This is a genomic window from Brevibacterium otitidis, assembly GCF_042429315.1.
Classification (GTDB): domain Bacteria; phylum Actinomycetota; class Actinomycetes; order Actinomycetales; family Brevibacteriaceae; genus Brevibacterium; species Brevibacterium otitidis.
Genome location: NZ_JBHMAU010000067.1, coordinates 1 through 56,048, shown reverse-complemented (window position 1 = coordinate 56,048; position 56,048 = coordinate 1). Strand labels below are relative to the sequence as shown.

Below are 56,048 nucleotides of genomic sequence, written 5' to 3'. Positions count from 1 at the left end.
TGTACAGCCGCAGCCGCAGGATGAGTGCCTCGAAGGTGCGCGCGGTCTGGGCGAGGCCTGCTGCGCGGGCGAACTCCTGCTGGAACCGGAGATCGGCATCGCCGACGCTCAGCCCCGTGCGCAGTCCCAGCCGGGCGACGGCCGGCAGCCGGTCGAGGGCGTGGCGGACGGGCACGAGGTCGCGGCGCGGGCGGGCGGCCAGACTGCGCAGCAGCACGATGCCCAGCGCCTGCCGGCTGGCGTAGACGTCGAGCACATCGCGCGAGGTGATGACCGGGATGCGCACATCACCGTGCGAGCCGTCGAGCAGCTCGTCATCGACCATGCGCCGCAGCGGCACGTCGACGGCTGCTCGGCTGATCCCGAGGCGGGAGGCCAGGTGGGCCGGCCGGATCCGGTCGCCGACGGTGTAGCCGGAGTCGATGATCTCCTCGCGCAGGGCGAGGGCGAGCTGTTCGGTCAGGGAGGGCTGTTCGCGCGGCAGCCAGGCCGACACGTTCGGAGCCGTCAGATCCGGCCCCTCGCTCCGGCCTGCATCACGCCGTTTCGATTCAGAACTCTTGCAATCTGCGGTTCTGGCCCCCGCGACCCAGGCGAGACCCTCCAGCCCGCGGGTGACCTGCTGGGCCAGGGCATCGAGCAGGTCGCCGGGCACATCGGCGCAGTCGGCCAACAGCGCTCGCAGCCGGGTGCTGAACTCCTCCAGGTCGGTGATGTGCTCAACGGCAGCATCCCGCCACGCAGCTGGCGAGAGGTGGCTGTCGTCGTCTGCCACAACGGCGAGCGGGTCGAAGATGAGCACCCGGTCGGCCGGCACCTCAGCAGCGGCGGCCAGCGCCCGGGTGACGGGCCCGAACCGGGATTCGGCTGCCGGGCGCCGGGCCCAGGCGGCCAAGCCGGCCGCGTGCATCCCGGCGGTCACGCTGGCCGCACGCCGGGTCCGGGCCCGCGGCCCTCGCGCTGAGAGCGCAGCCCCGTGGGGCACAGAGCTGGCGGTGATGACGGCCAGCGGGAACCCGACCGCGCAGGCCTCCAGGCGCAGCCACGCCCGCAACCCCTCCGACCGCGGCGTTCCGGCCGGGGCGAATCCGGCCACCGCGCGGCTGACGATCGGCTGGCTCAGCCCGGTCATCTCCGCGATCCCGCGCGTCGAATAGGCCGGCGAGTCGATCCGCGCCCCGGCTCCGGCGAGGATCGCAGCGACAACCTGATCGGCTGTCGCCTGAACGGCCGGCCGGCCGCTGCGCGGCAGATCGGCCAGGCGCTCGTCTGCCGGCAGCCCCGGATCGGTCTGCTTCCAGCGGCGCACCCAGCGCCGCACAGAAGCAGACGAGACTCCACAGGCGACCGCCGCCTCGGCGACAGCCACCCCCGCCTCCACCTGCTCGACTGCCCGGATGCGCACGTCGAGCGGCACGGCTCGCCCTGCCAACGCGACCACCTCCTCGGGCAATACTTCTGACTCATCAGTATGGCAGATCGATGTGAGATGCATGACGTGGCCGGAGGGCCGACCGCATACTGGGCGCAGACGCGGCAGGACGCCGCAGAGCATATCGCTCGGTTCGGCTGCCAGGGGCAGCCTGGCAAGGAGGCACCATGATCGAGGACACCAATCTCACGGCCATCACCGAGGCCGCCGTCGACCGCGTGCGGAAGTGGCTGCGCATCTCTGCCGGCACGCCGGCGGCCAAAGACCCGGCCGCCGAACGGCTGGCCGCCATCCTGTCCGACCCCAAGGGCCTGGACTTCACCGTCGGCTTCGTCGACCGCGTCATCCGCACCGAGGACTCCCGCTCGGCCGCCCAGGCGCTGCGCGAGGTCGCAGCGATGGCCCCGGCGACGATCTCAGCGCTCGACCGCGCCCAGATCAAAGCCGGCTCGGCACTCGCCCCAGTCGCCCCGCAAGTCGTCGTGCCCGCCGCCCGGGCCCGGCTGCGCTCGATGGTCGGGCACATGATCGTCGACGCCCGGCCGCAGCAGCTCGGCAAGGCCGTCGCCGCCCTCACCGCCGACGGCCACCGGCTCAACATCAACCTGCTCGGCGAGGCGGTGCTCGGCGATGAGGAGGCCGACCGCCACCTGGAGCGCACCCACGAGCTGCTCGCCCGCAACGACGTCGACTATGTCTCCATCAAGGTCTCCTCGATCGCCTCGCAGATCAACCTGTGGGCCTTCGAGGACACCGTCGAGTACGTCCTCGAGCGGCTGCGCCCGCTCTACCGCGAGGCCGCCGCAGCCCCGGCCGGATCGAAGTTCATCAACCTCGACATGGAGGAGTACGGCGATCTGGAGATCACTCTGGAGGTCTTCACCCGTCTGCTGAGCGAACCGGAGCTCAAGCACCTCGAAGCCGGGATCGTGCTGCAGGCCTATCTGCCCGATGCGCTGGCGGCGATGCAGCGTCTGGCTGCCTTCGCCGATGAGCGGGTCGCCGACGGCGGGGCCGGGATCAAGGTCCGGCTCGTCAAGGGTGCGAACCTGCCGATGGAGCAGGTGCATGCCGAGATCGCCGGCTGGCCGCTGACGACCTGCCCGTCGAAACAGGCCACCGACGCCAACTACAAGCGCGTGCTGCACTGGCTGTTCCAGCCGGAGCGGATGACCGGGCTGCGGATCGGCGTGGCCGGTCACAACCTGTTCGACATCGCCTTCGCGCATGAGCTGTCCCTGTCCCGCGGGGTCGCCGACCGGGTCGAGTTCGAGATGCTGCAGGGCATGGCGACCGAGCAGTCGGCGGCGATCAGCTCCGATGTCGGCCAGCTGCTGCTCTACGTCCCGGCCGTCCACCCGGCCGAGTTCGACGTCGCGATCTCCTATCTCGTCCGCCGCCTGGAGGAGAACTCGTCTGCGGAGAACTTCATGTCGACGATCTTCGAGCTGCGCAACGGCAACGCCGCCTTCCGCCAGGAAGAGGAGCGCTTCCGCGCCGCCGTCGCCGACCTCGAGGAGATCCTCGCCGCTGACGGCGAGACCGCCCCGCGCCCGAACCGCACGCAGGACCGCACCCAGGAGTATGTCGGCGACCAGCGCCTCGGCGAGTTCGTCAACGAACCCGATACCGACCCGGCACTGCCGGCCAACCAGCGGTGGGCGGAGCAGCTCATCGAGCCGGTGCGCGCCGGTGACTGGCTGGCCGGCCGCCCCGTTCCCGAGGCGGTGGAGTCGGTTGCCGATATGGAGGCCCGGATCGCTGCGGGCAAGGCCGCTGCCACCGGCTGGCGGGAGCTCGGAGCCGCCGGCCGCGGGCAGATCCTGCTGGCTGCCGCTGACATCTTCGCCAATCGGCGTGGGGAGTTCCTCACGACGATGGCCGCCGAGGCCGGCAAGACCTTCGCGCAGTCCGATCCGGAGGTCTCCGAGGCGATCGACTTCATCCGCTACTACGCCTCTCAGGCACTCGGACTGGAGCAGATCCCCGGCGCCTGGTTCGAACCCGATGAGCTCGTCGTCGTGACCCCGCCGTGGAACTTCCCGGTCGCCATCCCGACCGGCTCGACCGTCGCCGCACTGGCCGCCGGTGCCGCGGTCATCCACAAGCCGTCCTCGCCGACCCCGCACTGCTCGGCGCTGCTCGTCGAGTGCCTGTGGCAGGCCGGTGTGCCGCGTGAGGTGCTGCAGGTCGTCGCCCCGAGTGAGGGCGACATCGGCAGGGCGCTGCTGTCCCACCCCGACGTCGACCGCGTCATCCTCACCGGCGCCTCGGACACGGCTGCTCTGTTCAAGAGCTTCAACCCCGATCTCGAGATCAATGCCGAGACCTCGGGCAAGAACGCCCTCGTCATCACCCCGGCCGCCGACCGCGACCTCGCGGTTGCCGATCTCGTCGCCTCGGCGTTCGGCCATGCCGGGCAGAAGTGCTCGGCGGCATCGCTGGGCATCCTCGTCGGCTCGGTGTATGACTCCGAGCGCTACCGCCGGCAGATCGTCGACGCTGCGTCCTCGCTCGTCGTCGACTATCCGACAAACCTGTTCGCCGAGATGGGCCCGCTAACCGAGGAGCCCTCCGAGAAGCTGGGGCGTGCGCTCACGCAACTCGATGAGGGTGAGTCGTGGCTGGTGGAGCCGAAGATGCTCGATGACTCCGGCCGGCTGTGGAGCCCCGGTGTCAAGGACGGGGTGAAGCCCGGTTCGTTCTTCCACCTCACCGAGTGCTTCGGCCCGGTGCTCGGCCTCATGCGCGCCAAAGACCTCGATGAGGCTCTTGAGCTGCAGAACGCCGTCGACTTCGGCCTGACCGCCGGCATCCACTCGCTCGACACCGCCGAGGTCGCCCAGTGGCTCGATGCGGTCGAGGCCGGCAACGTCTACGTCAACCGCGGCATCACCGGCGCGATCGTGCGTCGGCAGCCCTTCGGCGGCTGGAAGCTGTCCTCGGTGGGACTCGGCTCGAAGGCCGGCGGCCCGAACTACCTCATGCTCTTCGGCGACTGGCGCGATGCCGGCACCGGTTCGGACTGGCTGGCGAAGGCCTACGGCGATGATGAGAAGGTCTACCGGGAGTTCTTCGGCCAGCCGGTCGACCCGACCGGCCTGCACTCGGAGGCCAACATCTTCCGCCACCTGCCCCGGCCGGTCACCATCCGCGTGACCCCCGACGCGGTCGGCGACCATGTGCGCCGCACCGCCCACGCCGGCCGGACCGTCGGCGCACCGCTGCTCGTCTCGGTCCACCCCGACTGCTCCGGTGAGCTCGTCGAGGCCGCTCGCGACGCCCTGCAGGCGAGCACCGCCTCGGCGACGGACACCGCGGCCGAGGTGGCGGTCGAGACCGCAGACGCGTTCGCCTCGGCCGTGGCCGACGGCAAGTACGACGACACTGTCGGCGCCCGGATCCGGATCGTCGGCTCGGTCGAACCGGAGCTGCGCGAGGCGACGATCGACCGTCCCGAGGTCGCCGTCATCGACCAGGACGTCGTGAGCTCAGCCCGGGTCGAGCAGCGCTATTACGTCCACGAGCAGGCGATCTCGATGACGCTGCACCGGTTCGGCAACCCGAGCAGCGACTTCCACGAGCTCGCACAGGACCTCATGGGCTGATTCCCGCCCGATCGCAGGCATGGCCGCGGACGCATGATCGCATGCGCCCGCGGCTATGCTGTTTCCATGAGCGAGTACAGCCAGGCGATTGCGACCGTGCAGATCGACAACGAGTTCACCCGCGTGACCGAATGGCGGTTCCCACCCGGATCTGAAACGACGATGCACGTCCACGAGATGGACTATGTCGTCGTGCCGACCGAGCCGGGCACGCTCACGGTGGTGACGCCGGAGGAGACGTTCGAGAACGTGCTCGTCCCCGGTGCCAGCTACACCCGCCCGGTCGGCAGCGAGCACAACGTCATCAACAAGTCCGACACCGAATGCGCCTTCGTCGAGGTCGAGTTCAAGCAGCGCACCGGAAGCTGAGGGGGCCCGCTTCTCGGCCGGGCTCGCCTGCAGGTTACGTGTTGTTCAGCAGAACTTCGGTCCGATCCGCCGTTTTCTGAGTGAATTCTGGGTACCGTTGAAAGGTCTCATCTGCATGCCCGGCTGACCGGCGTGCACTCCGACTGAAGGACTCACTCCATGCTCTCGCTCCACACGCGCGCAACAGCTGTGGCCGGTTCCGTGCTCATCGCAGCCGGGACCTCCGGCGTGCTCATCGCCCTCCCGGCCGCGGCCGCACCGACTGAGGCGGTCATCTCCGAGATCGCCTACGCCGGTGCCGACGACACTGACTTCATCGAGATCGCTGCTGATCCCGGCACCGATCTCTCCGGCTGGACCATCGGCACCGTCACCCGCGGCGGCACCCCGCAGTCCGGCGCCCACGTCGTCACGGTGCCGGCCGGCACGAAGGTCCCGGACTCCGGCGCGCACGCGGTGATGGTGCCGATCACCAACTCGGTCAAGTCCGGCAGCGCCGCCGATGGCGCATACGGTTCCTCTGCCTTCGTCGTCGATGCCGACGGCGAACTGCAGGACTTCGCGCAGGTCGGCGGCACCGCCGGCGGCCGTGGCGTCACCGCAGGCTCCAGCAAGCTGCTGCCCGCCTCCGTCAGCGGAGCGAAGGCCACCCCGACCGGTGCGACCGCACCGAAGGGCCAATCGATCCAGAAATCCGGCAGCACTTGGTCCGCCGGCGCCCCCACACCCGGCGAGGTCTCCGAGAGTGACCCGGACCCGGAGCCCACCGACACCCCGACGGACCCGGCGAACCTCACCCCGATCGCCGAGATCCAGGGCACCGGTGACACCAGCCCGCTCGACGGCACGACCGTCACCACCCGCGGTGTCGTCACCGCCGCCTACCCTGAGGGCGGCCTGAACGGCTACTTCATCCAGACCGCGGGCAGCGGCGGCGACAAACACACCGTGCCCGGCGCCTCGGAGGGCATCTTCGTGTACTCGAAGGACACCGCCGGAAAGGTCAAGCCCGGTGTGCACGTCGAGGTCACAGGCACGGTCGGCGAATACTACGGTCAGACCCAGATCACTGTGGCCGGCAGTGGCCTGAAGGAGCTGGCCGAGCCGGCTGAGGCGCCGAAGCCGTTCACCGGTGCCCTGCCGGATGGCGACACGGCCCGCGAATCGCTTGAGGGCATGCTCGTCCACCCGTCCGGCCCGATCACCGTGGCCGATACCTACTCCGCCAACCGCTACGGCGAAATCGGCCTGACCAACGGCACGAAGCCGCTGCGCCACCACACCGACGCCCACCGGCCGGGCAGCGATGAGGCCAAGAAGCTCGCCGCCGAGAATGCCGAGCGCTTCTACCTCCTCGACGACGGCGCGACCCGCGACTTCACCGGCAAGGCCAGCGACGTGCCGGTCCCCTACGTCTCCCTCGACAAGCCGGTGCGCGTCGGCGCCACGGCGACCTTCACCTCGGCGGCGGTGCTGGGCTACGGACACGACGCCTGGCGCCTGCAGCCCACCGCGACCGTGACTGGTGAGAACGAGGACGAGACCGCTCCGGCAACGTTCGCCAACAACCGTCCGGCCGCTCCCGAGGCGGTGGGCGGGCAGGTGCGGATCGCCAGTTACAACGTGCTCAACTACTTCCCGACCACCGGCGATCAGCTCTCAGGCTGCCAGTACTACACCGACCGCGAGGGCAATCCGATCACCGTGCGCAGCGGCTGCGCCGCCCGCGGTGCGGCGAACGCGGAGAGCTTCGAACGCCAGCAGGCCAAGATCGTCAACGGCATCAACACGCTCGACGCCTCGGTTGTCGCGCTCGAGGAGATCGAGCAGTCGGCGGCCTTCGGCAAGGACCGCGACGACGCCCTCAACACGCTCGTGACCGCACTCAACGATGCAGCCGGATCGAAGAAGTGGGCAGCCGCGGCGAGCCCCGAGAAGGTTCCGGCGGTCGGTGAGGATGTCATCCGCACCGCGTTCATCTACCAGCCGGCGGCAGTCGAGCCGGTCGGCACCCCGGCGATCCTCGACAACCCGGCGTTCAAGAACGCCCGGGCCCCGCTCGCGCAGGCCTTCGCGAAGCCCGGCGGGGAGGACGCCGAGTTCCTCGCGATCGCCAACCACTTCAAGTCGAAGGGCTCCGGCTCCGGCCCGGGCAACGAGGACTCCGGTGACGGCCAGGGCGCCTCGAACGCCGACCGTGTCAAGCAGGCCACAGCCCTCGTCGGCTTCGCCGATGAGCAGAAGAAGGCCGCCGGGACGGAGAAGGTGTTCCTGCTCGGTGACTTCAACTCCTACACTGCCGAGGACCCGATGCAGGTGTTCTACGAGGCCGGTTACACCAACGTCGGGGACGCGCACACCGACGAGCAGACCTACCTGTTCGGCGGCCGCGTCGGCAGCCTCGACCACATCCTCGCCAGCAAACCGCTGGCCGGGGACGTCACCGGCGCCGATGTGTGGAACATCAACTCCGGTGAGTCGGTCGGCCTGGAGTACAGCCGCTACAACAACAACGTCCGCAAGCTCTACGACGATTCGGTCTACCGCTCCTCGGACCACGATCCGCTCATCGTCGGCTTCAACGTCGACGACGATGCCGGTGAGGAGCCGACGGAGAAGCCGACCGAGGATCCGTCGGCCGACCCGAGCGACGACCCCACGGCCGACCCGAGCGACGACCCGTCCGACGACGGCGGGAACGATGAGGGCGACAACGACGACCAGGGTCAGGACAATGATGACCAGGGTCAGGAGAACCCCGACCGCAACGGCTCACCGGACTCGTCGAAGGATCTGCGCACAGATCGCCAGCACTCAGACGGTCGCCGTCTGCCCCGCACCGGCATGGAGCTCGGCAGCCTCATCGCAGCCGGCGCACTCGTGGCGATCGGGGCCGGCGCGATCGCGCTGACCCGCCGCAAGGGCTGACACGGGCAGGCACCTGGCCACGCAGACGCCGGCTGCAGACCGAAGGGTCTCGGCCGGCGTTTTCTGTGTGCAAAATCACAACATCTTGATAACAGACTGAATGATGTGGTGTCGGTCACAGTTTCATCCGCGTAATGTTTCGCAGAGCCGCGTTCAACCCTGCGGCAGCGAAAGGAATGGTGTTCATTGTGACCTCGCCACCCACAGCGATCGACTTCGAGAAAGTCGAATCCCAACCGGAGTTCCAGGCACTGAAGAAGAAACACCGCTCACTGGTGCTGCCGCTGAGCGCGTTCTTCTTCATCTGGTACTTCGCCTACGTGCTGCTCGGCGCCTACGCCCATGACTTCATGGCCACGCCGGTGATCGGCAACATCAACCTCGGCATCCTGCTCGGCCTCGGCCAGTTCGTCACGACCTTCGTCATCACGATGGTCTACGTGCGCTTCGCCAACCGCCGCATCGACCCGGCCGCCAACGACATCCGCCTCATGCTCGAAAAGCAGGCCGACGACTTCGCCGCCGATCAGACCCGCACTGAGGAGGGCGACCGATGACGCTCGCATCCACGCTGACCATCCTGGCCCAGGACAATCCCACCGCAGAGAACAACCCGATTCTCAACATCTCCATCTTCCTCGTCTTCGTCGCCATCACGATGACGATCGTCTTCCGTGTCGCCAAGCGCAATGCGAGCGCTTCCGACTTCTATGCCGGTGGCCGGTCGTTCTCCGGACCGCAGAACGGCTTCGCGATCTCCGGCGACTACCTTTCGGCCGCCTCGTTCCTCGGCATCGTCGGCGCGATCGCGGTGACCGGCTACGACGGGTTCCTCTACTCGATCGGCTTCCTCGTCGCCTGGCTCGTCGCGCTGCTGCTCGTCGCCGAGCTCATGCGCAACACCGGCAAGTTCACGATGGCCGATGTGCTCTCCTTCCGCCTCAAGCAGCGCCCCGTGCGCCTGGCTGCGGCGATGTCGACGCTGGCCGTGTGCTTCTTCTACCTGCTCGCGCAGATGGCCGGCGCCGGCGGCCTCGTCTCCCTGCTGCTCGGCATCGACAGCAAGACCGGCCAGTCGATCGTCGTCGCCGTCGTCGGCGTGCTCATGATCATGTACGTCTTGTTCGGCGGCATGAAGGGCACCACCTGGGTGCAGATCGTCAAGGCGTTCCTGCTCATCGGCGGCGCTGGCATCATGACCGTCTGGGTGCTGGCGATCAACGGGTTCAACTTCTCTCAGCTGCTTGGCGATGCGGTCGCCAATGCCACCGCCACCCCGCCCGAGGCGATCCTCGCCCCGGGGCTGAAGTACGGCGAGCTGCCGATCGACTTCGTGTCCCTGTCGATCGCTCTGGTGCTCGGCACCGCTGCGCTGCCGCACGTGCTCATGCGCTTCTACACCGTGCCGACCGCCCTTGAGGCACGCCGCTCGGTGGTCTGGGCGATCTGGCTCATCGGCATCTTCTACCTCTTCACCCTGGTGCTCGGCTACGGTGCGGCCGCGATGGTCGGCTCTGAGGCGATCGAAAACGCTCCGGGCGGCGTGAATTCGGCAGCACCGCTGCTCGCTCTCGAACTCGGCGGACCGATCCTGCTCGGCACGATCTCGGCTGTCGCATTCGCGACGATCCTCGCGGTCGTCGCCGGTCTGACGATCACCGCGGCGGCCTCGTTCTCCCACGACATCTACAACTCGGTCATCAAGCGCGGCACCGCCTCGCAGGAGACCGAGGTGAAGGTCGCCCGCATCACGGTGCTCGCGATCGGCGGCGTCGCGATCTTCGGCGGCATCGGCGTGCAGGGGCAGAACATCGCCTTCCTTGTCGCCCTGGCCTTCGCAGTCGCGGCGAGCGCTAACCTGCCGACGATCCTGTACTCGCTGTTCTGGCGCCGCTTCACCACCCGCGGTGCGGTGTGGTCGATCTACGGCGGACTCATCGCCGCCATCGGCCTCATCGCGATCTCGCCGGTGGTTTCCGGTTCGGAAACCGCGATGCTCGGGCCGAACATCGACTTCGCGATCTTCCCACTGCAGAACCCGGGCATCGTCTCGATCCCGATCGGATTCCTGCTCGGCTTCATCGGCTCGATCACCGACAAGCGCGGTGAGGATCCGAAACTCGCAGCCGAAATGGAGGTCCGCTCGATGACCGGCTACGGCGCAGAGAAGGCCGTCGAACACTGAGCCACTCAGCATCTCTGCTGGTCAGAGCATGAATAGCGAAACCGCCGCCCGGCTTCCGGGTGGCGGTTTCAGTTGGCGCGCCACGAGGGATTCGAACCCCCAACCTTCTGTTTGGTGACCTCGGCAGCTGCATGATGTTGCTATGAACTTCCCTATCTGGCTTCCCCTCATTGAAGCGTTCATCATGTCACAGTCAGCAGCCGGAGCACCGGCGACGACCTGCCGGGCCCGCCGGGAGCACCTCGCGCACATGGCCCGGCGTATCCCCACCGCTCCCGAGGCGACCGGAGTCGATGAGCTCCTGGCCTACTTCGCAGCCCAGACGTGGGCACCGGAGACGCGCCGGGGCAGGCGGACGACGATGCGCCAGTTTTGGGCGTGGGCCGTGGCCACAGGACGCCTAGAGCACAACTGCGCCGAGGCGATCCCGCGTGTGAAGCCGGGCAAACCGAACCCGAGACCCTGCCCTGACGCTGCGTACAAGCGGGCGATCCTGGCTGCCGGGCAGCGTGAACGGCTCATGCTGCGCCTGTCAGCCGAGCTGGGGCTACGGCGGGCTGAGGTGGCGGTGATCCATGCCCGCGATGTGGTCGACGACCTCGGCGGCAGCTCCCTGATCGTCCACGGCAAGGGCGGGAAGCTGCGCACCGTGCCGCTGCCGACCGGCCTCGGGATCGAGCTGTCCGAGCGCGCCGAGCAGGGCGGCTACCTGTTTCCCGGCGATGACGGCGGGCACCTGTCCCCGCGCTGGGTCGGCAAGCTCGTGGGCCGGTTGCTCCCTGAGGGCCTGACCATGCACACACTGCGACACCGGTTCGCGTCGCGGGCGTGGGCCAACGGCGTCGATGTGTGGGTGCTGCAGGACCTCCTCGGGCACGCATCTTCCGACACCACGCGCCGCTACGTCGCGCTGCCTGACACGGTGCATCGGGAAGCGATCGAGCAGCTCGCCAGCTGACACGAGTTGACATGTCGTAAAACGCGACATATGATCGAGGTACACAGTCGGCAAGGGGCCGACGAAAGACCCGAAGGGGATCACAATGACCACCACTTTCACCGCTAACCTCGTGTTCGTTCCCGAGCAGACCAGCATCCTCTACCCGGAGCACGGCGTTGACTTCCTGCTCGACCGCGATCTCGCTGATACGGGCGAGACACAGGGAGCAGCCGAGCACGTCACCTGGATCGAAGCCCAGAACCCGACCATCGAGGGCCGCGAGATCGAAGACGGTGAGGTCATCGACCCCGGCACGTGGGAGCTCGGCGAGGCCGACGAGATCATCGCCGCGCAGGGCTTCGAGCGCACGAGTGACTGGGAGACGGTCGACCAACACGGCACCGCCTATCTCACGGCGACGATCGCACCAGCGGAGTAATCGTCACCACAATGCCCCGGCCACTAGGCCGGGGCATCATCCTTTGGAGGACACCACCATGACACCTGAACAATTCCGCGTCATCCGCGAGGGACTGGGACTGTCCCAGCACGAGATGAGCCAGCGGCTCGCCGTCCAGCAGCGCACCGTCCAGCGGTGGGAGGCCGGGGACACGCCAGTCCCGGCGGGGATCATTGCGGAGCTGGAGCAGCTGTGTCAGCTGGCCGCCGATGAGGTCGCCGAGAACATCGAGATCGTCGGCGGCGATGACCCCGCCTTAACACCCATGTTGGCGATCGAGCCCGGTGAGCCCGCCGGTTGGCAGCGCGCGATCGCGTGGCGGACACTCCTGCAAGTGCCCGGCCTGCGCATCGAGCGCCTGCCAGACGACGACTGAGACGACACGACGCGGAGCCCCGGCCACTAGGCCGGGGCTCCGTGCTGTGCGGGCGCGGACTCCGGTGGTTGACGATTCATCTAATTGTATGGAATCACAATTTGACACGTGTGCTACTCGGATTATCTTTGTAGCTTTCCACAGTTGCGTCTCCGCGCAATCGATGGTCACGCGCGCTCGGCCGCGCCGATCACGGTCTAGGGGCCGGTGACGACTTCCGCACCCTAGTGCGCGGGTCGGCGCTCGGGATCGGGCACGATCCACGCGGCCGCGGCGGTGACAAGCAGCGTGAACGCCGAGGACACCTCGGGCGGTATGTCGAGGGACGGCCAGATCGCGGTAGCGGCCCACACGACGATGACGGTGAGCGCGCCTGCGGTCGAACCGGTCGTGACGGTGCGTGATGGTGTTCTCATTTCCTGTTCTCCTCCTCGAGGCGGGTCAACCGCGCGTCTTGGTGGTCAAGCCGGGTTACGATGCGCCCGGCGCGGCTGTCGGTCATGGTGATGTGGTCGAGCATGAGCTCATGCAGCCGGTCGATCTTCTGGTTCACGTCGACCTGGCGGCGCTCCGTCTTGGTCGCGGTGGACTGAAGGCGGGCGTTCTGGCGGCGGATGTCCGAGAGGCACTGTGCGGCCCGCCCGGCGGTGGCGGACAGTGCGCCGATGAGCAGTCCGAGCGCCGTGAGCAGCGCAGTCACATCGTCGATCGTCGCTGTCACGTGATCGGTGCCTCCCACAGGGCTGCCCAGGTCTCGGCGCCGACCCCGCCGTCGACGCGCAGCCGCTTTTCGGATTGGAACGCGCGCACCACGTCGCGAGTGGCGGGGCCGTAGCGTCCGTCGACGCTGATGCGCCAGCCACGGTCTTTGAGGCGTTGCTGGAGCTGCCTGATGCCGTCCCGGTCGCGGGCATAGTAGCCGCTATGGTTGCGCCGATCGCGGGATTCGACGCCGAACCAGTGGCCGCGTGGCAGTGGGAACGCCGGGGCTTTCCCCGCGGGCTTCGGCCGCGGCTTAGGCTTCGGTGCCTCGGCGTCGGCGATTCCCCAGCTGCGGCGGTCATTCTCGGCCGAGGCGCGCTGATAGATCGAGATGTGGACGTGCTGCGTATGCGGATTCGATCCGCTGTAGCGGCGCGGCTTCCAGTTGCCGATGTCGCGGTTCATGATCTGGCGGTTGTGGATGATGTAGCGGACGCTGGGGTGACGTTTGGCGGCGGCGATGAGAGCGCCGGTGTCGATGCCCTTGGCGGTGATGTCGATCGCGTTCACGCTCCCCCGGCTGTTGGGGTTGTGATCCGACTTGCGGGCTGCATGTGCTCGGTCTCCGATGGTGCCGTCGCTGGCTTTGGAGCGGTTCGGCCAGCGGGCGTTGACCTCGGCGCGGAGCTGGGCGAGGGATGGGGCGAGATACCAGGACATGCGGGTTTCCTTTCAGGCGGGCAGGGCGAGCATCGCTGTGAATGCGATCGGCGCGAGGTTGTTCATGCGGGTGCCGGGTGGCTGCTCGATGATGAGCGCCAGATCGCCGGTCGAGTGGACTGAGCATCGCGCAGGCAGAGCGCGCACGTCCTTATCTAGCACTCCCTTCGAGAACACGATAGGAACGATGAGCGCGGCGGCGGTCAGCCAAATATCGATGAGGGGCACGACGGCCAGCTCACGTTCGACGGCGGTATCGGACTTCGGCCACGCAGTGGTCTGCAAGACGCACGCCACGGTCACAGTCTGGTCGCCGTTGTCGCGGATGCGGGCAAACGATCCGACACTTGGGTCGATCACGGTGTCAGCGCCAGCGGTGCCGGTCTGCCACGGGGGCACACTGCCACCGTCTCTGCCGTCTCTGCCGGGTGGGCCGGGTGGGCCGGGTGGGCCCTTATCGCCTTTCGGGCCAGGTGTCATCTGTCGAGTCAGCGCCGTCGTCATGTCGGCGTCGATCTTCGTAATCGTCGTCGCGGCGATGCTTGGAAAGTTCTTCGCCATATCGCTGGATTCGGGATACTGGTATCCGCGTTTGGTGGTTTTCATGCGATGGTCTCCCAGGGTGTCGGTTGATCTGTCCAGCGTCCGGTGAGCGTGTCCCATCGACCAGCTGATGCCGGTCGCTGTGTGATCGACGCTTGGCAGAGTCTCAGCGTCATGGTGACCGCCGCGCCGACCTTGTGCTGCTGTGGGTGGTGCCCTCTGACTGTGATGTGCGCTTCGCTCACCTGTGCGGTGAGTGAGGTGATTGGGGCGGCTGGGGGGCGTGCACCAATCAGATTGACTGAGCTGTCCATGAAGCGATGCAGCGTGTCGCCGATCGCCGGTATTGAACTGTTTTCGAAGTCGAATGTGAGAGCTTCAGGGGACAGTTCGGGCGGGTGAGGGCTAGTGAAACGCGGGCCCAGTCGGTTTCCGAGGGTCTGGCGGACGCGGCCGCCCTCTTCACCAGCAATCACCTGTGAGTCGATGAGCATGCGCGCTGATCGTGCGCGGTGGCCGATTGAACTGGTCGATGCTTGGTTGTGGTAGACGACCGGATTCCGTGAGCTCGTGCCGGTTCGCGGAGATGTGACGGGATCGGGTTTGAGAGGCTCGGCGCCCGTGTCGATTGAGGTGAGACTGAGGGCGTTCACCGTGTCCTCGGGACGGATCGACCACTCTGCATCGAGGTCACACCTGTAAGCATGTATTGCGAGCTCGGACGTGTAGAGCTTTTCGACCGCTCTGATCTCAACGGTTCGATCAAAAGGTGTGAAAGTCGGGACGAGGCACCACTGCATGCAGAATGATTCGATCACGTCAATGGCGGGTCTATCCGGTTCCCAGACTCCCGCGCTGTGATTCAGCAACTTGGCATAGAACGTTCTGTCATCGAGCGAGTTGATGCGCGTGTAGAAGTCGCTGCCAATGGGCTCTAGCTTCCAGCCGTTTGGGAGAGCCTTTGTGATTGCGTCCATCGCCTTTTGTGCTGTTTTCGCATAGGTGCTGTCGAAGCTGTTTATCGGCAGAATCGGACGTGTCAGGGGGTTCTGGTAGAGCTCAGAGACGATTGACACGCCGGAGACATCTACCTCGTATCGTCCGCGCCTGCGGGTCGATGGTCGGATGACCGCTGAGTCGATGCGACCGATGAACGGGCGGTCTCGTGGGCTTGTGCTGTCGGAGTCATAGAGGGTGAGGAATGCCCCGGCTTTGAACGTTTCGGGCAGCCTGTAGCCACGTGGGAGGAGCAGCGTTGCTGAGAGCGATTCCGGCTCTACAATGCCTTTCCAAACTGGGCGTTTGATCGAGATTTGAACGCCGGGATCGGCTAGGACGAAACGTGTATAGTCGGGGTTCTTTCCAGCGTTTGAACCGATTTCGAGGCGTGGCCGCATATTAATCAACCCTGCCTGTGCGGCGGGCGCGCTCGGAGCGCATGACCTTGCGGACTTCGGCACCGATGGCTACGGGGTCGCCTACTCCGGCGGTGATGTTGATGGTGTACGTGGCGGGCTGGCGGGCGGGGGCACTGCTGGCGGCGATGCCGAGGGCCCGGCTGGCGATGCTGGTCATGGCGGCAGTGGGCGCGGCGGCGGTGGGTGCGGCAGCGAATGCGGCGGCGGGGCGGGTGGCGAACGCTGTGGCTGCTGCGGGTGCTGCTGCGGCTGCGGTGCTGTAGCCGGTGAAGACGTTGCCGAAGTTGCGGAGTCCACCTGTGAACATGTTGGCCCATGCGTCGCGGAGCTGCCTGAGCTTTTCGATCGCCCAATCGATCCAGTTACCGATGCCTCGGAATGCGGTGGAAACCCAGTCGCCGACGTTTGAGAGCACGGTGCGGAACGCTTCGAGCGGAGTCGGCAGCTTTGACAGCCAATCGATTCCGTCTTTCACGGGCTGGATCATGCGGTCGAACGCGGAAGCTGCCAGTCCTGGGAGTTCGGCAAACCAGCCGCCGATTGCACTGAGCACGCTGTGAACGCCGTCGCGGAATGTCTCGGAGTGCTTGTAGGCGTAGATGAATCCGCCGACGAGCAGGGCGAGGGCGGCGACAATTGCAATGACGATCCAGGTGACCGGTGAGGCCAGCCAGGCTGCGTTGTTGGCCCACTGTGCTGCGGTTTGCACGGCTTGAACGGCGGAGTAGATGCTCATGGCGGCGTTGATCGCCAGGACTGCGGTGGCCAGGGTGGCGAGGACAACGGCAAGGGTGGTGACGAGGCCGGAGTTCTCTTGCACCCATTCGGCGGCGTCGGCTAGTGCTTGCGCCCAGGTGGACATGAGCGGTAGCAGCTGCTCGCCGAGGGTGGCCTTGGCGTTTTCCCATGAGGCGTTAGCGATCTGCTGTGCCCCGGAGGCAGAGTTGATCTCTCGCTCGAACTGCCCGGTGGCGTCGGCTGACTGCTCGGTGATGAGTGCAAGCAGCGCCTGAGTGCGTGCTTGCTTCTCGGCTTCGCCGGTGAGTCCGGACATCCCCATTTCGGCCATTTTGGCTTTGACTTGGGCTTCTTTGATGCTGATGCCATAGCGCTCGATGGGGTCGGTTTCGCCTCGGAACGCTGCTGACAGGGCGTTGACGGCTTCGCTGGTGGTGCCGCCGAACATCGCTGCGAGGTCAGCGCCTTTGGTGATGAGTCCGTCGGTGGTGTCGATGAGGTCGTCTTGGGAGACGCCGAGGTTCTTCAGCTGTGCGCCGAGGACGCTGGCCAGCTCGGAGTACTCATTCTTCGACAGGCCGACGGCGCGGTTCGCGGCCTCGGCGAGCTTGTCGACCTCGGTGTGCGCGCCCTTGAAGACACTCTCGACCGCGCCACTTGACTGTTCGAGGTCGGCGGCGGCTTCCCCGGAGACCTTGGCGAGGCCTCCGAGGACGCCGAGGGTACCGGCGGCTGCGACGCCAGCCTTGCGCATACCCGATTCGAACTTGGATGCGCCGCCGGTGGTCTCGTCGAGTGCGGCTTGTGCACCGGATGATTCGCCGAGCAGCCTCAGCGTGAGAATCATGGACTTGCCAGCCACGGCGCGCCCTCCTTTACTCGGGTTGTGCTTCGTCGATCAGCTCGATCATGGTGATGAGATCGCGGCTGCTGATGGTGGCGATCTCGTCGGGCAGCCTGCCCATGCGCAGCGCGAGTGCGCATATCAGTCGGTCGATGGTGCCTTCTGGGTGGCTTTTCCCTCCTCATCACCGTCTGAGTCGCTGTCATCGACTTCTTCGGCTGAGATGGAGGCCACCGGGGAGCGGTCGAGGTCGAGCCATTCATCGAGTCCGGGGAGGTCGTCTCGGTTGCCGTTGTCGGTGGCGACACACCACGCCATGATTGCCCCGGCTTCGGCTTCCCAGCCGTCGCGGCCGATGCCGCGCGTTCGTTTTATTCGCGAGGCGTTGAGCTCATATTTCAGGGAGTCGGCGGCGGCGGTGATGGTGCGTCCGTCGGTCAGGGTCACGGTGAGCTTTCGCATGTCAGAACTTCTTTCCAGTCAGGTGTTTGTCAACGATGGTTTCGAGGGCGCGTTCGTATTCGGCGCCCCACCGGTTTTCACGATCCCAGGCAGCCTGAGAGAGGAATCGCTGCTCGGGGAATCCGCGTTCCCGCCAGCCCCAGTGCACCGGCTGAGCGTAGGGCGTGGACTTGCGGCCCGCTCGCACGTACCCGGCAATCTTTGTGCCCGATGATCGGATCGAGGCGAGCAGGCTGCCGGTTTCGCCGATGGGGCACATGCCGATTGCGTACTCTTCGACGATCTTGGCAGCGGCGGCGTTGGCTGCTGTGAGATCGGCTAGTCCCTCGGCTGATTCTTCGAGTGCGGCGGCGAGCCGCTTGATGCCGGGGACTTCTACGAGCGGGCGGCGGGTGCTCATCATCCGCTCGATCGGGTCGGGGGACCGGCGAGTGGGAAGGACACGTCGGAGGTGTTCTTCTTCTTCACGTCGCCACCGATCTGGGCAGAGACCACGGTGAGGTTTCCGGTGTAGACCGATTCGGCATTGGAGCGGGGCCGGAACGTGAACGGCATCGTGGTGCCGGAGTTGGTCAGCAGCCAGTCGAGCAGGCTGTCCTTGCCAAACGTCTGGGCCAGAGTGACGTCTAGTGTCCATTCCTCGGTTACTTCGGGAGCGTCGGCGGAGCCGTCGAGGAAGTGGATCGTGTCGCCGGTGTCCGTCTTCGGGACGAGTGCGGCCTTGGTCGTCTGGGCGGCAAAGGACTTAGTGGAGCCGGACTTGCCGATTTCGAGTGTGCCGGAGCCAAGTGCATGTGCGGGCATGGTCAGGTGCCTTTCACTGGTGTGGTGTGGGTGATGATGAGCGCAGGCAGCCGGTGCTGTCCTGATGAGGGCAGCGAGACTGATGAGGCGCGGATTCTGTCATCGGTGTCGATGACGGTCAGGGCTGCGCCGAGTAGTGAGGCCAGCTGCCTGATTGAGGCGGTGCGGGATAGGTCAGGGGCGATGAGCACGGTTTCCCAGGTGGCGGTGAGGTCACCGTCGAGCGTGCCGGGTTCTAGCTCGGTGAGGGTGACGACGGCGCACGGGGCGATGAGGCGTGAGGGATCCCAGTCGACTCGGCCGATGCCTGCTTCGCGTAGCTCGCGGACGAGATCGGCGAGCACAGTGTCGAATCGGGGTGCGGTCATGTCAGCCTACTCTCGGGATTGCGTAGCGTCCGATGCGCAGCAGCCGCTCTACCTCGGTGTCGACCGCGCGGGTGTAGATGCCGGTCTCGCCGAATTGCTCGATGCCGCCGGGGGTGTGGCGGCGGCGGAACAGCCCGGCTGCCTGCATGAGGCAGCCGAGCCTGATCGCTGCGTCCCAGCTGTCGGGGTTGCCGTGGTAGCGGGTGACGAACGCTATCGCCGCGTCGAGGCAGGTGGCGGCCTCGGCACGCTCAGGCTCATCTGGCGTGCCGAGGTGCGCAAGCAGCGCGTCTACCGTCAGCTGTGGGTCAGTCACGTCCGCCACCGGATTCGGGCGGGGATGCCGGGGTGACGGTGGTCTTGATGAGCGCGCGCGGGTCGTTGACGAGTACGCCACCGTAGGAGAAGAATCCGAGGTCGATGCCACCTCGTGCGATGTCGAGGGCCTGCACCTGGATGGGGGACTTCTCGTAGACGGTGGCCGCGCGCTTGTCAGCGGCGAGCACGGTGCCGGTGGGCAGGTCGGGGTCTGCGAGCACGGTCAGGTCAGCTACGTCTGCCTTGCCGTTGGACAGTGACACTCCGGCGGTGCCGGTCGCCCGTGCGAGCCAGAATGGCACCTCGTCGGAGCGGAGGTCGGCATAGGCTGCGAACAGGTCATCGGAGATGAACAGGTGGGACATGGAGCCGCCGATCTTGCGGATCGCGGCGGCAGAGCTGGTGATCGCTGCCAGCACGCCGGTGCTCGCGGTGCCGGTGGTCGCGGCGTTGAGCAGGGTGGTGAGCACGTCGGTGTCGGAGTCGCGCTGGTATTCGAGCATGGCGGCCTGCCAGAACGCGGCGAGGAAGCCGGGGTCTGCGAGGTCGATGAAAATCCGGTCGATGTCCCAGCCACCGGCCCACCGGTGCGCTGTGGCTTCAATGGCCTTGGTGGCGACCTTGTTGGTAGGCACTTCGGTCTTGTTGCCGTCATACTTGGCGGGCTTGGGGCGGGTGTCCCACTGCCAGCCGCGCATCTTCATGGAGTTCAGCTGCTTGGGTGGGCCGAATGCGTCGATGTGTGGGCGTCCGGTGCGGGTGGCGGCCCAGAGTTCGCCGAGCCAGTCCTCTCGGCCGATCCAGCCGGTGCCCTTGTCATCGGCTGGCACCACGTCGGTCAGGGCTGCGGTGATCTGGCCGGGGTGGCCGGTCGAGATCGCGGCAGCGACGTGCTCGGTGACCTCGGTCAGGCTCATAGCCCGGTCGGTGACGGCTTCGACGCGGGCGGGTGGCTGCGGGAACGCGGCGGCCTGACCCTCAGGCTGCTTGGCGGATACCGGGTCGGGTGTGGTGTCGGCCTGCACCTCGGGCTGCTTGGGTGTCTCGGTCATGGTGTGTCCTTTCGGGGTGGTGGTCATGGCTGCGGCGACGGTTTCGATCTGGGCGTCTGCGAATGCGGGGATGGCGCACAGGCTGACTTCGAAGAGTTCGGCTGATGTGACGGTGTAGGTCTCGGTGGTGTCGTCGTAGGTGCCGTCGAGGACGCGGCAGCCGATGGAGAGTCCATCGCGGCGACCGGTCTGGGCATCGGCTAGTGCGGCATCACCGGCAGCACCGGGCGGGACATGGAAGGTCGCGGCGGTGCCGTCGAGGGCGACCATGTAGCCGATGGGCTGGGAGTGGTCGTGATCGACAAGCAGCTTCACGCGGCGCAGCGGCTGGCGTGGGGCCAGGGCACCGGCGGCTATGACGATACCGTGTGAGCTTTCGGTGTCGAATGCGACGATCTGGCCTGAGATGGTGCGCTCAGGGGCCGCGGTCGCGGTGACCTCGGCAATGGCGGTGATGGTGGTGGGGCGGGTCATTGGTCGGTGTCCTCTCGGGCCGGGGCGGGGGTGGGTGTGAGTCCTTCGCGTTCGCGTACCTCGTCAATGGTCATGATCCCGGCGTCGATAGCGGTAGCCCACGACTGCATCCGCTCACCGATTGGGGGTGTGGTCAGCTCGTCGGTGTCGAATCTGACGGTGGTGCCGTGGGGGGTGATGTCGTCAAGGCTGAGCCGGTCGGCCACGGCAGCCAGGTACGGCGATAGCACGTCGTCGATGAGTTGCTGGTTCTCGGACTGCCGGTTGGTGTAGGTCAAGGCGGTGCCCTCAATGGCGACATCGAGGCGGTGGGCGGGGATGCCGGTATGGCGGGCGATTTCGAGGACGATCTGTTTCCGTGCGTCGATGAGCAGGTTCTCAGGCGGTGCACCGAAAGTCTGCACTTCGAGGCCTCGGGACGTGTAGCCGACAGCTGAGGTGGCGCGCTTGGTCTCGAATCGGGCGATCATTGCGTCGATCTCGTCGTCGGAGAGGTCTTCGCCGTTGTTCTTGAGGTTGACGACCGGGATCGGGTTTTGCTCGGCGCGCTCGGCGGAGCGGTTCAGTGTGGCTGCCCGGCGGATCGTTTCGGCAGCGTCGATGAGCAGGCCGGAGTCTGGGGCGTCGAACCGGATCGCGTCACGCGGGTCGACTGGCTGACCGTAGGCGGCGGTCAGCTGGCCGTCGGCGTTGACTGTCGCCTGCCCTTCGGGTATCCATTCGACTGCCAGCGGGAAGCCGTCATGGCCGCGCCGGGTGACTTTCCACCATGCCCGCCCGTAGAAGAACAGGCTGTCGACTGTCCAGGTGATCGTGACCGATCGGGGCAGCCCGTCTTCGGGCTGCGTGATGATGGCCGGGGCGGGGGCGGGGCGTCCGGCTTTCACCGCTTGCAGCGGCAGTGTGCCGATGCGGGTGGCGATGATCCGGCGGGCCTTGGACACGGCGGCGACGCGCATGGCGCGGGAGCGGGTGACCGGGCGGGTGTCGACGAGGCCGTACAGCGATTCGAGGGTGATGTGTGCCAGGTGTGACGGGTCGGCCCAGGGCGAGGAGAGTACCTCGGTAGCCCGCGATGTGGGTGAGAGCGCGGCGGTGATCCGGTCGATGAGCTTCACGTGATGATCATCGACCCGGTGGCGTTTCAGCCGGTGTGTGACGCCACCGGTAGACGCGCAGCCGGTCGCGTGCCTGCATCGACTCGGGGTGCACCTCGGCTTCATGGTCGGCGGCTGCCTGCCATGCGGTGAGCCGGTCGGCTGTGATGGTGCGCCAGTCGCAGCCATCGCAGACGACGACAACGGAGATGGGGGTGAAGTCTAATCTGAGGGTCATCGGTAGATCGCCTTCGAGAGTGTCGGGCGGTGGGTCAGTGTCCACAGGGCGGCGACTGCGGCGATGGGGCCAGGGATCGGCCCGGCGGAGTGTTTGCGGGACAGGCGGCGTCCGTCGCCTGCCGGTTGTGTGGCGGCGCGGGCGAGGCCGTCGGTGATCGCTGCTGATCCGTCGTAGGCCAGGGTGCCGGTGGCGATGCGGTCAAGCAGTGCGTCGGTGCCGGTGGCCAGCTCGCGCAGCCCAAGCTGCTCGATGGTCAGTCCGTCGCGGGTGAGGTCGTCGGTGACTGCTCGGGTGGGGCCGCCGTCGTCGGCGGTGATGGCGATGGGCTGCCAGGTCTCGGCGAGACGGGTGATCGTGGGGGCGAGCCATGACACGCCGGGGGCTGAGTGGACGGTGCGCAGCGCGATGACATCGCCGGGCAGCTTCCATGCGGCGATGACGGCAGCGCAGCTGCGGTCGGCTGAGACGTCGTAGGCCAGGACGGTCTCGGAGCGGCTGCCGGAGATGCTGGGGTCGGCGAGAGAGGCGAGGACGAGCGGGTCGACGAGTGACTCACGTGAGGAGGTCATCCGGTTCATGTAGGCGCGCTCCCACGTGCCGGGTGGCTGTGTGCGGGCCTCGGCTGCCAGTGCGTCGAGAGTGGTCGTGTGCCCTAGTGCGGGGTGGAATGACCAGTTCCGGCGGTCGTAGGGGTCGAGTCCTGGGGCTAGTGACCAGTCCAAGTAGGCGACGCCGGGTTCACCGGCGCGGCCGCGTTCGATCCACTCGTTGAGCATCCCGGAGTCAGCGGTGCCCATCGTGGAGACCATCCACACCTGGGCCTCAGCGCCGAGGGTGGACTGGGCAGGGCCGATAGCGCCCATGAGCTGATGCCCTTTGACCTCGGAGTGCGCCCAAATCTCATCCAGTGTGACCAGGTGCGGGGTCTCACCGTGGAGGGCGTCCTCAGCGGGCGGGAACAGGCGCAGCGATGAGCCGTTGCCGACGTTGATGGACTCGCTGCCCTGGGCGAGTCGTACACCGAAGTAGGATGCCAGCGGGGACTCACGGATGAGCGTCACTAAGTCCATGAACCGCGATTTGGCTTTCACGCCGGTCTGGGCGGTGAAGAATGCGCGGTAGCCGGGTTTGGTGATGAGGCGGTGCAGCTGCACGGGGCCGAGCATGGTGGTCTTGCCGGACTGGCGGGGCAGCGTGACGACAACGTGCCTGTACTTGTAGCCGCCGTCAGGCAGCCGCTCGCCAGCAATGTCGGCGATGAGCTGCTGATGTGGCATGAATGGCTTGCCCAGGGCACGGGCCAGGGCGGCGACCTCACCGCCCTCGGTGCGCAGCGCCGGGTCACGGTCGGGAGCGAACCGGGGCGGCGGGGCCGGTGCGCTCACCGGGCTGCCTCGCGCAGCATCTCGGCCAGCTCAGTCACAGCATCGGCGGAATGCATCTCAGGCTGTGGCAGGAGCTCGAACACGCGAGAGAGCGCGGTGACCATCTGGGCGGTGGCGTAGGCCTTGCCACCGCGCGGCATGAAGTCGAAATCGCGGGCAGCCTGACGCGCGAGAGCGATGATGTGGGCGTGACGGTCGTCGACGAATCCATCGGCGCGTAGCTTCGCCTCAGCGTCGATTACGCCTTGCTCGACCGGGCCGATTCGGCTGGGATCGGCCCGAGCTGCTTCGGATGGGGCGAGGCCGGGCAGGAATGGGCCGTTTTCACTGGTCATCACGCTGTCCTTTCAGGCCCTGGTCGGGGCCGGTTTTGGTGGTGAAGTGAGGGGGAAAAGAGAGGTGGGCGCGCGTCTGCCGAGGGGCCTGTCACCTAAAGAACTCTTCGCCGTTCTCGGTCGGCACCACTCGCCACGCTGCGAGGTCGCGCGCGCCGCGTGCGGAGTTGCAGGACTTGTGCGCCGGGCGCAGATTGTCAAGCTCATCTGATCCTCCTTTCGAGCGCGGGACGATGTGATCGGCAGTCGTCGCGCCAGTCAGACCGCACAAGTGGCAGCGGTCGCCGTACTGCGCAAGCACCTCGGCAGTGAGCTCAGTGACTCGACGGCCAGACCACGAGCGGCCAGCGGGACGGGCGGGGGTAGGCGGCGTGGGGTAGGGGCGGCGGTGGCGGGGGTGGGGGGTAGTCATCGTGTGGGGTCCAGGTGTCTAGTCGGGGGCGGGGCACTCATGACCGGCCACCCTCAACAGCGGGGCCACCCTCGATCGAAGCGGAGCGGGTCTGCATCATCCAGATGAGTTCGGTGCCATCCGTCGAGGGTGACGCCGTGGCAGTGATCGAGCCGCGCGGTGAGCGGATCGACAGGCGCACGCACTCGACAGGGTGTAGTCCGTGGGCGGCGAGGTTCTCGGTGAGTTGCTGGGTGATGTGGTGTAGAGCGTCGGCGATCCTGTGCTCGGGTGGCGTTGTCATGATGGTTACCTCTCGTTCGATTGGTGGGTGGGCGTGTGGCTGGGTGTCCCCGTGCGGAGCGCTACGCGCACGGTCTCCCGCGCGGTGCCCTCTCCCCACAGCGATTCGCCCTCGGTGCCACGATCTGCCGAGACAGCCACGACTCATAGCCCCGCCTCCGAGTGGAGACGCGGCTAGCCGTAGACCGTCACAGGCGGCTGATCAGGCTTCGCTGTGCGGTATCCCCTCCCGAGCAGGGAACCCGCCCGCTACGGCGGGGGTTCATCGGGCCGCTGAGATTGTTCACCCGGTCGCGCGTATTGGCTCCACCGGGGCCGCGATTGGTGCCACGCTGCGGCGCGCGTGTACTGCCAGGGGTCAGGCCATGGCCTCACCTGCCTCGACAGCAGCGGCGTTGGAAGTCTGAGAGGGTCGGCGCTGCCTGCGGGCCCCCTCGGGCTTCGCCGCCTCACACGTACTGCACATGCAGCCAGCGCGCCATGCGGCGGCGGTGCCGTGCCGGAGCACGCCAGCAGCCAGTGCGCGGTCGAGGGGTGTCATGCCGCCGACGACACCGAAGCGGTGATAGACCGAGGCGATCCCCTCCACGTCGAGAGCAGCCGAGCGGCAAGCGTCAATGAGCGGACAGGCATGGCAGACGGTCAGTGCAGCAGCCTCGTTGCACGGGTCGAAGAACAGCGCGTCTGCGGTGTCGAGGGGCACCGCGCGGCAGGCAGCCCGGTTGAGGTCAGTCATCTGCGTCGACCTCGTAGTGCCGGTCGAAGTAGCCCGCTGCGAGCACGTCGCGGGCCTTGCCCTCGTCGTCGACGACGAACGCCTCGCCGACCTCGGCGCGGCGAGCTGTCGGGACACCTGGGAGGCAGTAGCGCAGCGTCATGCCGGATTCGAGGGTGAACCAGCCTGCAGCATCGCAGGCGCGGATCACGGCGATCATGGACTGGTGGGAGCCGTCGAACACAATGACTCTCACCGGCTCACCAGTGGTACGCACGCGGGCGGTCACGATCCCCGCGCTCATGAGCGCCACCACAGGCCAAGGGCGGCGAGCACGACGGTGCCAAGCAGCAGGACGCCGAGAACGACCGTCATCGCGCACCAGACCAGAACGTGCGCATCTCCGGGGATGGGCGGTCATCGGCGCGGAGCTGCGCCAGCACGTCACCGCTGAACCCGAGGTCACACTCGGGAGCTGCATCGAGGATGCCGCGAAGGCGACGGAACTCTATATCCCGGGAGTAAGCAGACTGGTCGGCGAACGCTCGGGTGATCCGCTCAGAAGCGGTGGGATCACTGGTCATTGGGACTCCTCACGCGGGGCGGCACTAGAGTTACCGGTATGGGACTGTTTAGCCGAAAGTTGAAGCAGTGGCAGGGTGCGTCGTTTGAGATGGCACTGAGGCCGTGGTTGAGCGAAACGATCGAAGCACGCGCTGAGATAAGCCCGCACGGCGGCTACAAGCACGCTTGGGTGCGGCTTCAGATGCGCGGACAGCGTATGCACGCGATCTGGCAGGGAGAGTCGCTCGGCTACCTCGACCCGAGCATTCCCGAGCACGCAACGACGATTGAGCTCGTGCGGCGGGAGCGTATCCAGGTGGCCACAGTGTGCTGCTTCGCTGATGAGGAACGCGGACGTGACGGATGGCGGGCGATCCTCACGTTCGGCGCGCACCGGTTCCAGCCGCGCCCGACGTTCAAACTCAAGTAGCGGGGTCACGAGCCGCCCCTAACGCGCTTGGCTCCGCCGCGTTCGCGCTTGTACTCGTCGACCACGGCGGGATCGAACAGATAGGTGCCGTGTGGGCCACCAGGTGCCACGATCGCCGGAGCCAGCTTGTCGGCAGCGACGAGGCGTGACACTGCGCGGACGTGTACACCGAGGCAGCTGGCCACCTCACGGGTGCTCAGCAGGCGTTCCGAGTTTGACATATGCCAAACATAGATTGGAGTTTGGCAATTGTCCAACTGACGACTATTTGACACGCCAACTCTATATGCTTGACTTTGTAACCTCTTGCGCTATGAGAGATATATGTCTAACGTTGGACATATGACTATTCACGTCGCGGGTGCCGTCCCAGATTTGAACACTCTCCCGATCCGCCTACGGGTCTCACGCGATCACGCGGGCTTGACTCAGACTGAATTGGCCGAGCGCATGGGGGTGTCACGGCAGACGATTGCGAACGCCGAGAACGGCGCGAGGCAGCCCCGCAAAGTAGTCCTCACGTCATGGGCGTTTGCGTGCGGTGTTGACGTGGACTGGCTGCGCACCGGGGAAGCAAAAACCCCGCCATCTGATGATGACGGGGTATCCGCGCGCCACGAGGGATTCGAACCCCCAACCTTCTGATCCGTAGTCAGATGCTCTATCCGTTGAGCTAGTGGCGCACTGTCGCAATGACCAGAACAACTATACACACGATCGCCCACGAGCCAAAATCCGCACCCTGCGGCCTTCGCCACCGTCGCCAGCCACCGCCTCGGGAGCGGCGATCTGGAGCCGAGATCCATGCTTGGGAAAACACGTCAATGATCTGGGAATTTCAGACTTTCAATTGACGTTAATCGAGCATAAGCATCCAGCTTGTGACTCAATGCACAGGCGCGCCGACCGCGAATCGCGGGTTGCCGCGAGGAACGGTTCGTACGGTGGAGGCATCGCTTTGCGGCGCAGCCCGCATATGCCGACCTTTAGAACCCCAACAGATCAGGAGATCCTCATGACCGTCCTCGACCGTGGCTCAGTCGAAGACCTGCTTGCTGATGCACCGACCAGCAACGAGAAGATCCTCAGCTTCGTCCACTCGATCGCCGAGCGCACCACTCCCGACCGCATCGAGTGGATCACGGGCGAAGAGGACCAGAAGCGCGAACTGCAGAACCAGCTTATCGAAGCCGGCACCCTCAAGCCGCTGCCCAAGCAGAAGGACTCGTTCTACGCCGCCTCCGACCCGGACGATGTCGCCCGCGTCGAGGAGCGCACCTACATCTGCTCGCGCGAAGAGGCCGACGCCGGCCCGCTGAACAACTGGATGGCCCCGGATGAGATGAAGTCCATCCTCGGTGACCTGTTCGCCGGCTCGATGAAGGGCCGGACGATGTACGTCATCCCCTTCGTCATGGGACGCGCCGACGCTGATCAGCCGATGTTCGGCATCGAGGTCACCGACTCGGCCTACGTCGTCCTCTCGATGCAGATCATGGCCCGCTGCGGCACCGCCGAACTCAAGGCCATCGAAGAGCACGGCGGCGAGTTCGTCGAGTGCGTCCACTCCGTCGGCGCACCGCTGGAGCCTGGCCAGGAGGATGTCGTGTGGCCGTGCAACACGACGAAGTACATCACTCACTTCCCCGAAGAGCGCGTCATCTGGTCATTCGGCTCTGGCTACGGCGGCAACGCGCTGCTGGGCAAGAAGTGCTACTCGCTGCGCATCGCCTCGGCGATCGCCCGTGAGGAGGGCTGGCTGGCTGAGCACATGCTCATCCTCAAGCTCACCAGCCCGGAAGGCGAGGTCAAGTACGTCGCCGCTGCCTTCCCGAGCGCCTGCGGCAAGACCAACCTCGCGATGATCGAGCCGACGCTGGAGGGCTGGAAGGCCGAAACGCTCGGCGACGACATCGCCTGGATGCGCTTCGGCGAGGACGGCCAGCTCTACGCCGTCAACCCGGAGTTCGGACTCTTCGGCGTGGCACCGGGCACCGGCTACACCACCAACCCGACCGCGATGCGCGCGATCGAGGCCGGCGGCAACGTCTTCACCAATGTCGCGCTCACCGATGACGGCGACGTCTGGTGGGAGGGCATGACCGAGGAGACCCCGTCGCACCTCATCGACTGGAAGGGCAACGACTGGACTCCGGAGTCCGGCACCCCGGCCGCGCACCCGAACTCGCGCTTCTGCACCCCGATCACCAACACCCCGACGCTCGCCGATGAGTACGAGAACCCCAACGGCGTGCCGATCTCGGCGATCCTCTTCGGCGGCCGCCGCAAGACGACGATGCCGCTCGTGACCGAGACGAAGGACTGGACCCACGGCGTGTTCATGGGATCCACCCTGTCCTCGGAGACGACTGCTGCTGCCAAGGGCCAGGTCGGCGTCGTGCGCCGCGACCCGATGGCGATGCGTCCGTTCATCGGCTACAACGTCGGCGACTACTTCCGCCACTGGCTGGAGATCGGCCGCACCGAGGGCGCGAAGCTGCCGAAGATCTTCTACGTCAACTGGTTCCGCCGCGACGACGACGGCTCGTTCTTGTGGCCGGGCTTCTCGGAGAACTCCCGCGTCCTCAAGTGGGTCTTCGAACGTGTGGCCGGCACCGCTGAAGCCGTCGAGACCCCGCTCGGCTGCACCCCGGCCGAGGGCTCGCTCGACATCGACGGCCTCGACGTGACCGAAGAGCAGCTGCGCAAGGCCCTTGCCATCAAGCCCGAGGAATGGGCCGCTGAGCTGAAGTCCATCGAGGAATGGTACGAGTCGCTCGGCGATCACGTGCCGGCTGAGCTCAAGGCCGAGGTCGACAGCCTCCGCCAGCGCCTCGGCGTGAAGTGACCCTGCCCCCACCGTGACTGAGTCGGGGCGCACCCACGAGCCAGGGTGCGCCCCGACTCGCATTCACCCCCGTCCCCGAGGCGCCGGTCGCCTGCCGATAGGCTGGGGCCATGGCATATTTCGAGAGGCTCTCCGCCACCCGGCTGCGGGCGACCCCGTCGACGGCGGGTGCCTGGAACGAAGCCGAACAGCACATCTCGCCGGCCCTCGGGCTGCTCATCCACAGCATCGAGCGCGACCATCTGGCCCGCCGCGGGGACGCCCCGCTGCAGATGTCGCGGTTCTCCGCCGACATCTTCGGCGTCATCCCGATCGATGAGTTCGACGTCGTCGTCTTGGTGAGCCGGGCCGGCCGCACCATCGAGCTGCTTGAAGCGGAGCTCACCTACGGCGAGCGCACGATCGTGCTCGCGCGCGCCTGGCTGCTGCAGCCCTCCGACACCGAGGCGGTCGCCGGCACCGCCTTCGAGCCGATTCCCGGCCCCGATGAGCTGGAGGCCTTCGCTCCGAGCAGCGTGTGGCCCGGCAATTACATCGCCTCCCTGGAGGGTCGCCGCCGGCAGTTCGAGCCCGGCCGGGCGTTCACCTGGCTGCGCTCCGCTGAGCAGCTCGTCGCCGATGAGGAGGTCTCCGGCTTCGCTGCCGCCTGCACCCACCTCGATGCAGCCAACGGCGTGAGCGTGCGCGAGGACCCGCGCGAGGTGATCTTCCCGAACGTCGACCTGACCGCCCACTTCACCCGCTCGGACTTCTCCGGCGACTGGCTGGGGCTCGACACCCGGGTGACTTTCGGCGCGGGCGGACTGGGACTGACCCATTCGGTGCTTCACGATGCGGCCGGCCCGCTCGGTAGCCTGGCCCAGTCGCTCACCGTCCGCAGCCGCTGAGCATTCCTGCCCGGCCGCCGGGCGGCGCTCAGCTGTGCAGCGCAGGGACGATGAGGTAGATCCCGATGAGCACGACCACACGAGCGTCGCGATGCTCACGATGAGCAGAGCCATCCAGTCGATCATGAGCGCTCCTCCTGCTTCTGTGCCTTCTTCTCCTGCTTGGCCGCCCGCCGCCTCGCCGACGGTGTCGAGCTTCGACAGCTGGACGAGGTGGGCGGTCTTCCGGGAGTGCAGATAGATCCACAGCACGGCGATCGTCGCAGCGACGACAACGGCGATCGCACCTCAGAACCCCAGGTTGGACACGAGCGCAGCCACCGCACCGACGGCCCCGGCGGCCGGCAGGGTGAACAGCCACCCGGTCGCGATCCTGCCGGCCGTGCCCCATTTGACGTCCGCGCCGCTGCGGCCGAGCCCGGAGCCGAGCACCGAGCCGGAGGCCACCTGCGTCGTCGAGAGCGCGAAGCCGAGGTGGGAGGAGGCGAGGATCGCCGCCGCGGCCGAGGTCTCCGCTGCCAGTCCCTGCGCCGGACGCACCTCGGTGAGCTTGGTGCCGAGGGCGATGGCGAAGGCACAGGTGGCGATGACGCCCATCGTCTTCTGCGCATCGTTGGTGCCGTGGGCGAGCGCGACGAGCGAGGACGAGAACACCTGCCCGTATTTGAAGGCGCAGCGCCGGTTGGCATTCGCGTAGCGGCGGGTGATCCGGTACGCCAGCCGCGTGCACACCAGGGCGCTCGTCCCGGCGATGACCGGGGCGGCGACGGCGGGGATGATGACCTTCGACAGCACGACGGAGAAGTTGACAGCGTGCAGTCCCGCACCGATGAGCGCTGCGCCGATGAGCCCGCCGAAGAGCGCATGCGATGACGAGGAGGGCAGGCCGTAGATCCAGGTGATCATATTCCACACGATCGCCCCGACGAGGCCGGCGAGGATGAGCTGCGGGGTGATGTGCACCCCGCCCTCGCCTTCATTGATGAGCCCGCCGGAGATCGTTTTGGCCACCTCGGTGGCGATCGGCGTGGCCATCGCATTGGCGGTGTCGTGGAACCCGTTGGTGAAGTAGAAGAAGAGGGCCAGGACGATGACGAGCACGACCAGTATGCGCAGTTCCACGCGCGACCTTGAGGAAATGAGGCGAACAGGGGCCGGGCTTCACGGCCCATGGCGAGTGCAACCGGAAAGACGCCCGTCCTTCAGCTTCGCGTCACGATTCATTCACCTCCCATTTCCGCTCCCGAGGCGGTGCTCGCCGCCCCGTAGGATGGGGGCATGACTGAGCAGATGGTGAGCTGGCGCGTCCGCCCGCGCATCCACGTCCTTGCGGTCCTGTGGGCTGCCCCGGTTCTCGTTCTGCTGCTCCTGCTCAGCGGATTCAGCTGGATCACCTTCACCTGCGCGCTGCTGCTCACCGGCATCGCCCTGGTGGCGTCGGCTCTCACGCTGCGCATCACCGTCGCCGATCAGGCGCTGCAGCTGCGCTACGGGGTCTACCTCATCGAGGTCGACCTGGCTGAGATCACCGAGGTCTCCCGCATCGATCGGGCTCTTGTGGGGCTGGGCTACAAGCGGGCAGGACAGACGACGTCTTTCCTCCTCGGCGGCCCGTACGTGCAGGCGACGACCACCTCGGGAGCGAAGCTCGTCTTCTCCGTGCGCGAGGAATTCGCCGCCGATCTCACGGCACTCCTGGATGCAGAAACCCCGCATGCCTGATCTCTGCGGGCACGCGGGGCTGCGGGGACAAACGCGGAGCCGGTGGGATTTGAACCCACGGTCCCCAATTCAGGGGACTCCACCTTAGCAGGGTGGTGCTTTCGGCCGCTCAGCCACGACTCCTGATGCGAGGCGCGCCGCAGCGGATGCGGATCCGGCCGGCGGGCGCGCGTAACCTCACCAATGATAACGAACTGCCACCAGCCGAGCAAAGCCGAGCCGGCCCCCGGGAGCGAGCGCGCAGATGCGGACGCGAAGCGCACGCCGATCCGCGGCTCACGGTTTTTGAAGATTGGGCTCGTACACTAGAGACTTGTGACTATCGTTGATCCTTCTAGCGTGCAGTTCTCCAAGGAGTGAGCAGTGTCCCATGATGACAATGGTGCCCCCTCACCACGCCGTGGGCCTGACGGCTCAACCCAGCACGATCACTCCTCTTACAGAGCTTCTGCCCGCCCCCGGCTCCGCAGCTCCCGCCCGGCCGCTCCACGCACTCCGGAACCCGCACCTCGGGCACAGGATGCCGACCACGAAGGATTCGAGCACACAACGCCCCGCCACGCCAACCGCGGGGCCCGCACCTCGAGCGGGGCGCGCTTCACGGGACTGGCTGCCGCCTCGGGCGCGGTAGCTGCCACTGGTGCCGCCGCAGCCAAGGGCGGTGCCGCGCGCCTCCGCGAGGTCCGCCGGCAGGACCCCGCTCCCCCAGACCCCGGCACCACCGACGATGTGCCGATGACCCGGCGCGAGGCGCTCGCAGCGCAGTCGCGCAAACGCCCCTCCCGCCGCCGGTCCGCACCGCAGGCACCCGAAGAGGTGCCGCATTCCACCCGGCACTCCCGCCGCAACGACGTCTTCGCGGGCATCGTCGGCTGGACCAGCCTCGGCACGCTGCTGCCGGGGCTCGGCATGATCAAGAGCCGCAATTCGCGCCTCGGCTGGTTCCTCACCCTCGGCTTCCTCCTCGGCATCGCTGCGATCATCGGCTGGGTCCTCTACCGCGGCCCGGTCAAGGCCGGCGCCCGCATCATCTCCAGCCCGACGATCCTCAACGTCATCGCGCTGCTCTTCATCATCGGCGCGCTCGTCTGGGCCTTCGTCATCATCCGCTCGTATCTCATGCTGCGGTCGGGCACGCATCTGCGGCGTTCGCAGCAGACGCTCGGCACCGTCCTCGTCACGAGCCTCGTGCTGCTCACCGGTGTGCCGCTGACCGTCGGCGCCAGCTATGCGCATGTGCAGGGCAAGACGGTCCGCTCGGTCTTCGGCACCGAAGGCGGCAAGGTCCTCGATTCGAAAGACCTGTGGGCGGGCAAGCCGCGCATCAACGTCTTCCTCATCGGCCGCGACAGCGGCGACGGCCGCGAGGGCACGCGCCCGGACACCATGCTGGTCGCCTCGATCGACACCCACTCCGGTGAGACGACGCTCATCTCGGTGCCGCGCAATCTCGCCTTCCCGCAGTTCCCGGAGGGCACGAAGCTCGCCGAGCGGTTCCCGCAGGGCTTCAACGCCTTCGGCACCGAGGAGAGCCTGATCAACGCCGTGTGGACGTGGGCGGAGTCCGAGCCCGATGCCGTCGACGAGCCGCCGGAGGACATGGAAGTCGGCATGTACGCGACGATGAAGGCGGTCGAAGGCTCCCTCGGCCTCGAGATGGACAACTGGTCTTCGGTCGATATGGAGGGCTTCGAGGATGTCGTCGATGCGGTCGGCGGCGTCAAGATCGACGTCGAGCGGCCGATCCCGATGGGCGGCGGCACGAATATGAACACCGGCCTGAAGAACAAGGTGTTCGGCTGGATCGATCCCGGTGAGCAGGTGCTCGACGGAAAGTCGGCGCTGTGGTACGTGCGCTCGCGTGAGGGCGCGGACAACTACGACCGGATGTGCCGCCAGCAGCGGATGCTCAAGACCACCCTCGACCAGGTCGACCCGAGCGAGATCGCGCTGGCGTATCCGAAGCTGGCCGGCTCGGCGGAGCGCAATATCGCCACTGACATCCCGCAGCGGGAGCTCAACGCCTTCGTCGAGCTGGCGGCGCTCATGCAGAAGACCGAGGTGAAGTCCGCGCAGATCAACAATGACGTCGTCGAGACTTTCAACCCCGACTACGATGTGCTGCGCGAGTGGGTCGACGAGCAGATCAACCCCAAGACGGAGAGCCAGCAGGATGAGGCCACCGGCGGCGGCGACGAGGGGGCCGAAGAGGAAGAGGAGCAGGCTCCCGAGGAGGAGACCGGCGCCCCCGCACCGGGCATCGAGGACGATGAGGGCAAGTGCTACCCGAAGAACTACGAGCCCGGCTCCGGCTGGCCCGGCTATCCGGGGCCTGGCGGTGAGGGAGCCCAGAATTGAGCCGCCGCCGAGGCGGTCCTCACCGCGTCGGGATCATCGGCGCCGGCCCGCGCGGGCTGAGCGTGCTCGAACGGCTGTGCGCCCTCGCCGGCCCGCAGCAGCCGCTGGAGATCCACCTCGTCGATCCCTTCCCACCGGGTGCCGGGATCGTGTGGCGCACCGATCAGCACCCGGAGCTGCTCATGAACACGACGATCGCCGAGCAGACGATCTTCCCGGATGCCAGCTGCGGCGTCAGCCCGTGCGACACCGGCCCGGACATGGCGATCTGGTACCGCCGCTCCCATCCGGTGAGCGATGCCCAGCTGCGCTCGACCTTCGCCCCGCGGGTGCTCTACGGCCGCTATCTGCGCGAGGCATATGACCACATCTGCGCCCACGCTCCGGAGCAGGTGACGATCCGCCATCATGCGAGCACAGCCACCGCGATCGTCGAGCCGCGCGGCGCTGCCGACAATCCGGCCGGGCTCAGCACCGCCCAGCTCATCCGCCTGGCGGACAGTTCGACTCTCGAAGTCGATGACGTCGTGCTGTGCGTCGGCCATATCCCGGCGCGGCTGAATGAGGAGCGGGTGGCGTGGAAGCGCTTCGCAGCCGGCGCTCACCTGACCTATCTGCCGCCGGGGCTGCCGGCTGAGGCCGATGTCGATGCGCTGCAGCCCGGACGCACGGCGGTCTTCCGCGGATTCGGCCTCAACTACTTCGACCACCAGGCGATGCTGAGCACCGGCCGCGGCGGCACCTTCACGCAGATCGGCACGACCGCTGCCGGCGCCCCGCAGCTGCGCTATCAGCCCAGCGGCCAGGAGCCGATCCTCGCCCCCTCCTCGCGCCGCGGCGTGCCCTACCGCTGCAAGCCGATCACCGTCGCGCATCCGCTGGCCGACTATCCGCTGCGCTATTTCACACCGGCCACCGTCGACCGGCTCGACGCTCCGGCCGGCGAGGACGCTGGGCTGCGCTTCAACGATCAGCTCTGGCCGCTCATCCTCGCTGATCTGCGCTATGCCTGGTATGCCGCGCTCTTCGCCTCCGCTCCCGAGGTGTTCCGCAGCGACCCGGCGGCCCTCACCGACGCCCTCGGCGAGGCTGTCGATCGGCACGTCTCACGGCGCGCCTCGGCGGAGACCCGCGAGTCCGCCGGCCGGCCCGGCCGCCAGACGCAGGAGTCGCGCGCCTGGTCCGATGTTGAGTCGAACGTCATCAGCGATCCGAGCCGGATCCTCGACCTGCATGCGCTGCTGCAGCCACTGGAGAACCGGACCTTCGCCTCACGCGAGGAGTTCACCGCCTGGATGCTCGACTTCCTCCGCCGCGATCTCGATGCCGCCCACCGCGGCCCCGCCGCGGCGCCGGAGAAGGCGCTGTTCGCGGTGCTGTGGGCCGCGCGCGCCTATCTCAAGGAGCTCATCGCCGATGGCCGCGTCGACGATGTCAGCTTCCACACCGAGGTGCGCGGCTGGTTCGAGGGCTTCGTCTCCGGCATCTGCGACGGTCCGCCGCCGCAGCGCTTCGCCGAGCTCATCGCCCTCGCTGAGGCGGGGCTCGTCGAGTTCGTCGGGCCCGATGTCCGGATCACCACCTCGCGCGCGGGTGAGCGGTCCTGCTTCCGCGCCTCCTCCCCTGCGCTGCCGGCACCGGTCGAGGCGGGCGCCCTCGTCGATGCCGCCTCGCCGGCCAATCAGGTGCGGCTGTCGGCTGACGAGGTGATCGCTGGGATGCTCGACCGCGGGCAGCTGGCGGTCGCGGAGCTGGAGCTCGGCGACGGCGTCGTCCAGCCGCTGTCCGGCCTCGATGTCGATCCGGAGACGCTGCGCACCCGCGATGGCCGCGGCTATCCGCACCCGCACCGCTACTGCCTGTCGATCCAGCTCTCAGCGGTGCAGTTCGGCCTGGCGATCGCGGCGAATCCGCACAAGTCGGCGCGCACTCTGCGCGACGCCCACCGCATCGCTGAGCAGATCCTCAGCGACGACTGAGCCTGCCGGCGGCCAGCCGCGGCACTCAGATGTGCCGCAGCTTGGCCACCTGCCCGGCCCGCAGGCTGCGGCTGCGCATGACCGCCGCGTAGCTTGCCAGCACGCCGATGATGAGCCAGCCGAACAGCGTCGCCCACGCACTGCCGAGTCCCGGCATGCCGGTGGCTGCTGCGGTGATGCCGTCCATCGCCGGGGTCATCGGCAGGAACGGGGTGATGGAGTGGAAGAACTCCGGCACCGCACCGATCGCCCGGCCGGCGACCGCCAGCACGACGAGCGCGACGGAGATGAACCGTCCGGTGCCGCCGAACCACGCGACGAGCGCGAAGTTGAGCGTCATGAACACGAGCCCGGCGAAGAGCACGAGCAGCAGCACGGAGGCGAAGTCGAACAGGTTGAGCTCCAACACGATGTTGGCGACGAGTGCGAGCACCACTGCCTGGATCGCGGCGATGATGAGCCCCGGCAGCAGTCCCTTGCCGAGCACCGACAGCGAGGAGCGGCGTGAGGTCAGGGCGGTCGCGGAGATCGCCCGCACCACGGTGTAGGTCACGAGCGCACCCACCCACAGCACCATCATGAGCAGCAGCGCGATCGACGAGGCCTGCGGGATGTCGGTCAGCAGCTTGTCGCCCTCGGCGACGGGCGCGACGACGGTGTCGGAGAGCTTGTCGCGTTCCGGCGCGGTGTACGACGGGATCTTGTCCTTGCCCTCGTCGAGGCCCTTGGCCAGTTCCCCGGTGCCGTCGGAGAGCTTGTTGGCGCCGTCGTCGAGGTCGTTCAGACCGTCGGAGAGCGCGCTGGCTCCCTGCGCGGACTGGTCGACGCCGTCGGTGTACTTGTTCACGCCGGCTGAGTACTCATCAGCACCGTCGGCGAGCTTCGATGCACCGTCGGCCAGCTTCCCGGCACCGGTGTCGAGCTTGCCTGCGCCGTCGGCGGACTGCTTGATGCCGTCGGCCAGGGGGCCCATGCCGTCGGCGACCTTGTCGGTGCCGTCTGCGACCTGGTCTGCGCCGCTGCGCAGCTGCTTGGAGGCGTCGAGCAGCTCGTCTGCCTTGCCGCCGAGGCCCTTGAGCTTGTCGAGCATCTTCGGCAGCTCATCGCCGAGGTTCTTCACGAGCTTCTGGATGCCGTCGTTGAGCTCATTGGCTCCGTCCGTCAGATCCTGCAGCCCGCCCTTGATCGAGCGGCCCTTCTCGTCCTTCTTGTCGAGACCGTCCGCGGCATCGTTGAGCGCGGACTGGGCGGTCTTGACGACGCCGCGGGCATATGCGTCCTGGACCCGGTCACACTGCTCGCCGTCTCCGTCGGGGCACAGCGTCTTCTTCAGCTGCGCAGCCTCGCTCTTGTCCATGAGCCCGGCCTTGACGAGATCCTGCAGGGTCAGCTGCGGCTTCTGCTGCAGCTTCTCCAGGTCATCGGCCTGGCTGCGCAGCTCGTCCTGGTAGTCCCCGACGCCGTCGTTGATGCGGTTGATGCCGTCGTTGAGGTCCTGGGCGCCCTTGCCGAGCCGGTCGAGCTCGGAGCCGAAGTCGAGGTCATCGGCATCGCCGAGCCCATCGGCGAAGTCCCGCAGCCCGATGACCATCTTGTCGACACCGCGGGTGTACTCATCGACGCCGTCGGAGAGGTCCCCGGCGCCATCGGCGAGTTCGCGCGTCTGCTTGGGCAGGTCCTTCGTCTCATCGCGCATCGTGCCGAGGCCGTCGTGGAGCTTCCCGGCGCCGTCGGAAAGGTCGCCGGCGCCCTTCGACAGACCCCGGGCGCCCTTCGAGAGGTCGCCGGCTCCGCGGCGCAGCTGCCCGCCGTTGGCGGAGAGCTCGCCGAGGCCGTCGGAGAGCTGCCCGGCGCCGTCGGCTGCCTCGCCGGTTCCTTCGGCCAGCTGTCCGGCGCCGTCGTTGAGTTCGTTGGCAGCATCGGCGACCTCCCGGAACTGCTTGCCGATCTCGTTGAAGCCGACGTAGATGCCGTCGAGGTACTGCTTGGCGAATTCGGAGTTGAAGCTCGTGCGGGCCGCCTCTGCGATCGCCTGGCCGATCGTCGCGTCAGCCAGCGGCGTCACCTGCGAGGTGGTGACGTCGATGGTCGCCTGCCGGGCCTTCATCGGGTCGTCATCGCTGCTGGAGGTGACGGCCTCGGAGAAGCCCTCCGGGATCGTGATGACGGCCGCGTACTTGCCGGTGCGCAGACCAGCGGCGGAGTCGTCTTCGTCGGAGAGCACCCAGTTGAGGTTCTCGTCATCGCGGTCGACGAGTCCGGCGGCCAGCTGCCGGCCCAGGGGCACGGTCCGGCCGTCGATCTCAGTGCCTTCGTCGAGGTTGACGATGGCGGCTTCGACAGAGTCGAGCCGGTCAGAGGCCTTCCAGATGGCGAAGATGAAGCCGGCGGCGATGATGACCGGCACCAGGATCAGCCCGAGGACTGAGTACCACGAGGCGTTGCGTCCGGTGTCAGCTCGTTCGAACCAGGTCATGAGCTGTGTCCTTCCCCCGATGATGGGCGTCGAGATCAAGCAGTCGGTAGTGCGTGTGGGCCGGGAGCAGCCAGTCGGCGTCCCGGTTGCCGAGCCCGAGCAGCACGCTCGAGCCGGCTTCGAGTGCGGCGGAGATGAGCTCCTGGGCCGCTTGGGCGGTGTCGGAGTCGCGGGCCTGGTCGGCCCGGTCGATGAGGATGATGTCCGGCATCGACTTCTGCACGCGCCGCAGATAGCTGGGTCTGGTGATGAGGGCGTCCTCGGCGGAGCTGAGCGTCATGTACGGGATCGCACTGCGCACCTTCGAGGCCTCCTCGGGGAGCACCCGGTCGAGGACTTTGAGCTCGCCGCGGTCGGGCACAGCGCGTCCGGCGATCGTCAGCAGCAGAGCGCTGGCGCCCTGTCCGGTAACGGCGAGCACGCCGCCGGGTTCGACGGCGATGTCGACGTCCTCGAAGATCGGGCGACCGGCGCCGTCGAGGCCGAGGCCCTCACCGTAGACGGCGTAGTCCTTGCCGTCACCGGGCCAGTCCTTGTACTGCACCTGGTGGTACAGCCCCTCGCCTTCGACGTCGAAGTGCGGCAGCATCCGCTCCAACCATCGCGGCAGCCACCAGGCCTTGTCGCCCAGCAGCGCCATGACGGCCGGTACGAAGGTCATGCGCACGATGAACGCGTCGATGAAGATGCCGACGGCCAAGCCGAAGGCGATCGACTTGATGATCGCGTCACCGGCGGGGACGAAGGCGGCGAAGACGGCGAACATGATAATCGCCGCCGCGACCACGACGCGGGCCGAGGACTGGAATCCGCGGTGGATCGCGTCCTTCGCCGAGGCCCCGTGGGCGAAGGCCTCACGCATGCCGGAGACGAGGAACACCTCGTAGTCCATGGCCAGGCCGAAGAGGATGCCCATGAGGATGATCGGCAGGAAGCTGATGACCGGTCCGACCTTCTCGACACCGAAGATGTCGGCGCCGTGGCCCTGCACGAAGACGAGGGTGACGAGTCCGAACGCCGCCCCGACCGAGAGCAGGAAGCCCAGGGTCGCTTTGATGGGCACGGCGATCGACCGGAACACCATCATGAGCAGGATGAGGGAGAGTCCGACGACGAAGATGCCGAAGGGCAGCAGCGCCCCGCCGAGCTGGTCGGAGACGTCGATGGCGACGGCGTTCGAGCCGGTGACCGATGTGTCGAAGCCGTATTCGTCCTGGAAGTGCGGCTTAAGGTCGCGCAGCTTCTTCACGACCTCGGTCGTGCGCTCATCGCTGGGCCCGTATTCGGGGATGATCTGGATGAGGCCGGTGTCGGCGGAGCGGTTGGGCACGGCCATGATGACCTTGTGCACGCCGTCGATTTTCTCGATGTCGGCCTTCATGTCGTCCAGGTCGCCGAGCGGGTCGGTCGAGCTGATGATGTTCGCAGTGACGACCAGCGGCGAGTTGAAGCCCTCACCGAAGTGCTCGGAGATGAGGTCGTACGAGGTGCGCGGGGCGGTGCCCTCCTCGGCGCCGCCGTTGTCGGGCAGGGCGAGCTGCAGGTCCTTGGCGGGCAGGGCAAGCGCGCCCAGGCCGGCGATGACGATGATGACGGTCAGCAGCGGGATCTTCGTCACTGCCGCCACCCAGGCGTCGTAGAAGCGGGTGACGAACCCGGGCTTGCGCGGGCGGCTCTCGGTCTCCTCGCCTTCCGCGCCCGAGGCGGTGGACGCGTGACGGCTGCCGCCGGGCCGGTGCTTCTTGGGCACGAGCCGGTAGCCGAGGAATCCGAGCAGCGCCGGTGTCATCGTGAGCGCGACCGCCACGGCGATCGCGACGGTGACAGCGGCGGCGATGCCCATGACCGTGAGGAATGGGATGCCGGCCACCGACAGGCCGACGAGGGCAATGATGACGGTGACACCGGCGAAGACGACGGCCGATCCGGCGGTCGCGATGGCGCGGGCGGCGGACTCCTCAGGGTCGTGGCCTTCGAACATCGTCTGCCGGGCACGGGAGACGATGAAGAGCGCGTAGTCGATGCCGACGGCCAGGCCGAGCATGAGGGCGAGCATCGGGGTCGTCGAGTTGACGGTGGCGAACGCGGTGCTGCCGAGGATGAGCAGCATGCCGATGCCCACGCCGATGATCGCGGTGACCAGCGGCATGCCGGCCGCCCAGGCGGAGCCGAGGGTGAAGATGAGGACGATGAAGGCGATGACGACGCCGATGCCCTCGACGATCGAGATGTGCACGCTCGTGACCTTGTAGACCTCGCCGCCGGGGCTGACGATGCTGCCCTCGGGCAGCTCAGCCTGGAGCTTGTCGGCGACCGCCTGCAGGTTGTCCTTCGCCGAATCCGGCAGCAGATCGGAGGCCTCTTCGTACTGGACGTTGACGATCGCGGCGTCACCGTCGTCATTGATGGCCCCGTCGATCATCTCGTCGAAAGGCGAGGTCGCTCCGTCGACCTTGGGCAGGTCGTCGATCTCCTTGACCGCGTCCTCGATCTTCGACTTGTACGGCTCTTCGTCGATCGGCTGGCCGTCTGCACTGACGACGAGCATCGTCGCCGAGCCGCCGGCCACCTCGGGAAAGGTGAGTTCGAGCGAGTCGAGAGCGTCCTGCGATTCACTGCCGGGCAGGCGGAACTCATCGTTGAAGCTGCCTCCGAAAGCGGCGACGAAGCCGCCGAGGATGCCGAGGATCGCCAGCCAGACGGCGACAACCGTCTTGCGGCGTCGGAACGCGGTGCGGCCGAGCTCGTAGAGAAAGGACGACACAGGCAACCCTTCACAGATGGGAGATGAGCGGATCAGAGAGTCGATCGGTGCCCTGCGCCTATGCTACGCGCCAAGCACCACAACCCTTTAAGGATACACAGGTGCATCGGATACAGAAGTGTATCGTAGTGGTGTAGTCTGCGCAGTACAAGTCAGCAGACCCATCCGGGTGAGAGAAGGAGTTCAACCTGTGAGCGAGGCAGTCAGCAGGCGCCGAATGCAGACCCGGGAGGCACTCATCGATGGGGCCCGCCGGGTCTTCGCGGCACGCGGGGTGGCGGCATCGTCGATCGAGGAGATCTGCGAGGCGAGCGGTTTCACTCGCGGCGCCTTCTACTCGAACTTCGCCTCCCGGGATGAGATCGTGCTCGCGATCATGGAGCGCGAGATCGACACCGCGCAGCGCAGCGTCACCGAGCTGGTGGAGAACCGGGGTGAGGACCTGCAGCACACGGCGGCGAAGTCGCGTCAGGAGCAGGAAGAGCTCGTCCGTGCGGTCGTGACGCAGTTCCATGCGCTGCACGACAACACCTCGGCCTGGATCCTCGCTGAGCGCGAGATCGAGCTCTACACCCTGCGCAACCCGGAGCTGCGCTACCGCTATGACGAACTCATCGCCGCCCACTTCGAGAACATGAGCACGGTCATCGGTGTGGCGATCGAGCGCGCCGGCGGCCGACTGACGCTGCCGCTGACGCAGTTCGTCGACATCCTTGCAGCGGTCTCGCTGGCGGCGGGCAACAAGGCGGTCGCCGAGCGCTTCCGCGGGCAGACCGGCGATGAGGTCGTTCCCGATGATGAGCCGCTCACCGTCGACCCGGATCCTGTCGTACAGGTGATCCTCGGGCTCATCGACTTCCCGGCCACCGGGGAGGCCTGAGCTTACAGCTCCGGGTGCCGCAGGTGGTGTTCGGTGACGGCTTCGAAAGCGTGGGCGATGCGCATGAGCTCGACGTCCCGGCCCGGGGCGGCGACGATCTGGATACCGACCGGCAGGCCCGATTCCGAGAACCCGGCCGGCACGGAGACCGCCGGGCAGCCGGTGGCTGAGATGAGAGTCGCCGCCCGCATCCACGAAAGGTAGTCGGCCATCGGCTCGCCGTTGATCTCCGTCGGATATTCGAGTTCGGCGTCGAACGGCAGCACCTGCGAGGTGGTCGTGACGAAGACGTCGCAGTCGTCGAAGTAGCGCCACAGCTCGGCGCCCAGCCGCACGCGTGCGGCGTCTTTGGACCGCACATCGGCGGCACTGAGCGCGAGCCCGGCATCGATGTTGTCGACCAGTGACTTCTTCATCTGCGCCCGCCCGCCGGATTCGGCCATTTCCCCGAACATCATCGCGAAGTCGTAGGCGCGCTGGGTGCGGAAGACCTCATCGGCGTCTTCAAGGTTCGGCACCGCGTCGGTGACCTCGGCACCCAGGCCAGCGAACACCTCGGCGGCGGCTGTCACGATCTGGGCGACCTCCGCTTCGACGGGGATCTGTCCGCCGAAGTCGGGGCTGAAGCCGACGCGGATGCCGGACAGTTCAGGATGATAGACGGCGCCGAGGCGGAATTCGGGCAGGTCGAAGACGGAGCCGGGTTCGCCGATCTCCCAGGGTGCTCCGGTGGCCGGCCCGCAGCCGGCCTGCATGAGCAGGGCGATGTCGCTGACGGTGCGGGCCATGAATCCGGACTGGCCGAGCCAGGCGTGCGGGTTGTCCGGGGCGAGCTTGGGGATCCGGCCGTGGGAGGGCCGGAAGCCGACGACGTTGTTGAAGGAACCGGGGGTGCGCAGGGATCCGCCCATATCGGAGCCGTCGCCTGAGGCCTGGATGCCGGCAGCGAGTGCCGCGCCGACACCGCCGGAGGATCCGGAGGCGGACTTCGTCGTGTCATAGGGGTTGACGGTGGTGCCGAAGACCGGGTTGAAAGTGTGGGATCCGGCGGCGAACTCCGGGACGTTGGACTTTCCGGTGGTGATGACACCGGCGGCCTTGAGCCGGGCGATGATGACGGAGTCGGCTGCCGGCACGCGGTCGGCCCTCAGCGGGCTGCCGTGTGTGGAGCGCATGCCGGCCGTGTCGTGGGTGTCCTTGTGCGTCATCGGCACCCCGTGCAGCAGGCCGAGGCTCTCGCCGCGCGCGTGCGCGTCGTCGGCGGCTGCTGCGGCGGCTTCGGCTTTCTCGGCGTCGATGGTGACGATGGCGTTGATGGCCGGGTTGACCTCGTGAATGCGGGCGAGGTGGTCGGCCAGCGCCTCGCGGGCGGAGATCCGGCCGGCGGCGATCTCGGCGGCGAGTTCGCGGGTGGACAGCCAGGTCAGCTCAGACATGTGCGGCTCCTTTCGGCAGCGGGCGACGGTGCCCGCCGGTGGTTCAGTGGTCGATGGTTCCGATCAGGCAGGCGTGTCCTGCGGGGTCGAGGATGGCGACCTCCGTCGCGGTCGTAGTGGATGCGGTGCGCGTTGAAGGTCAGCGCGGAGTAGCGGAAGAGCATCGTCTCGTCGGGCCGGGTGACCTGACTGTAATCCCACGCCGAGGTGTCGGCTGGCTCATGGGCGGCGCGCTCGGCTGGCGACTCAGCAGGAGCTGGTTCGGTTTCCGCTGTGGCAGCTTCGCGGTAGACGATGGTGTGCCGGTCGGTGATGGCGGGGTTGTCGTCTGCGGATATCTCGTGGGTGACGGTGACGAAGACGAGCTGGCCGGATCTGTCGGTTCGTGCGGTGACATCGGTGACTGTCTGCACGTCCTGCAGCTGCTGGCCGACAGAGATCGGCCGGTGGAAGGTCAGGTCGGATCCGGCCCACATGCGTCGCGGCAGCGGGACCGGCGGCAGGAACCCGCCGAGGTGCGGGTGCCCATCGACGTCGAGGGCGCGCTGCGGCTCGGTGGGGTTGAAATGGGTCCAGTGAGCCAGGGGGAAGAGCTGCCCGCCCCAGGGATCGGCATCGTAATCGAGCGTGGCAGCCAAGGTGTGAGACTTCGCTTCGGTGGCGATGTCACGCACGGTTTGGCTGCGGCCCACCCATTCGCGCAGGCGCGTGAGGTCGATCGGTGCGTCCATCCGTCTTCAGCCTCCTTCGCCTGCATTGGTCCTTAAAGCCTATCGGGCGCAGTCATGCCGTTGCATGGTCGTCCGCAGATTGGCTTAGGGGCCGGACACTATGGAGTTGTCAAACATCGTTCTGTCACTGCGGCGGTTGTGCTGCAGGCAGCGCTGGTAAGGAAACAACGAGCTGTTGTTTCCGGTAGGCCGGTGGTGGCGGTGTGGTCTAAGCAGTGGTGAGGTTGAGGAGCTGTTGGGCGTGTGCCTGCCCGACAGGATTCGTCGGTGGCAGGGCGGTCAGCTGGTGGCCTCCGGGCAGCGTCCAGGTCAGCATCCCGGTATCGGGGTCTCGTCTGACGCGGAGTTTGTCTTCGGTTTTCATCTGGTGGTGTTCCCGGCACAACGGGTGAAGATTCCCCATGCTCGTGGGTCCACCGCGTCCAGGGTCTTCGTGATTGAACGGCTCGATGTGGTCGAGTTCGGCTTTGACGGCTGAACGGTCACAGCCAGGAAGGGTGCAGAACTGCCACTTCTCCACCAGCGCGATCCGCATCCGTTCCGGGATCGTGTAGGTCTCGGCGGCGTGGTCGAGCACAGTCCCGTCGGTGGGGTCGGTCAGGATCCGGTAGACGGTGGAATGTCCTGTGCCGGTGAGCTGGCGGGCGGTGTCGGGTGAGATGGGGTGGCCGTTGACCATCCCCGGCACCCGCACACCACCCTCTTCCTCGTCATCGTTCTTCTGGTTGAGGAGAGCGAGCGCGGGGACAGTCACGGTGATGCGCGCCTGTCGTTTGAGCCACTCGGCATCGACCGGACACTGCACACCGGTCTCCGCGAGAGACTCTGCGATCTTGTCTGCGGTGGCGTCGATGTCGATACCAGCAGGATTCGCAGCATCCACGATGCAAGTAGTCCCGGCATCAGTGGTGGAGTCCGTGTCGCTGGATTGAGTGATGAGAGTACCGGCGGGCTGTGAGCTGGTGAGGAAGTCGAACATCAGCTCACCCATGCCGCGTTCGTCGACGATCTCCCGACCTGCCGACACGCCGAGGGGTTGGCCGAGGCCTTTGATCACGGACCGGGCCATGCCAGCCAGGCGGGCTTCGAGAAGGGCGATTTGGTGGGAGGGCCCGCGAGCGATGAGCACGCCTTGGCCGTGGGGTTCATAATAGGTCTCGACCGTGCGGCGGTCGCGGACCTGTTTAGCGCGTTCTTCGCGGGTGATGATCGTGGAGATCAACTGCGTCACCGCCCGCTTGAACGCGGTCATGTCTGAAACCCGGATGCGGACGAGTCCGGCATCGAAGTCGGCCAGATGCCGTGCTTCCAAAGCAGCAGCGGCTCGTCCGGTGGCGTAGGCGTAACGGTCATAACCGATGACCCCGGCACGGGCTTGGGCAGTGAAGGCGGGCAGGCCGATGAGTCCTGCTGCTGCGGTCTGGACGCGTGAACGCACCCGCGTAACTGTCGTATCCAGCGCATCAGCCATGTGCATGAGTGAGGTCGAAGCAGTCCGTTCAACCAGCCAGGCGTACGCGTCCCGACGCCGCTCGGCTTCATTCTTGAAGTCAGTTCCGTCCCGGTCCGGGCGGCCGAGCGCCCGCGGATCAGCAGCGAGCTCACGGACAGCAGCCACCTGCACGCTTACGTCTTCATGCGTGTCGGCGGTCGCGCGGGCGAGGAAGGCATCGAAAAGGAAACCCAGTCCTGCCATACGCCGGGCGTCGATGTCTCGGTTGGCGGAGGTCAGTCTGTAGAGGCAGTCGGCGAAGTCAGAGGTGTCGACGACTGTGTCGTTGCGGCGGGGTGTCAGGGGTGGTGAGTTTTCGGCGAGCATCGCGGTCACCTCCTTGTGATCTACCGCGATTCTTCTTGGTTCAAGTCTAAGCATGTTCGATAACCTGTCACAAGGCGTTCTACTGCGTTCACATGGAACTCACATAAACGAATGCTTGCACAACACCCCGAACCGGCTATCTCCAGTCTGCCAGCGGGCACGGACAACCCGACCCCCACCTCGGGAACGGCACCTGGCTACCCGACCCCCGCCTCGGGAACGGCACCCACCGTCACCCAGCTGATCTGCGGCAACGTTTCAGCACTTTCCCTTTCCAGGAGGGCTGCTTGTCACTAGGATGGACGGTACGTCGCCTCTGGTTACGAGGCGATACCCGACCTGAGGAGGTTCCTATGAGTGCAGAAGACAAGTTCGGAAACAGGGCTGACGAAATGCTCGGGAAGGCCAAGTCGGGAATCGGCAAGGCTACCGACGACAACGGCATGGAAGCCGAAGGCAAGACTCAGGAGTCCGGCGCGAACCTCAAGCAGGCCGGGGAGAAGATCAAGGACGCCTTCAAGAAGTAACGACGCGTCTTTCTCGGTCAGATGCAACTTGTCGCGCAGCTGATCCTCTCAACACGGGCGCGGAAGTGGACCTGGTCCGCTTTCGCGGCCGTGTTCTTTGTACACCTCTTCCTCCTCTACTCCCCCAGCACCGGCGCACCGGCGCCGTTCCCCGGCTTCGACAAGCTCGCCCACGCCGTCGGGTTCACCGCCCTCACCACACCTCTCCTGCTCCTCGGGTTCCGGCCGGGGCAGACGATGCTTGCGATGTCGGCCTACGCCGCGCTCAGCGAGTTCATCCAGGCCTTCGCGGTCCCCGGCCGCACCGGCGAGGTCAGCGACTGGGTCGCCGACAGCCTCGGCATCCTGCTGGCGTTCGGGATCTGGCGCGCGCTGCCCAAGGGCGATCCGCTGCTCGGCGAGGACGACGAGCCGCCCGCCTCGCCCCGCTGGCCGTAGGGCCAGCGTCTTCGAGCCTGCCGCGCCGGCCGCCCTGACGGTAGATCGCCTCGATGCGCCGCGCCTCGATGTGGTCGGTGGCCTGGATTTCGATTCTCTCCACTGGCACGCCCCGACGCTATCCCCAGGGCACCTGAGAGTTCCCGCGGGGCATTCCTGGGAAGATCCTGGGTGGCCTGGCGGTCACCACCCCAGCCGTTCCCGAGGCGGGGGTCACCGAGCCTGCGTCGCTCACCCGAGCGCGAGGAAGGCCTGGAGTTCGGAGAACGCCCTGCTCTCGACGGTGTAATGTGCCCACTTCCCGCGTCTCTCACGCTGCAGCAGCCCGGCCTCGACGAGCTTCTTCAGGTGGTGGCTGACCGTCGGCTGGCTCACATCGAGCGCTTCGAGCAGGTCGCAGGCGCACACGGATTCGCAGCCGCGAACGGCGATGAGGGAGAGGATCTGCAACCGCGTCGGGTCCGCCAGCGCCTTGAGCCGCAGCGCCATCCGATCGGCGTCGGCCTCCCCCAGCGGCCCGGCGGCAAGCGGACAGCATTCGGCCTCTGCCATGCTGGCAGCAACGAGACTCCGGCGGTCATCCATGGCACCAGCATACATTGACACTCATCGATATGAAGCCGTACTCTTCCCAAGAGACTCAACGCCCACGATAAGGACTCCCGTGCCCGAAACGACGCCCCACACTCCTGCCTCGGCACCCAACCCAGCCACCGCCTCGGGCCCGGTGCTGGAGGAGATGTCGTTCCTCGACCGCTGGCTGCCGGCGTGGATCCTGCTCGCGATGGGCGCTGGCCTGCTGCTCGGTGCCCTGGTCCCGGGGCTCAACAAGGCGCTCGACGCGGTGGCGATCGGGCAGGTCTCGGTGCCGATCGCCATCGGCCTGCTCGTCATGATGTACCCGGTGCTGGCGAAGGTCCGCTACGACGAGACCCACCGCGTCACCGCCAACCGGCGTCTCCTGCTGCTCTCACTCGTCCTCAACTGGCTCGTCGGGCCGGCTCTCATGTTCACCCTCGCCTGGCTGCTCGTGCCCGATCTGCCGGAGTACCGCACCGGGCTCATCATCGTCGGCCTCGCCCGCTGCATTGCGATGGTCCTCATCTGGAACGATCTGGCTTGCGGCGACCGTGAGGCCGCCGCCGTCCTCGTCGCCATCAACTCCGTCTTCCAGGTGCTCGCCTTCGGCGCGCTCGGCTGGTTCTACCTGCAGGTGCTACCCGGGTGGCTCGGCCTGCCGACGACGGCCGCGGACTTCTCGGTCATCACGATCGTCGTCTCGGTCCTCGTGTTCCTCGGCATCCCGCTGCTCGCCGGGTTCCTCACACGCCTCATCGGCGAGCGGGCCAAGGGCCGCACCTGGTACGAGGAGCGCTTCCTGCCGCGCGTCGGCCCGTGGGCGCTGTACGGGCTGCTCTTCACCATCGTGCTGCTCTTCGCCCTGCAGGGCGAGGCGATCATCGCCCAGCCGCTCGATGTCGCGCGCATCGCGGTGCCGCTGCTGGCCTACTTCGTCGTCATGTTCGGCATCGGCCTGTTCGCCTCACGCGGGGCGGGCCTGAACTACGCGCAGTCGACGACGGTCGCCTTCACCGCCTCGGGCAACAACTTCGAGCTCGCCATCGCCGTGGCGATCGGCACCTTCGGCATCACGTCGGGCCAGGCGCTGGCCGGTGTCGTCGGCCCGCTCATCGAGGTGCCGGTGCTCGTCACCCTCGTCTACGTCGCCCTATGGGCCGGCCGCCGGCTCTTCCCGCACGACCCGACAGTGCCGGCTCGCCGCGCCTGAGGAAACCAGCATGACCACTCATTCCAGCCCCGCCGCCCCGAGCGTGCTCTTCGTCTGCGTCCACAATGCCGGCCGCTCGCAGATGGCCGCCGGCTACCTCGCCGCGCTGTCCGCGGGCCGGATCACCGTCCTGTCCGCCGGCTCCCAACCGGCGTCTGAGCTCAATCCGGCAGCGGTCGCTGCGATGCGCGAGGAGGGCATCGACATCTCGACCGCCTCCCCGCGCGTCCTCACCACCGATGCGGTGCACGCCTCCGATGTCGTCGTCACGATGGGGTGCGGTGATGCGTGCCCGATCTTCCCCGGGAAGCGCTATGAGGATTGGCAGCTCGATGACCCTGCGGGCCGAGACATCGCTGCGGTGCGCCTGATCCGCGACGAGATCCGCCGCCGCGTCGAGTCCCTCATCTCCGAGCCGCTCGGCGAGGATCGCCCGGTATAGCGATTCAGGTTCGCGGCTCAGTGCCCCAGCGGTCGCCCGACTGTCGCCCAGCTGCCGACCGACTATCAACCTTCTGCCCGGGGCTGAGCACGCGCCGTTGAAGACGCGAACGTCTCCCAACCTGTGGTGACATCATCACCGCTGGTCAGGGAGCCATCATGGCGGTGAGTGTGGGATTCGAACCCACGGAAGGGGGTTGCCCTTCAACGGTTTTCAAGACCGTCACTTTCGGCCGCTCAGTCAACTCACCTCGGCATCCGCGGCGGTTCAGCCGCCCGGAGTCCACATCACAGCATAAACCACTTCAGTCGCGGTTGGGGAACCGCGGCAGGGTCGTCGGGCGGGCTGGAATCGGCGGGAACTGGGTGGCTGCGGCCGCCTCGGCCTCGGCGTCCTCGTCGATGACCGCGTCATCGGGGTCGGCGTTCGCGTCCGTGCCCGAGGCGGTGGTCTCGCTGGCCTGGCCCGTGCCCGAGGCGGTGGTCTCGCTGGCGCCGGATGCGGGCTGAGCAGGTGCCGACTCGGGAGTCTGTTCCGGTGCTGCCGGCACCTCAGCCTCGGCTCCCGGTGCCTCAGCTTCAGCTGCCGCAGACTCATCTGCCTCTCCGGGTCCCCCGCCGTTCTTCTCGGCGCGGGCGACCTCGGTGTCGAGATCGTCATAGGCATCCGGCACAGGGGCAGCCGGCTGGGCGATCTCCTCAACCGCGCTCTGGGCGAACTCCTCGGCGCTGACGGTCTCCTCGGCGTTCCACGCAGTCGCCGCACCGCCCGAGGCACCGTCACCGCCGGCATCCACGGCGCCCCCGGCAGCACCGCCCGCGCCACCGGCGCTGCCGGCCACACGGCCAGCTCCGGCCCCAGCCCCAGCCTCGGCATCGGCATCGTCGGCAGGCTGGGAGTCGTGCTCCAGCCGGCCGCCGAGCAGCAGCGTCAGCGTGGCCAGCGGGACGATGAGCCAGGTGGGCCGGTTGCGCAGCTCGGTGACGACTTCGACGAGCAGCCGGTCGATGAGCACGGCCCGCAGCACCGGGTCGTGCAGCCCGACCGAGGCGCCGACGGCGTGAGAGTAGCCGGTCAGCAGCGAATTCTGCGCCTGCGAGGACCACAGGTACTCCGGCGAGTCGACGACCTCGCGCAGCGATTCGTGCCCCTCGGTCAGCCCGGAGAGCCCGATGAACGTCGGCTGCGCATCAGCCTGCAGCGCGCCGGTGCGCAGCAGGCGGGCATAGCCGGCGGCGTAGTCGATGCTGCGCAGCAGCGCGACGAGGTCGATGGCGGCCGGCTTGGGGAACTCCTGCGTCGCAGCGGAGAAGTTGACGACGGTGAAGCCGGCGACCGGGCTCGTGAGCACCTGGTTGAGGGTCAGCTCCCCGTGGATCCGCTGCAGCGCACCGACGGTGTCGAGCCTGCTGAGGTTCGCGCGGTGCTCCTTGAGCTTCGCCTGCAGATCCCCCAGCGCCAGCGGTGCGCGAGCGAGCGCCCAGTCGATGCGCTCCTGCCATTTGCGCACCCAGTCAGCCGTCGGCTCACCGGCCCCGCGCACCACACCGAACTCCGCAGCGAGGTCGAGGTGCAGCTCGCCGATCCGCGCGCCGAGCGCGGAGGCCTTCTTGTTGTAGCTGCCGATCGACCCGGAATCCACCGCACAGGCGATGTCGACGGCCTCGCGCCAGGCCGGCTGCGATCCGGGGTACTGGACCGAGAGCATGGCCAGCGGGGCTGCGCGAGTCTCCAGCTCCTCGGCGTCGAACCAGCGGCCGGAAACCCAGCCCATCACCTCGGGAACGGCCCGCGACTCCGTCTCCGTCAGGGCGACGGGGATGCGCACCGCCTGGCTGAGGCCAGGCTGCACGACGCGGAAGAAGGTGAGCACGCAGGGGTTGTCCTCGTCCTCGATGGCGACGGTCGACTCGTGTGCGCGGGTCTCCTGCAGCTCCAGCCGGACGGAGGCGGCGTAGTCGAGCATCTGCCGTTCGGTCGTGACCTGGTGGAACTTCGTCAGCGCGGTGCTGACCGCATGGGCGGCGACCTGGCCGCCCTCGAACCGGCGCGCGGTGGCCGCGGCATGGGCGTAGTTGACGACGAAGACCGGGTCGGCGCAGCCGTCGTAGACCCAGCAGCGGCCCATCGTCATATCGTCGATGGTGCCGATGAGGTGGCCGCGGAGTGCGAAGTTCTCCTGTGTGCGGAAGCTCAGCGGGACGTTGATGCGGCGCAGGGTGCGTCCGTCGCCGACGGAGATGATCGCCTGGGAGCCGCGCACGGTGCCTTCACCGGTCTCCCATTCGAAGAGGCGGGTGACGGACATCGGGGTGATGTCGGGGTCGGAGCCGAGCTCGGTCTCGAGCTTGGGGAACCAGCTCTGGCGGGGCAGCCATGCAGAGAGCAGCCTTTCGAGTTCACTGCTGATGGCCACCTGGTTCCCCCTTGGTGTTGCGTCGGCGCTGGCTCGCATCGATGTGCTAGGGCACACTCTACCGAACCCGAGGTGGTGGGCCGGGAGGGCGCGCCCGGCGCCCCACCAGTGGGAACGGCGCCCGGCGCCCCGCCACGGGAACGGGACCCCACTTCGGGAGCGGAACCCCCACCTCGGGAACGGGACCCCACCCGTGGGAACGGGGCCCCGCCGGCCGCAGACCTCCCACTATCCGACACCATGCGGCGGACGGAGGTGACACAGCGGCCTCGACGGGCACACAATGGTGGGGTGCTCATTCATGAACAGAAGATATGGAACCTGCCGACCGCCAGCGACGTCGAAGCCGCGGCGGCGCTCATTTCGGATTCCATCATCACCTCCCCGCTGCACATCTCCGAGCGCCTGTCCGATGCGATCGGCTCGACGATCTACCTCAAGCGCGAGGATCTCCAGCTCGTGCGCTCCTATAAGATCCGCGGGGCCTTCAACTTCCTCCTCCAGCTGACCGCCGATGAGCGCTCCCGCGGCGTCGTGTGCGCCTCGGCCGGCAATCACGCGCAGGGCTTCGCCAAGGCCTGCAAGGAGCTCGGCATCAAGGGCCGCATCTTCGTGCCCAAGACCACCCCGCGGCAGAAGATCGACCGGATCCGCTACTTCGGCGGCGATGAGGTCACCGTCGTCATCGACGGCTCCACCTACGATGACGCCTCGGATCTGGCCGCCAACTACGCCGAGTCCTACGGCGCTCTGCTCGTCTCCGCCTTCGACCACCCGCGCACTGTCGCCGGGCAGGGCACGATCGCCCCGGAGATCCACGAGCAGCTCACGCAGGACCCCGACTACATCATCGTCCCGGTCGGCGGCGGCGGTCTGCTCGCCGGCATCGCCGCCTACGCTGCCGAGCACATGCCTGAGACCCAGGTGATCGGTGCTGAGCCGGCTGGAGCGGATTCGATGATCGCGGCACTGTCGGCTGGCCGACCGGTGACGCTGGAGAACATCGACACCTTCGCCGACGGCGCCGCGGTGCGCCGGGCCGGCGACCTGACCTACCGGATGATCGCCGATCTGGGTCTGCGCATCGATCCCGTGCCGGAGGGCCGGGTCGCCTCGGAGATGCTGGAGCTCTACCAGGTCGACGGCATCATCGCCGAACCGGCCGGCGCGCTGTCCTCAGCAGCGATCGGCGGCAAGCACTCGCGTGCCCCGATCACCATCCCGCCGGGCTCAACCGTCGTGTGCATCGTCTCCGGCGGCAACAACGACATCTCCCGCTACGCCGAGGTCATCGAGCGCTCACTCGTCTACGAGAACCTCAAGCACTACTTCATCGTCAACTTCCCGCAGGAGCCCGGTGCGCTGCGCCGCTTCCTGTCCGAGGTGCTCGGCCCGGACGACGACATCTCGCTGTTCGAGTACATGAAGCGCTCCGACCGCGAGACCGGCCCGGCATTCGTCGGCATCACCCTCGGCCAGGCGCAGAGCCTGCCGGGTCTGCTCGCCCGGATGGACGCCTCGCCGCTGGAGATCGAGAAGGTCTCCTACGATTCGCCGCTCTTCCGCATGTTCGTCTGAGCGCCCGAGGCGCCGGTTCCGTTCCCGAGGCGGCGCTCCCGTTCCCGAGGCGCCGGTTCCGTTCCCGAGGCGGCGGGCACCCAGCCGTGGCCGTTAGGCTGGATCTATGCGTGCGATGACGATTCCTCAGCCCGGCGGCCCGGAAGCCCTGGTGCTCGCCGACGACGTCGAGGCCCCGGTTCCCGGCCCCGACTCTGTGCTCGTCCGGGTCGACACTGCCGGCATCAACCGGGCCGATATCCTGCAGCGGCAAGGGCACTACGATCCGCCCGCAGGCGCCACCCGGATCCCCGGCCTGGAGGTCTCCGGCACTATCGAGTCGGTCGGATCCGCCGTCACCGACTGGCAGCCCGGCGACCGTGTGGCAGCCCTGCTGACCGGCGGCGGCTATGCCGAGTTCGTCGATGTGCCGGCCGGCCAGCTGCTGCCGGTCCCCGACGACTTCGACCTCACCGCGGCAGCCGCCCTGCCGGAGGTCATGTCCACCGTGTACTCGAATGTCGTCATGGAGGCCGGATTGCGCGCCGGCGAGTGGCTGCTCGTCCACGGCGGCGGCTCGGGCATCGGCACCTGCGCGATCCAGCTGGCCCGGGCCCTCGGCGCCCGCGTAGCCGTCACCGTCGGCTCGGAGCGCAAGGCCGCGTTCTGCCGCGAGCTCGGCGCCGATGCTGTCATCAACTACCGCGAGGAGGACTTCGTCTCCCGCATCCGCGAGATCACCGCCGCCGATCCTGCCCCCGGCCCGGCCGGCGAACCCGGCACCCCCGGAGCGAACGTCATCCTCGACCTCATCGGCGCGAAGTACCTGGAGCGCAATATCAAGGCGCTGGCGAACGACGGCCGGCTCGTCATCATCGGCATGCAGGGCGGAGTCAAGGCTGAGATCAACCTCGCCCGTCTGCTCACCGGCCGCAAGCATGTGCTCGGCACCACCCTGCGCGCCCGGCCGGATGCGCAGAAAGCCCAGATCGGCGCCGCGGTGCGGGAGCACGTCTGGCCGCTCGTGCTCGACGGCACGATCCGCCCCGTCATCCACGACACGATCCCCCTGGCGGAGGCCGGGCGTGGCCAGTCGATGCTCGAAGATGGCGATAGCATCGGCAAAGTGCTGCTGCGCGTCGCCGACGCCGCTCCCACCGCCTGAAGCCCCGAGGAGACAAGGACGATATGACCGACGAGACCACCCCGAAGTCACCGCACCTGGAGACCCTCGCGCAGGCCGCCGCCCGCCTCAACGGCGGGCACAGCACCCCCGGTCCCGAGGCGGGCCCCGCCTCGGGTGCCGACGAGACCACCCAGCAGGGTGAGCAAGCAGCGCAGCGCAAGGACACCTCGGGGCAGGACACCTCGAGCCAGGACGGCGCCGGCCTGGACGGCGCCGGCCAGGAGGCCTCCGGTACGGAGGCGGGCGAGCCGTCGGCGCGCCAGCAGGGTGGGCAGGAGCGCTCGGCGAAGATCTCCGAGCCCGGCAAGATCGTGCGCGTGGGCACGATGGCCCAGCAGCTGCTGGAGGAGGTCCGCAAGACCGATCTCGATGAGGCCGGCCGCGAGCGGCTGGCCGAGATCCACCGCCGCACGATCGAGGAGCTCTCCGCCGGCATGTCCGCGGAGCTCATCGAGGAGCTCAAGCGACTCGATCTGCCCTTCAGCGAATCGGAGACCCCGTCGATCGGCGAGCTGCGGATCGCACAGGCCCAGCTCGTCGGCTGGCTCGAGGGGCTCTTCCACGGCATCCAGACCGCACTCATGAGCCAGCAGGCCATCGCCCAGGCGCAGGCGGGTCAGCAGGCCGGCGCGCTGCCGCGCGGTGCGATCATCATGGGCCAGGAAGACGGCAGCGAGAGCGCTGACAGCGGCGATGACGCCGAGCAGCGACCCGGCAACTACCTTTGATCCGGTTCCGCAGATGGGCTTCTTCTCCCGGCTGACGGGGAAGCTCTCCGCTGCCGGCCGCTCAGCACGCGAGGCGGACCGGGTCTTCGGCACCGGGCTGTGGCGGCAGCACCACGACCGGTTTATGCGCGCCGTCGACCGGTTCTATGAGACCGCGGTTGCACTCGGCCGGGAAGCCGACAGCGCTGCCGACAGCGCCGAAGGCCGCGCCGCCAGCCATGCAGCCGACCATCCTGCCGCAGAGCGCATTGCGGCACTGACGACGACGCTGAACGCACACGCCGATGCGGTCACGGAGCTGACACGGCGACTGCATGCGCGCTGGCCGCTCGACGGCGTCGTCGTCCCCGCGCAGGTGCGAACAGCATGCGGCCCGCTGCCCGAAAGGCTTTCGCAGGCGGCGACGAAGGCATCCGAAGCCGGACAGGCAGCCGCGCTGACCCGCATCGCAGTGCGCACGGGACAGGATCCTGCTGCCCAGTGCGCTACAGCGGCTCGGTTCGTCGATGACGTCGCTGCCCTCATCGAGGAGTGCCTGCGCCTTGAAGCCGAGGCCGGCTGAGCCTCCCGCTGATCCTGCTGTCTGCGGGCCGCCGCCCCGGAGCGGGTCGAACCTGAGGTGGTAGATATAGAGGCACAGCGCGTCGCGGCGACGTTCGCAGCAGGGCGCAGCGATCGCGCAGCAGAAGAGGGGGCAGCCGGTGAGTGAGGCATCAGCACCGCAGGCACCGCATGAGCATCCGGAGAACATCCGGCTCGTGGCCAGCGATGTCGACGGCACGCTGCTGCAGCGCTTCCAGCCGATCCCCCAAGCCACCGTCGAAGCGGTCAATGCGCTCGTGGCCGCCGGTGTCGACTTCGTG

General features: G+C 67.4%; 54 protein-coding genes, 3 tRNA genes and 1 pseudogene (1 of these 58 running past the window's edge). 24 read left to right on the top strand and 34 right to left on the bottom strand.

The window, feature by feature from the left end:
* Positions 1–1,432: the 5' portion of a GntR family transcriptional regulator gene (locus ACFFN1_RS10935; RefSeq protein ID WP_376840764.1), read on the bottom strand. Its footprint begins 218 nt before the window's first position; the window shows 1,432 of its 1,650 coding nt (coding positions 1–1,432); it begins with the start codon at positions 1,430–1,432; its stop codon lies off the left edge, out of view.
* Positions 1,433–1,599: 167 nt separating this feature from the next.
* Here ACFFN1_RS10935 and ACFFN1_RS10930 point away from each other — a divergent pair, with 167 nt between their 5' ends.
* The 8 genes from ACFFN1_RS10930 (at position 1,600) to ACFFN1_RS10895 (ending at position 12,298) form a co-directional block, all read left to right on the top strand.
* Positions 1,600–5,040, top strand: a complete 3,441-nt coding sequence (locus ACFFN1_RS10930; RefSeq protein ID WP_376840763.1) for a proline dehydrogenase family protein — start codon at positions 1,600–1,602, stop codon at positions 5,038–5,040.
* Between the two features lie 66 nt (positions 5,041–5,106).
* Positions 5,107–5,409 (top strand): cupin domain-containing protein, encoded by a 303-nt coding sequence (locus ACFFN1_RS10925; RefSeq protein WP_376840762.1) that lies wholly within the window; start codon positions 5,107–5,109, stop codon positions 5,407–5,409.
* A gap of 159 nt (positions 5,410–5,568) precedes the next feature.
* Complete coding sequence (locus ACFFN1_RS10920) at positions 5,569–8,337, top strand: ExeM/NucH family extracellular endonuclease (RefSeq protein ID WP_376840761.1); 2,769 nt, start codon at positions 5,569–5,571, stop codon at positions 8,335–8,337.
* A gap of 188 nt (positions 8,338–8,525) precedes the next feature.
* Positions 8,526–8,894 carry a DUF485 domain-containing protein gene (locus tag ACFFN1_RS10915; RefSeq protein WP_376840760.1) on the top strand — a complete coding sequence of 123 codons (369 nt, stop codon included), beginning with the start codon at positions 8,526–8,528 and terminating at the stop codon, positions 8,892–8,894.
* Complete coding sequence (locus tag ACFFN1_RS10910; protein ID WP_376840759.1) at positions 8,891–10,522, top strand: monocarboxylic acid transporter; 1,632 nt, start codon at positions 8,891–8,893, stop codon at positions 10,520–10,522. Before ACFFN1_RS10915 ends, ACFFN1_RS10910 begins: the two co-directional genes overlap by 4 nt.
* Before the next feature lie 184 nt (positions 10,523–10,706).
* Entirely contained in the window at positions 10,707–11,480 is a 774-nt protein-coding gene (locus tag ACFFN1_RS10905; RefSeq protein ID WP_376840758.1) for a tyrosine-type recombinase/integrase, read from the top strand.
* A gap of 85 nt (positions 11,481–11,565) precedes the next feature.
* Entirely contained in the window at positions 11,566–11,901 is a 336-nt protein-coding gene (locus ACFFN1_RS10900) for a hypothetical protein (protein WP_376840757.1), read from the top strand.
* 58 nt (positions 11,902–11,959) lie between these two features.
* Positions 11,960–12,298: a helix-turn-helix domain-containing protein gene (locus tag ACFFN1_RS10895; protein WP_376840756.1), complete on the top strand. Its 339-nt coding sequence runs from the start codon at positions 11,960–11,962 to the stop codon at positions 12,296–12,298.
* Positions 12,299–12,522: 224 nt separating this feature from the next.
* Here the strand turns inward: ACFFN1_RS10895 and ACFFN1_RS10890 are convergent, their stop codons facing one another.
* The 21 genes from ACFFN1_RS10890 to ACFFN1_RS10790 form a co-directional block, all read right to left on the bottom strand.
* Complete coding sequence (locus ACFFN1_RS10890) at positions 12,523–12,714, bottom strand: hypothetical protein (protein ID WP_376840755.1); 192 nt, start codon at positions 12,712–12,714, stop codon at positions 12,523–12,525.
* Positions 12,711–13,019, bottom strand: a complete 309-nt coding sequence (locus ACFFN1_RS10885) for a hypothetical protein (protein WP_376840754.1) — start codon at positions 13,017–13,019, stop codon at positions 12,711–12,713. The genes ACFFN1_RS10890 and ACFFN1_RS10885 overlap by 4 nt, the downstream gene beginning before the upstream one ends.
* Complete coding sequence (locus tag ACFFN1_RS10880; RefSeq protein ID WP_376840753.1) at positions 13,016–13,720, bottom strand: peptidoglycan-binding domain-containing protein; 705 nt, start codon at positions 13,718–13,720, stop codon at positions 13,016–13,018. The genes ACFFN1_RS10885 and ACFFN1_RS10880 overlap by 4 nt, the downstream gene beginning before the upstream one ends.
* A gap of 12 nt (positions 13,721–13,732) precedes the next feature.
* Complete coding sequence (locus ACFFN1_RS10875; RefSeq protein WP_376840752.1) at positions 13,733–14,326, bottom strand: hypothetical protein; 594 nt, start codon at positions 14,324–14,326, stop codon at positions 13,733–13,735.
* Positions 14,323–15,660, bottom strand: coding sequence for a hypothetical protein (locus tag ACFFN1_RS10870; protein ID WP_376840751.1), 1,338 nt, complete (start codon positions 15,658–15,660; stop codon positions 14,323–14,325). The genes ACFFN1_RS10875 and ACFFN1_RS10870 overlap by 4 nt, the downstream gene beginning before the upstream one ends.
* Before the next feature lies 1 nt (position 15,661).
* The gene (locus ACFFN1_RS10865; protein ID WP_376840750.1) at positions 15,662–17,281 is read right to left on the bottom strand and encodes a phage tail tape measure protein; all 1,620 of its coding nucleotides are present in this window, start codon (positions 17,279–17,281) and stop codon (positions 15,662–15,664) included.
* A gap of 123 nt (positions 17,282–17,404) precedes the next feature.
* Positions 17,405–17,725: a hypothetical protein gene (locus ACFFN1_RS10860; RefSeq protein ID WP_376840749.1), complete on the bottom strand. Its 321-nt coding sequence runs from the start codon at positions 17,723–17,725 to the stop codon at positions 17,405–17,407.
* Position 17,726: 1 nt separating this feature from the next.
* Entirely contained in the window at positions 17,727–18,125 is a 399-nt protein-coding gene (locus tag ACFFN1_RS10855; RefSeq protein ID WP_376840748.1) for a hypothetical protein, read from the bottom strand.
* Positions 18,125–18,529, bottom strand: coding sequence for a hypothetical protein (locus ACFFN1_RS10850; protein ID WP_376840747.1), 405 nt, complete (start codon positions 18,527–18,529; stop codon positions 18,125–18,127). The genes ACFFN1_RS10855 and ACFFN1_RS10850 overlap by 1 nt, the downstream gene beginning before the upstream one ends.
* 2 nt (positions 18,530–18,531) lie before the next feature.
* Positions 18,532–18,897 carry a hypothetical protein gene (locus ACFFN1_RS10845; protein ID WP_376840746.1) on the bottom strand — a complete coding sequence of 122 codons (366 nt, stop codon included), beginning with the start codon at positions 18,895–18,897 and terminating at the stop codon, positions 18,532–18,534.
* A 1-nt stretch (position 18,898) separates the two neighbouring features.
* A complete protein-coding gene (locus tag ACFFN1_RS10840; RefSeq protein WP_376840745.1) occupies positions 18,899–19,213 on the bottom strand; it encodes a hypothetical protein in 315 nt (104 codons plus the stop codon).
* Positions 19,206–20,741: an HK97 family phage prohead protease gene (locus ACFFN1_RS10835; RefSeq protein ID WP_376840744.1), complete on the bottom strand. Its 1,536-nt coding sequence runs from the start codon at positions 20,739–20,741 to the stop codon at positions 19,206–19,208. Before ACFFN1_RS10835 ends, ACFFN1_RS10840 begins: the two co-directional genes overlap by 8 nt.
* On the bottom strand, positions 20,738–21,859 hold the full coding sequence (locus tag ACFFN1_RS10830; protein WP_376840743.1) for a phage portal protein: 1,122 nt from the start codon (positions 21,857–21,859) through the stop codon (positions 20,738–20,740). The genes ACFFN1_RS10835 and ACFFN1_RS10830 overlap by 4 nt, the downstream gene beginning before the upstream one ends.
* Positions 21,860–21,866: 7 nt before the next feature.
* Positions 21,867–22,076 (bottom strand): hypothetical protein, encoded by a 210-nt coding sequence (locus ACFFN1_RS10825; protein WP_376840742.1) that lies wholly within the window; start codon positions 22,074–22,076, stop codon positions 21,867–21,869.
* Positions 22,073–23,464 (bottom strand): terminase large subunit domain-containing protein, encoded by a 1,392-nt coding sequence (locus tag ACFFN1_RS10820; RefSeq protein WP_376840741.1) that lies wholly within the window; start codon positions 23,462–23,464, stop codon positions 22,073–22,075. The genes ACFFN1_RS10825 and ACFFN1_RS10820 overlap by 4 nt, the downstream gene beginning before the upstream one ends.
* Entirely contained in the window at positions 23,461–23,799 is a 339-nt protein-coding gene (locus tag ACFFN1_RS10815) for a hypothetical protein (RefSeq protein ID WP_376840740.1), read from the bottom strand. The genes ACFFN1_RS10820 and ACFFN1_RS10815 overlap by 4 nt, the downstream gene beginning before the upstream one ends.
* Before the next feature lie 91 nt (positions 23,800–23,890).
* A complete protein-coding gene (locus tag ACFFN1_RS10810; RefSeq protein ID WP_376840739.1) occupies positions 23,891–24,211 on the bottom strand; it encodes an HNH endonuclease in 321 nt (106 codons plus the stop codon).
* A 37-nt stretch (positions 24,212–24,248) separates the two neighbouring features.
* On the bottom strand, positions 24,249–24,494 hold the full coding sequence (locus tag ACFFN1_RS10805) for a hypothetical protein (RefSeq protein WP_376840738.1): 246 nt from the start codon (positions 24,492–24,494) through the stop codon (positions 24,249–24,251).
* 357 nt (positions 24,495–24,851) lie between these two features.
* Positions 24,852–25,229 carry a WhiB family transcriptional regulator gene (locus ACFFN1_RS10800; RefSeq protein ID WP_376840737.1) on the bottom strand — a complete coding sequence of 126 codons (378 nt, stop codon included), beginning with the start codon at positions 25,227–25,229 and terminating at the stop codon, positions 24,852–24,854.
* On the bottom strand, positions 25,222–25,512 hold the full coding sequence (locus tag ACFFN1_RS10795; RefSeq protein ID WP_376840736.1) for a hypothetical protein: 291 nt from the start codon (positions 25,510–25,512) through the stop codon (positions 25,222–25,224). Before ACFFN1_RS10795 ends, ACFFN1_RS10800 begins: the two co-directional genes overlap by 8 nt.
* Positions 25,513–25,579: 67 nt before the next feature.
* Positions 25,580–25,792, bottom strand: a complete 213-nt coding sequence (locus ACFFN1_RS10790) for a hypothetical protein (RefSeq protein ID WP_376840735.1) — start codon at positions 25,790–25,792, stop codon at positions 25,580–25,582.
* 107 nt (positions 25,793–25,899) lie between these two features.
* Between ACFFN1_RS10790 and ACFFN1_RS10785 the strand changes: the two genes are divergently transcribed.
* The gene (locus ACFFN1_RS10785; RefSeq protein WP_376840734.1) at positions 25,900–26,202 is read left to right on the top strand and encodes a hypothetical protein; all 303 of its coding nucleotides are present in this window, start codon (positions 25,900–25,902) and stop codon (positions 26,200–26,202) included.
* Positions 26,203–26,207: 5 nt separating this feature from the next.
* Here ACFFN1_RS10785 and ACFFN1_RS10780 read toward each other — a convergent pair whose 3' ends face one another.
* Complete coding sequence (locus ACFFN1_RS10780) at positions 26,208–26,423, bottom strand: helix-turn-helix domain-containing protein (protein ID WP_376840733.1); 216 nt, start codon at positions 26,421–26,423, stop codon at positions 26,208–26,210.
* A gap of 103 nt (positions 26,424–26,526) precedes the next feature.
* On the opposite strand from ACFFN1_RS10780, the gene ACFFN1_RS10775 reads away from it, so the two are divergent.
* Positions 26,527–26,847: a helix-turn-helix domain-containing protein gene (locus tag ACFFN1_RS10775; RefSeq protein WP_376840732.1), complete on the top strand. Its 321-nt coding sequence runs from the start codon at positions 26,527–26,529 to the stop codon at positions 26,845–26,847.
* On the opposite strand, the gene ACFFN1_RS10770 is transcribed toward ACFFN1_RS10775, so the two are convergent.
* Positions 26,813–26,885 (bottom strand) — tRNA-Arg (locus ACFFN1_RS10770). The genes ACFFN1_RS10775 and ACFFN1_RS10770 overlap by 35 nt on opposite strands.
* A 332-nt stretch (positions 26,886–27,217) precedes the next feature.
* Here ACFFN1_RS10770 and ACFFN1_RS10765 point away from each other — a divergent pair.
* Together ACFFN1_RS10765 and ACFFN1_RS10760 are read left to right on the top strand one after the other, a co-directional pair.
* On the top strand, positions 27,218–29,050 hold the full coding sequence (locus tag ACFFN1_RS10765; protein ID WP_376840731.1) for a phosphoenolpyruvate carboxykinase (GTP): 1,833 nt from the start codon (positions 27,218–27,220) through the stop codon (positions 29,048–29,050).
* Between the two features lie 110 nt (positions 29,051–29,160).
* Positions 29,161–29,937 (top strand): thioesterase family protein, encoded by a 777-nt coding sequence (locus tag ACFFN1_RS10760; RefSeq protein ID WP_376840788.1) that lies wholly within the window; start codon positions 29,161–29,163, stop codon positions 29,935–29,937.
* 168 nt (positions 29,938–30,105) lie between these two features.
* On the opposite strand, the pseudogene ACFFN1_RS10755 reads toward ACFFN1_RS10760, so the two are convergent.
* Positions 30,106–31,059, bottom strand: a pseudogene (locus ACFFN1_RS10755) (inorganic phosphate transporter); the annotation flags it as partial.
* Positions 31,060–31,215: 156 nt separating this feature from the next.
* Here ACFFN1_RS10755 and ACFFN1_RS10750 point away from each other — a divergent pair.
* A complete protein-coding gene (locus ACFFN1_RS10750; protein ID WP_376840730.1) occupies positions 31,216–31,659 on the top strand; it encodes a hypothetical protein in 444 nt (147 codons plus the stop codon).
* A gap of 34 nt (positions 31,660–31,693) precedes the next feature.
* On the opposite strand, the gene ACFFN1_RS10745 is transcribed toward ACFFN1_RS10750, so the two are convergent.
* Positions 31,694–31,782: transfer RNA gene (locus tag ACFFN1_RS10745), tRNA-Ser, on the bottom strand.
* A 240-nt stretch (positions 31,783–32,022) separates the two neighbouring features.
* On the opposite strand from ACFFN1_RS10745, the gene ACFFN1_RS10740 reads away from it, so the two are divergent.
* Together ACFFN1_RS10740 and ACFFN1_RS10735 are read left to right on the top strand one after the other, a co-directional pair.
* Positions 32,023–34,017 (top strand): LCP family glycopolymer transferase, encoded by a 1,995-nt coding sequence (locus ACFFN1_RS10740; RefSeq protein ID WP_376840729.1) that lies wholly within the window; start codon positions 32,023–32,025, stop codon positions 34,015–34,017.
* Complete coding sequence (locus ACFFN1_RS10735; protein WP_376840728.1) at positions 34,014–35,996, top strand: FAD/NAD(P)-binding protein; 1,983 nt, start codon at positions 34,014–34,016, stop codon at positions 35,994–35,996. The genes ACFFN1_RS10740 and ACFFN1_RS10735 overlap by 4 nt, the downstream gene beginning before the upstream one ends.
* Before the next feature lie 25 nt (positions 35,997–36,021).
* Here the strand turns inward: ACFFN1_RS10735 and ACFFN1_RS10730 are convergent, their stop codons facing one another.
* Entirely contained in the window at positions 36,022–38,472 is a 2,451-nt protein-coding gene (locus tag ACFFN1_RS10730) for a YhgE/Pip family protein (protein WP_376840727.1), read from the bottom strand.
* Positions 38,450–41,236: an efflux RND transporter permease subunit gene (locus ACFFN1_RS10725; protein ID WP_376840726.1), complete on the bottom strand. Its 2,787-nt coding sequence runs from the start codon at positions 41,234–41,236 to the stop codon at positions 38,450–38,452. Before ACFFN1_RS10725 ends, ACFFN1_RS10730 begins: the two co-directional genes overlap by 23 nt.
* A gap of 190 nt (positions 41,237–41,426) precedes the next feature.
* On the opposite strand from ACFFN1_RS10725, the gene ACFFN1_RS10720 reads away from it, so the two are divergent.
* On the top strand, positions 41,427–42,116 hold the full coding sequence (locus tag ACFFN1_RS10720; protein ID WP_376840725.1) for a TetR/AcrR family transcriptional regulator: 690 nt from the start codon (positions 41,427–41,429) through the stop codon (positions 42,114–42,116).
* Between the two features lie 2 nt (positions 42,117–42,118).
* Here the strand turns inward: ACFFN1_RS10720 and ACFFN1_RS10715 are convergent, their stop codons facing one another.
* The 3 genes from ACFFN1_RS10715 to ACFFN1_RS10705 form a co-directional block, all read right to left on the bottom strand.
* Complete coding sequence (locus ACFFN1_RS10715; protein ID WP_376840724.1) at positions 42,119–43,552, bottom strand: amidase; 1,434 nt, start codon at positions 43,550–43,552, stop codon at positions 42,119–42,121.
* Positions 43,540–44,283 carry an FAS1-like dehydratase domain-containing protein gene (locus ACFFN1_RS10710; protein ID WP_376840723.1) on the bottom strand — a complete coding sequence of 248 codons (744 nt, stop codon included), beginning with the start codon at positions 44,281–44,283 and terminating at the stop codon, positions 43,540–43,542. The genes ACFFN1_RS10715 and ACFFN1_RS10710 overlap by 13 nt, the downstream gene beginning before the upstream one ends.
* A gap of 208 nt (positions 44,284–44,491) precedes the next feature.
* Positions 44,492–46,102 carry an HNH endonuclease signature motif containing protein gene (locus tag ACFFN1_RS10705; protein ID WP_376840722.1) on the bottom strand — a complete coding sequence of 537 codons (1,611 nt, stop codon included), beginning with the start codon at positions 46,100–46,102 and terminating at the stop codon, positions 44,492–44,494.
* 353 nt (positions 46,103–46,455) lie between these two features.
* On the opposite strand from ACFFN1_RS10705, the gene ACFFN1_RS10700 reads away from it, so the two are divergent.
* Both ACFFN1_RS10700 and ACFFN1_RS10695 read left to right on the top strand, forming a co-directional pair.
* Complete coding sequence (locus tag ACFFN1_RS10700; RefSeq protein ID WP_376840721.1) at positions 46,456–46,629, top strand: CsbD family protein; 174 nt, start codon at positions 46,456–46,458, stop codon at positions 46,627–46,629.
* A gap of 21 nt (positions 46,630–46,650) precedes the next feature.
* Positions 46,651–47,067, top strand: coding sequence for a VanZ family protein (locus ACFFN1_RS10695; RefSeq protein ID WP_376840720.1), 417 nt, complete (start codon positions 46,651–46,653; stop codon positions 47,065–47,067).
* Positions 47,068–47,298: 231 nt separating this feature from the next.
* On the opposite strand, the gene ACFFN1_RS10690 is transcribed toward ACFFN1_RS10695, so the two are convergent.
* Positions 47,299–47,652, bottom strand: a complete 354-nt coding sequence (locus tag ACFFN1_RS10690; RefSeq protein WP_376840719.1) for a metalloregulator ArsR/SmtB family transcription factor — start codon at positions 47,650–47,652, stop codon at positions 47,299–47,301.
* A gap of 154 nt (positions 47,653–47,806) precedes the next feature.
* On the opposite strand from ACFFN1_RS10690, the gene arsB reads away from it, so the two are divergent.
* Entirely contained in the window at positions 47,807–48,856 is a 1,050-nt protein-coding gene (gene arsB, locus ACFFN1_RS10685; protein ID WP_376840787.1) for an ACR3 family arsenite efflux transporter, read from the top strand.
* A 10-nt stretch (positions 48,857–48,866) separates the two neighbouring features.
* Positions 48,867–49,298, top strand: coding sequence for an arsenate reductase ArsC (locus ACFFN1_RS10680; protein ID WP_376840718.1), 432 nt, complete (start codon positions 48,867–48,869; stop codon positions 49,296–49,298).
* 159 nt (positions 49,299–49,457) lie between these two features.
* Here ACFFN1_RS10680 and ACFFN1_RS10675 read toward each other — a convergent pair.
* Positions 49,458–49,548 (bottom strand) — tRNA-Ser (locus tag ACFFN1_RS10675).
* A 54-nt stretch (positions 49,549–49,602) separates the two neighbouring features.
* The gene (locus tag ACFFN1_RS10670; protein ID WP_376840717.1) at positions 49,603–51,714 is read right to left on the bottom strand and encodes a maltokinase N-terminal cap-like domain-containing protein; all 2,112 of its coding nucleotides are present in this window, start codon (positions 51,712–51,714) and stop codon (positions 49,603–49,605) included.
* A 291-nt stretch (positions 51,715–52,005) separates the two neighbouring features.
* Between ACFFN1_RS10670 and ilvA the strand changes: the two genes are divergently transcribed.
* From ilvA to ACFFN1_RS10650, 4 genes are all read left to right on the top strand, one after another.
* The gene (gene ilvA / locus ACFFN1_RS10665) at positions 52,006–53,292 is read left to right on the top strand and encodes a threonine ammonia-lyase IlvA (protein ID WP_376840716.1); all 1,287 of its coding nucleotides are present in this window, start codon (positions 52,006–52,008) and stop codon (positions 53,290–53,292) included.
* A gap of 106 nt (positions 53,293–53,398) precedes the next feature.
* A complete protein-coding gene (locus ACFFN1_RS10660) occupies positions 53,399–54,436 on the top strand; it encodes an NAD(P)H-quinone oxidoreductase (protein ID WP_376840715.1) in 1,038 nt (345 codons plus the stop codon).
* Between the two features lie 23 nt (positions 54,437–54,459).
* Positions 54,460–55,185, top strand: a complete 726-nt coding sequence (locus tag ACFFN1_RS10655; protein WP_376840714.1) for a proteasome activator — start codon at positions 54,460–54,462, stop codon at positions 55,183–55,185.
* Entirely contained in the window at positions 55,151–55,747 is a 597-nt protein-coding gene (locus tag ACFFN1_RS10650; protein WP_376840713.1) for a hypothetical protein, read from the top strand. Before ACFFN1_RS10655 ends, ACFFN1_RS10650 begins: the two co-directional genes overlap by 35 nt.
* Positions 55,748–56,048 lie beyond the last annotated feature (301 nt).

Coding starts and splice junctions, on each gene's coding strand:
- arsB (WP_376840787.1), top strand. CDS start 47,807: ATGTCGTTCCTCGACCGCTGGCTGCCGGCGTGGATCCTGCTCGCGATG.
- ACFFN1_RS10920 (WP_376840761.1), top strand. CDS start 5,569: ATGCTCTCGCTCCACACGCGCGCAACAGCTGTGGCCGGTTCCGTGCTC.
- ACFFN1_RS10855 (WP_376840748.1), bottom strand. CDS start 18,125: ATGAGCACCCGCCGCCCGCTCGTAGAAGTCCCCGGCATCAAGCGGCTC.
- ACFFN1_RS10845 (WP_376840746.1), bottom strand. CDS start 18,897: ATGACCGCACCCCGATTCGACACTGTGCTCGCCGATCTCGTCCGCGAG.
- ACFFN1_RS10730 (WP_376840727.1), bottom strand. CDS start 38,472: ATGACCTGGTTCGAACGAGCTGACACCGGACGCAACGCCTCGTGGTAC.
- ACFFN1_RS10925 (WP_376840762.1), top strand. CDS start 5,107: ATGAGCGAGTACAGCCAGGCGATTGCGACCGTGCAGATCGACAACGAG.
- ACFFN1_RS10695 (WP_376840720.1), top strand. CDS start 46,651: ATGCAACTTGTCGCGCAGCTGATCCTCTCAACACGGGCGCGGAAGTGG.
- ACFFN1_RS10705 (WP_376840722.1), bottom strand. CDS start 46,102: ATGCTCGCCGAAAACTCACCACCCCTGACACCCCGCCGCAACGACACA.
- ACFFN1_RS10715 (WP_376840724.1), bottom strand. CDS start 43,552: ATGTCTGAGCTGACCTGGCTGTCCACCCGCGAACTCGCCGCCGAGATC.
- ACFFN1_RS10655 (WP_376840714.1), top strand. CDS start 54,460: ATGACCGACGAGACCACCCCGAAGTCACCGCACCTGGAGACCCTCGCG.
- ACFFN1_RS10870 (WP_376840751.1), bottom strand. CDS start 15,660: ATGCGGCCACGCCTCGAAATCGGTTCAAACGCTGGAAAGAACCCCGAC.
- ACFFN1_RS10810 (WP_376840739.1), bottom strand. CDS start 24,211: ATGACTACCCCCCACCCCCGCCACCGCCGCCCCTACCCCACGCCGCCT.
- ACFFN1_RS10900 (WP_376840757.1), top strand. CDS start 11,566: ATGACCACCACTTTCACCGCTAACCTCGTGTTCGTTCCCGAGCAGACC.
- ACFFN1_RS10780 (WP_376840733.1), bottom strand. CDS start 26,423: ATGTCAAACTCGGAACGCCTGCTGAGCACCCGTGAGGTGGCCAGCTGC.
- ACFFN1_RS10910 (WP_376840759.1), top strand. CDS start 8,891: ATGACGCTCGCATCCACGCTGACCATCCTGGCCCAGGACAATCCCACC.
- ACFFN1_RS10930 (WP_376840763.1), top strand. CDS start 1,600: ATGATCGAGGACACCAATCTCACGGCCATCACCGAGGCCGCCGTCGAC.
- ACFFN1_RS10895 (WP_376840756.1), top strand. CDS start 11,960: ATGACACCTGAACAATTCCGCGTCATCCGCGAGGGACTGGGACTGTCC.
- ACFFN1_RS10790 (WP_376840735.1), bottom strand. CDS start 25,792: ATGACCAGTGATCCCACCGCTTCTGAGCGGATCACCCGAGCGTTCGCC.
- ACFFN1_RS10875 (WP_376840752.1), bottom strand. CDS start 14,326: ATGAAAACCACCAAACGCGGATACCAGTATCCCGAATCCAGCGATATG.
- ACFFN1_RS10795 (WP_376840736.1), bottom strand. CDS start 25,512: ATGAGCGCGGGGATCGTGACCGCCCGCGTGCGTACCACTGGTGAGCCG.
- ACFFN1_RS10880 (WP_376840753.1), bottom strand. CDS start 13,720: ATGTCCTGGTATCTCGCCCCATCCCTCGCCCAGCTCCGCGCCGAGGTC.
- ACFFN1_RS10650 (WP_376840713.1), top strand. CDS start 55,151: ATGACGCCGAGCAGCGACCCGGCAACTACCTTTGATCCGGTTCCGCAG.
- ACFFN1_RS10805 (WP_376840738.1), bottom strand. CDS start 24,494: ATGACAACGCCACCCGAGCACAGGATCGCCGACGCTCTACACCACATC.
- ACFFN1_RS10860 (WP_376840749.1), bottom strand. CDS start 17,725: ATGCGAAAGCTCACCGTGACCCTGACCGACGGACGCACCATCACCGCC.
- ACFFN1_RS10690 (WP_376840719.1), bottom strand. CDS start 47,652: ATGGATGACCGCCGGAGTCTCGTTGCTGCCAGCATGGCAGAGGCCGAA.
- ACFFN1_RS10660 (WP_376840715.1), top strand. CDS start 53,399: ATGCGTGCGATGACGATTCCTCAGCCCGGCGGCCCGGAAGCCCTGGTG.
- ACFFN1_RS10800 (WP_376840737.1), bottom strand. CDS start 25,229: ATGACTGACCTCAACCGGGCTGCCTGCCGCGCGGTGCCCCTCGACACC.
- ACFFN1_RS10815 (WP_376840740.1), bottom strand. CDS start 23,799: ATGACCAGTGAAAACGGCCCATTCCTGCCCGGCCTCGCCCCATCCGAA.
- ACFFN1_RS10775 (WP_376840732.1), top strand. CDS start 26,527: ATGTCTAACGTTGGACATATGACTATTCACGTCGCGGGTGCCGTCCCA.
- ACFFN1_RS10700 (WP_376840721.1), top strand. CDS start 46,456: ATGAGTGCAGAAGACAAGTTCGGAAACAGGGCTGACGAAATGCTCGGG.
- ACFFN1_RS10760 (WP_376840788.1), top strand. CDS start 29,161: ATGGCATATTTCGAGAGGCTCTCCGCCACCCGGCTGCGGGCGACCCCG.
- ACFFN1_RS10680 (WP_376840718.1), top strand. CDS start 48,867: ATGACCACTCATTCCAGCCCCGCCGCCCCGAGCGTGCTCTTCGTCTGC.
- ACFFN1_RS10710 (WP_376840723.1), bottom strand. CDS start 44,283: ATGGACGCACCGATCGACCTCACGCGCCTGCGCGAATGGGTGGGCCGC.
- ACFFN1_RS10890 (WP_376840755.1), bottom strand. CDS start 12,714: ATGAGAACACCATCACGCACCGTCACGACCGGTTCGACCGCAGGCGCG.
- ACFFN1_RS10750 (WP_376840730.1), top strand. CDS start 31,216: ATGACTGAGCAGATGGTGAGCTGGCGCGTCCGCCCGCGCATCCACGTC.
- ACFFN1_RS10835 (WP_376840744.1), bottom strand. CDS start 20,741: ATGACCCGCCCCACCACCATCACCGCCATTGCCGAGGTCACCGCGACC.
- ACFFN1_RS10850 (WP_376840747.1), bottom strand. CDS start 18,529: ATGCCCGCACATGCACTTGGCTCCGGCACACTCGAAATCGGCAAGTCC.
- ACFFN1_RS10905 (WP_376840758.1), top strand. CDS start 10,707: ATGTCACAGTCAGCAGCCGGAGCACCGGCGACGACCTGCCGGGCCCGC.
- ACFFN1_RS10765 (WP_376840731.1), top strand. CDS start 27,218: ATGACCGTCCTCGACCGTGGCTCAGTCGAAGACCTGCTTGCTGATGCA.
- ACFFN1_RS10825 (WP_376840742.1), bottom strand. CDS start 22,076: ATGACCCTCAGATTAGACTTCACCCCCATCTCCGTTGTCGTCGTCTGC.